General features: G+C 40.8%; 52 protein-coding genes, 1 tRNA gene and 1 riboswitch (2 of these 54 cut by a window edge). Of the genes, 36 read left to right on the top strand and 17 right to left on the bottom strand.

What is annotated here, in order from left to right; translation table 11 throughout:
- The 10 genes from hutH to FE005_RS00490 all read left to right on the top strand — a co-directional run.
- On the top strand, positions 1-945 hold the 3' portion of the coding sequence (hutH, locus tag FE005_RS00535; RefSeq protein ID WP_138372177.1) for a histidine ammonia-lyase. 588 nt of this gene lie to the left of the window's left edge; only the last 945 of its 1,533 coding nucleotides appear in the window; the start codon falls outside the window, past its left edge; it ends in the stop codon at positions 943-945.
- A gap of 82 nt (positions 946-1,027) precedes the next feature.
- Complete coding sequence (locus tag FE005_RS00530) at positions 1,028-1,903, top strand: YitT family protein (protein WP_138371117.1); 876 nt, start codon at positions 1,028-1,030, stop codon at positions 1,901-1,903.
- A gap of 9 nt (positions 1,904-1,912) precedes the next feature.
- Positions 1,913-2,515, top strand: a complete 603-nt coding sequence (locus FE005_RS00525; protein WP_138371116.1) for a HutD family protein — start codon at positions 1,913-1,915, stop codon at positions 2,513-2,515.
- Positions 2,499-2,596, top strand: a riboswitch (THF riboswitch). It overlaps the preceding gene by 17 nt.
- A gap of 42 nt (positions 2,597-2,638) precedes the next feature.
- A complete protein-coding gene (locus FE005_RS00520) occupies positions 2,639-3,160 on the top strand; it encodes a folate family ECF transporter S component (protein ID WP_138371115.1) in 522 nt (173 codons plus the stop codon).
- A gap of 32 nt (positions 3,161-3,192) precedes the next feature.
- On the top strand, positions 3,193-4,533 hold the full coding sequence (locus FE005_RS00515) for a folylpolyglutamate synthase/dihydrofolate synthase family protein (protein WP_103301016.1): 1,341 nt from the start codon (positions 3,193-3,195) through the stop codon (positions 4,531-4,533).
- 285 nt (positions 4,534-4,818) lie between these two features.
- The gene (locus FE005_RS00510) at positions 4,819-6,180 is read left to right on the top strand and encodes an oxidoreductase (protein WP_138371114.1); all 1,362 of its coding nucleotides are present in this window, start codon (positions 4,819-4,821) and stop codon (positions 6,178-6,180) included.
- 154 nt (positions 6,181-6,334) lie between these two features.
- On the top strand, positions 6,335-6,796 hold the full coding sequence (locus FE005_RS00505) for a single-stranded DNA-binding protein (RefSeq protein WP_003125737.1): 462 nt from the start codon (positions 6,335-6,337) through the stop codon (positions 6,794-6,796).
- 192 nt (positions 6,797-6,988) lie between these two features.
- Positions 6,989-7,255: a hypothetical protein gene (locus FE005_RS00500; RefSeq protein ID WP_138371113.1), complete on the top strand. Its 267-nt coding sequence runs from the start codon at positions 6,989-6,991 to the stop codon at positions 7,253-7,255.
- A 213-nt stretch (positions 7,256-7,468) separates the two neighbouring features.
- Positions 7,469-9,223, top strand: coding sequence for an ABC transporter ATP-binding protein (locus FE005_RS00495; RefSeq protein WP_081131566.1), 1,755 nt, complete (start codon positions 7,469-7,471; stop codon positions 9,221-9,223).
- Entirely contained in the window at positions 9,207-10,955 is a 1,749-nt protein-coding gene (locus tag FE005_RS00490) for an ABC transporter ATP-binding protein (protein WP_103301014.1), read from the top strand. Before FE005_RS00495 ends, FE005_RS00490 begins: the two co-directional genes overlap by 17 nt.
- A 104-nt stretch (positions 10,956-11,059) precedes the next feature.
- Here FE005_RS00490 and FE005_RS16800 read toward each other — a convergent pair whose 3' ends face one another.
- Positions 11,060-11,236, bottom strand: a complete 177-nt coding sequence (locus tag FE005_RS16800; protein WP_167757172.1) for a hypothetical protein — start codon at positions 11,234-11,236, stop codon at positions 11,060-11,062.
- Between the two features lie 232 nt (positions 11,237-11,468).
- Here FE005_RS16800 and FE005_RS00485 point away from each other — a divergent pair, with 232 nt between their 5' ends.
- Positions 11,469-12,071, top strand: a complete 603-nt coding sequence (locus FE005_RS00485; protein ID WP_081131564.1) for a short chain dehydrogenase — start codon at positions 11,469-11,471, stop codon at positions 12,069-12,071.
- 60 nt (positions 12,072-12,131) lie between these two features.
- Here the strand turns inward: FE005_RS00485 and FE005_RS00480 are convergent, their stop codons facing one another.
- From FE005_RS00480 to FE005_RS00470, 3 genes are all read right to left on the bottom strand, one after another.
- A complete protein-coding gene (locus FE005_RS00480; RefSeq protein WP_081131563.1) occupies positions 12,132-12,713 on the bottom strand; it encodes an SOS response-associated peptidase in 582 nt (193 codons plus the stop codon).
- Positions 12,714-12,815: 102 nt separating this feature from the next.
- Positions 12,816-14,174 carry a Y-family DNA polymerase gene (locus tag FE005_RS00475; protein WP_081131562.1) on the bottom strand — a complete coding sequence of 453 codons (1,359 nt, stop codon included), beginning with the start codon at positions 14,172-14,174 and terminating at the stop codon, positions 12,816-12,818.
- A 380-nt stretch (positions 14,175-14,554) separates the two neighbouring features.
- Entirely contained in the window at positions 14,555-16,366 is a 1,812-nt protein-coding gene (locus tag FE005_RS00470) for an ATP-binding protein (RefSeq protein ID WP_081131561.1), read from the bottom strand.
- A gap of 50 nt (positions 16,367-16,416) precedes the next feature.
- Between FE005_RS00470 and FE005_RS00465 the strand changes: the two genes are divergently transcribed.
- Positions 16,417-17,127, top strand: a complete 711-nt coding sequence (locus FE005_RS00465) for a response regulator transcription factor (RefSeq protein ID WP_135172173.1) — start codon at positions 16,417-16,419, stop codon at positions 17,125-17,127.
- Here FE005_RS00465 and citG read toward each other — a convergent pair.
- From citG to FE005_RS00450, 3 genes are all read right to left on the bottom strand, one after another.
- Positions 17,124-17,984 carry a triphosphoribosyl-dephospho-CoA synthase CitG gene (gene citG / locus FE005_RS00460; protein ID WP_138371112.1) on the bottom strand — a complete coding sequence of 287 codons (861 nt, stop codon included), beginning with the start codon at positions 17,982-17,984 and terminating at the stop codon, positions 17,124-17,126. The two genes, FE005_RS00465 and citG, sit on opposite strands and share 4 nt — an antisense overlap.
- Complete coding sequence (locus FE005_RS00455) at positions 17,977-18,672, bottom strand: GntR family transcriptional regulator (protein WP_003125752.1); 696 nt, start codon at positions 18,670-18,672, stop codon at positions 17,977-17,979. Before FE005_RS00455 ends, citG begins: the two co-directional genes overlap by 8 nt.
- Positions 18,673-18,816: 144 nt before the next feature.
- Positions 18,817-20,163, bottom strand: a complete 1,347-nt coding sequence (locus FE005_RS00450; protein ID WP_005470665.1) for a CitMHS family transporter — start codon at positions 20,161-20,163, stop codon at positions 18,817-18,819.
- 420 nt (positions 20,164-20,583) lie between these two features.
- Here FE005_RS00450 and FE005_RS00445 point away from each other — a divergent pair, with 420 nt between their 5' ends.
- The 10 genes from FE005_RS00445 to FE005_RS00405 are packed head-to-tail and all read left to right on the top strand — an operon-like array spanning position 20,584 to position 28,292.
- Positions 20,584-20,910, top strand: coding sequence for a hypothetical protein (locus tag FE005_RS00445; RefSeq protein ID WP_005470668.1), 327 nt, complete (start codon positions 20,584-20,586; stop codon positions 20,908-20,910).
- Positions 20,911-20,928: 18 nt separating this feature from the next.
- Complete coding sequence (locus FE005_RS00440; RefSeq protein WP_003125756.1) at positions 20,929-21,324, top strand: acetyl-CoA carboxylase biotin carboxyl carrier protein subunit; 396 nt, start codon at positions 20,929-20,931, stop codon at positions 21,322-21,324.
- 47 nt (positions 21,325-21,371) lie between these two features.
- Positions 21,372-22,487 (top strand): sodium ion-translocating decarboxylase subunit beta, encoded by a 1,116-nt coding sequence (locus FE005_RS00435; RefSeq protein ID WP_138371111.1) that lies wholly within the window; start codon positions 21,372-21,374, stop codon positions 22,485-22,487.
- A gap of 15 nt (positions 22,488-22,502) precedes the next feature.
- Positions 22,503-22,628 carry an OadG-related small transporter subunit gene (locus FE005_RS16960; protein WP_005470670.1) on the top strand — a complete coding sequence of 42 codons (126 nt, stop codon included), beginning with the start codon at positions 22,503-22,505 and terminating at the stop codon, positions 22,626-22,628.
- A gap of 21 nt (positions 22,629-22,649) precedes the next feature.
- A complete protein-coding gene (gene citC / locus FE005_RS00430) occupies positions 22,650-23,636 on the top strand; it encodes a [citrate (pro-3S)-lyase] ligase (RefSeq protein WP_081131558.1) in 987 nt (328 codons plus the stop codon).
- 6 nt (positions 23,637-23,642) lie between these two features.
- Positions 23,643-23,951, top strand: coding sequence for a citrate lyase acyl carrier protein (gene citD, locus FE005_RS00425; RefSeq protein WP_081131557.1), 309 nt, complete (start codon positions 23,643-23,645; stop codon positions 23,949-23,951).
- Positions 23,939-24,826: a citrate (pro-3S)-lyase subunit beta gene (citE, locus tag FE005_RS00420; protein WP_003125762.1), complete on the top strand. Its 888-nt coding sequence runs from the start codon at positions 23,939-23,941 to the stop codon at positions 24,824-24,826. Before citD ends, citE begins: the two co-directional genes overlap by 13 nt.
- A 2-nt stretch (positions 24,827-24,828) precedes the next feature.
- A complete protein-coding gene (gene citF, locus FE005_RS00415; protein ID WP_003125763.1) occupies positions 24,829-26,361 on the top strand; it encodes a citrate lyase subunit alpha in 1,533 nt (510 codons plus the stop codon).
- Positions 26,354-26,905: a citrate lyase holo-[acyl-carrier protein] synthase gene (gene citX / locus FE005_RS00410; protein ID WP_138371110.1), complete on the top strand. Its 552-nt coding sequence runs from the start codon at positions 26,354-26,356 to the stop codon at positions 26,903-26,905. The genes citF and citX overlap by 8 nt, the downstream gene beginning before the upstream one ends.
- Positions 26,898-28,292 (top strand): oxaloacetate decarboxylase subunit alpha, encoded by a 1,395-nt coding sequence (locus FE005_RS00405; protein ID WP_138371109.1) that lies wholly within the window; start codon positions 26,898-26,900, stop codon positions 28,290-28,292. The genes citX and FE005_RS00405 overlap by 8 nt, the downstream gene beginning before the upstream one ends.
- Before the next feature lie 258 nt (positions 28,293-28,550).
- Here FE005_RS00405 and FE005_RS16795 read toward each other — a convergent pair whose 3' ends face one another.
- Positions 28,551-28,697, bottom strand: a complete 147-nt coding sequence (locus FE005_RS16795; RefSeq protein ID WP_086269049.1) for a hypothetical protein — start codon at positions 28,695-28,697, stop codon at positions 28,551-28,553.
- 271 nt (positions 28,698-28,968) lie between these two features.
- Here FE005_RS16795 and FE005_RS00400 point away from each other — a divergent pair, with 271 nt between their 5' ends.
- Together FE005_RS00400 and FE005_RS17170 are read left to right on the top strand one after the other, a co-directional pair.
- The gene (locus FE005_RS00400) at positions 28,969-30,450 is read left to right on the top strand and encodes a helix-turn-helix domain-containing protein (RefSeq protein WP_138371108.1); all 1,482 of its coding nucleotides are present in this window, start codon (positions 28,969-28,971) and stop codon (positions 30,448-30,450) included.
- A 214-nt stretch (positions 30,451-30,664) separates the two neighbouring features.
- On the top strand, positions 30,665-30,970 hold the full coding sequence (locus tag FE005_RS17170; protein ID WP_081131553.1) for a prepilin peptidase: 306 nt from the start codon (positions 30,665-30,667) through the stop codon (positions 30,968-30,970).
- Between the two features lie 281 nt (positions 30,971-31,251).
- Here the strand turns inward: FE005_RS17170 and FE005_RS00390 are convergent, their stop codons facing one another.
- Both FE005_RS00390 and FE005_RS00385 read right to left on the bottom strand, forming a co-directional pair.
- A complete protein-coding gene (locus FE005_RS00390) occupies positions 31,252-32,874 on the bottom strand; it encodes an amidohydrolase (protein ID WP_138371107.1) in 1,623 nt (540 codons plus the stop codon).
- A 1-nt stretch (position 32,875) separates the two neighbouring features.
- On the bottom strand, positions 32,876-33,955 hold the full coding sequence (locus FE005_RS00385; protein ID WP_138371106.1) for a PotD/PotF family extracellular solute-binding protein: 1,080 nt from the start codon (positions 33,953-33,955) through the stop codon (positions 32,876-32,878).
- A gap of 228 nt (positions 33,956-34,183) precedes the next feature.
- On the opposite strand from FE005_RS00385, the gene FE005_RS00380 reads away from it, so the two are divergent.
- The 4 genes from FE005_RS00380 (at position 34,184) to FE005_RS00365 (ending at position 37,430) form a co-directional block, all read left to right on the top strand.
- The gene (locus FE005_RS00380; RefSeq protein ID WP_103301004.1) at positions 34,184-35,152 is read left to right on the top strand and encodes an NADP-dependent oxidoreductase; all 969 of its coding nucleotides are present in this window, start codon (positions 34,184-34,186) and stop codon (positions 35,150-35,152) included.
- 13 nt (positions 35,153-35,165) lie between these two features.
- A complete protein-coding gene (locus FE005_RS00375) occupies positions 35,166-35,528 on the top strand; it encodes a TIGR02328 family protein (RefSeq protein ID WP_113849392.1) in 363 nt (120 codons plus the stop codon).
- Between the two features lie 172 nt (positions 35,529-35,700).
- The gene (locus FE005_RS00370) at positions 35,701-36,753 is read left to right on the top strand and encodes an LLM class flavin-dependent oxidoreductase (protein WP_138371105.1); all 1,053 of its coding nucleotides are present in this window, start codon (positions 35,701-35,703) and stop codon (positions 36,751-36,753) included.
- Positions 36,753-37,430 carry an NADPH-dependent F420 reductase gene (locus FE005_RS00365; RefSeq protein WP_138371104.1) on the top strand — a complete coding sequence of 226 codons (678 nt, stop codon included), beginning with the start codon at positions 36,753-36,755 and terminating at the stop codon, positions 37,428-37,430. The genes FE005_RS00370 and FE005_RS00365 overlap by 1 nt, the downstream gene beginning before the upstream one ends.
- A 29-nt stretch (positions 37,431-37,459) precedes the next feature.
- Here the strand turns inward: FE005_RS00365 and FE005_RS00360 are convergent, their stop codons facing one another.
- Positions 37,460-38,890, bottom strand: a complete 1,431-nt coding sequence (locus tag FE005_RS00360) for a helix-turn-helix domain-containing protein (protein WP_138371103.1) — start codon at positions 38,888-38,890, stop codon at positions 37,460-37,462.
- Between the two features lie 379 nt (positions 38,891-39,269).
- Between FE005_RS00360 and FE005_RS00355 the strand changes: the two genes are divergently transcribed.
- Positions 39,270-45,128, top strand: a complete 5,859-nt coding sequence (locus FE005_RS00355; RefSeq protein ID WP_138371102.1) for an FctA domain-containing protein — start codon at positions 39,270-39,272, stop codon at positions 45,126-45,128.
- A 297-nt stretch (positions 45,129-45,425) separates the two neighbouring features.
- Here the strand turns inward: FE005_RS00355 and FE005_RS00350 are convergent, their stop codons facing one another.
- Positions 45,426-45,875 (bottom strand): DIP1984 family protein, encoded by a 450-nt coding sequence (locus FE005_RS00350; protein WP_005470685.1) that lies wholly within the window; start codon positions 45,873-45,875, stop codon positions 45,426-45,428.
- A gap of 490 nt (positions 45,876-46,365) precedes the next feature.
- Between FE005_RS00350 and FE005_RS00345 the strand changes: the two genes are divergently transcribed.
- A complete protein-coding gene (locus FE005_RS00345; protein WP_081131551.1) occupies positions 46,366-47,991 on the top strand; it encodes a peptide ABC transporter substrate-binding protein in 1,626 nt (541 codons plus the stop codon).
- A 71-nt stretch (positions 47,992-48,062) separates the two neighbouring features.
- On the opposite strand, the gene FE005_RS00340 is transcribed toward FE005_RS00345, so the two are convergent.
- From FE005_RS00340 to FE005_RS00330, 3 genes are all read right to left on the bottom strand, one after another.
- Positions 48,063-49,346, bottom strand: a complete 1,284-nt coding sequence (locus tag FE005_RS00340; RefSeq protein WP_138371101.1) for a cytochrome P450 — start codon at positions 49,344-49,346, stop codon at positions 48,063-48,065.
- Between the two features lie 115 nt (positions 49,347-49,461).
- Positions 49,462-49,543: transfer RNA gene (locus FE005_RS00335), tRNA-Leu, on the bottom strand.
- Between the two features lie 342 nt (positions 49,544-49,885).
- Entirely contained in the window at positions 49,886-50,779 is an 894-nt protein-coding gene (locus FE005_RS00330; protein ID WP_002316719.1) for a neutral zinc metallopeptidase, read from the bottom strand.
- Between the two features lie 213 nt (positions 50,780-50,992).
- Here FE005_RS00330 and FE005_RS00325 point away from each other — a divergent pair, with 213 nt between their 5' ends.
- Genes FE005_RS00325 through FE005_RS00305 form a run of 5 tightly spaced genes read left to right on the top strand, consistent with a single transcriptional unit; the run spans position 50,993 to position 55,344 of the window.
- Positions 50,993-52,630 carry a PRD domain-containing protein gene (locus FE005_RS00325; RefSeq protein ID WP_138371100.1) on the top strand — a complete coding sequence of 546 codons (1,638 nt, stop codon included), beginning with the start codon at positions 50,993-50,995 and terminating at the stop codon, positions 52,628-52,630.
- Entirely contained in the window at positions 52,627-53,058 is a 432-nt protein-coding gene (locus FE005_RS00320) for a PTS sugar transporter subunit IIA (RefSeq protein ID WP_103300996.1), read from the top strand. The genes FE005_RS00325 and FE005_RS00320 overlap by 4 nt, the downstream gene beginning before the upstream one ends.
- A 12-nt stretch (positions 53,059-53,070) precedes the next feature.
- Positions 53,071-53,352 carry a PTS sugar transporter subunit IIB gene (locus tag FE005_RS00315; protein ID WP_002301437.1) on the top strand — a complete coding sequence of 94 codons (282 nt, stop codon included), beginning with the start codon at positions 53,071-53,073 and terminating at the stop codon, positions 53,350-53,352.
- Between the two features lie 2 nt (positions 53,353-53,354).
- Complete coding sequence (locus FE005_RS00310; protein ID WP_003125789.1) at positions 53,355-54,605, top strand: PTS ascorbate transporter subunit IIC; 1,251 nt, start codon at positions 53,355-53,357, stop codon at positions 54,603-54,605.
- A 1-nt stretch (position 54,606) separates the two neighbouring features.
- Positions 54,607-55,344 (top strand): sugar isomerase domain-containing protein, encoded by a 738-nt coding sequence (locus FE005_RS00305; protein ID WP_002301439.1) that lies wholly within the window; start codon positions 54,607-54,609, stop codon positions 55,342-55,344.
- A gap of 250 nt (positions 55,345-55,594) precedes the next feature.
- On the opposite strand, the gene FE005_RS00295 is transcribed toward FE005_RS00305, so the two are convergent.
- Together FE005_RS00295 and FE005_RS00290 are read right to left on the bottom strand one after the other, a co-directional pair.
- Positions 55,595-56,434 carry an aldo/keto reductase gene (locus tag FE005_RS00295; RefSeq protein ID WP_138371099.1) on the bottom strand — a complete coding sequence of 280 codons (840 nt, stop codon included), beginning with the start codon at positions 56,432-56,434 and terminating at the stop codon, positions 55,595-55,597.
- Positions 56,435-56,575: 141 nt separating this feature from the next.
- A complete protein-coding gene (locus FE005_RS00290) occupies positions 56,576-57,403 on the bottom strand; it encodes a manganese catalase family protein (RefSeq protein WP_010723486.1) in 828 nt (275 codons plus the stop codon).
- Between the two features lie 191 nt (positions 57,404-57,594).
- Here FE005_RS00290 and FE005_RS00285 point away from each other — a divergent pair, with 191 nt between their 5' ends.
- Positions 57,595-57,671, top strand: partial view of a magnesium transporter CorA family protein gene (locus FE005_RS00285; RefSeq protein WP_103300993.1) — the beginning only. 871 nt of this gene lie beyond the right edge of the window; 77 of the gene's 948 nt are visible here — the first part of the coding sequence; the start codon lies at positions 57,595-57,597; its stop codon lies beyond the right edge, outside the window.

Here is a 57,671-nt window from a genome sequence, read left to right as displayed (position 1 = left end):
ACAGTTTTGAACGCGGTTGGGGCATTGGCAACGTATGATGCTATTCAGTTATTAAAACTTTCAGATGTTGCAGGAGCACTCTCATTGGAAGTTCATGACGGAATTTCTAGTCCTTTTAAAGAAGACCTTCATACGATTCGCCCGCAAAGTGGGCAATTAGCAACCGCTCGTAATATTCGTCGTTTAATTGAAGATAGTAAATATATTACGGAAGCGACACCAGATCATGTTCAAGATCCTTACACATTACGTTGTATGCCGCAAATTCATGGTGCTAGTAAAGATTCGATTGCATATGTAAAAGAAAAAGTAGAAATTGAGATTAATTCAGTTACTGATAATCCAATCATTTCTAGAAATGGTGAAGTGATTTCCGGGGGGAATTTTCATGGAGAACCTTTGGCGCAACCATTTGATTTTTTGGGTATTGCTGCCGCTGAGATTGGCAATGTATCTGAACGAAGAGTAGAACGATTGGTGAATCACCAATTAAGTAATCTGCCTTCGTTCTTGGTGAAACATCCGGGGTTGAACTCTGGTTTTATGATCACACAATATGCATGTGCATCTCTGGTTTCAGAAAATAAAATCTTGGCACACCCAGCTAGTGTAGATTCAATACCATCCTGTGAAAATCAAGAAGACTTTGTTAGCATGGGTACAACTGCTGCCCGAACAGCTCTAGAAATCGTCAAAAATTCTCGGCGGGTCGTTGCAACTGAAATCATGGCGGCTTGCCAAGCATTAGACATCAAAGGATATCAGTCAGGACTTGGCAAAGGCACAAAAGCAGCTTATCTTGCATTTCGTCGACAAGTAAACTTTATTGAGCATGATAAAGACATCGAAATGTATGATGAATTAAACAAAGCAACTACCGTTTTAGAAGATAGAGATTTCTTAAAAGAAATTGAGAAACAAGTGACATTGGATCTGCAGTTTTAAAGGTATGACGTGATTTGTGCCGATTGACCGATATCAGAGGAAGCGATGTCTTCCTTTTATTTAAAGAAAAGGAAAGAGGATTATGTCACGTTTTAAAAGAATAGATATCTGGCAAGAGGTGGTTACAAAATTAACAGTGATTCTTATTTATGCCTTTTTATATTCCTTGGCGCTGAATCTTTTTTGGCAGCCAGGGAATATTTATGCCGGCGGCTTAACTGGGATCGCACAAATCATTGCGACTGGTCTTGCTAAAAGCCATATTGAAGTCCCTATTTCAGTTATATATTATCTCCTGAATGTTCCAATGTTTATGCTTGCATGGTTCAAAATTAATCGCAAGTTTGTCATCTATACGGTTATTTGTGTAACGGTTGCATCATTTGCCATCCACATCGTCCCAAGTACTGAGCTAACTACAGATCCGATTATTTGCGCCATTTTTGGGGGAACAATCAATGGCTTTTCTTTGGGGCTGGCATTAAAATATGGACTTTCAACTGGTGGTATGGATGCGCTCATTCTTACAATCAGACAAATCACCGGTCAAAGTATTGGCGTGATTTCGATTGTTTTGAATGGAGTCATTGTATTGGTAGCCGGTTATTTATTTGGCTGGCCCTATGCTTTTTATAGTGTTTTATCCATTTTTATAAGTGGAAAAGTTACAGATCTAGTGTATGTCAAACATAAAAAAGTTCAGGTGACGATTATTACGCAAAAGCCGAATGAAGTTATCCCAGCTCTGCAAGAAAAATTAAGTCGTGGAATCACGATCATTCCATATGCACTAGGCGCATATAATCAAGAAACTCAAACGATTCTGATTTTGGTTATTACTACTTATGAAATGGAAATTTTGGATCAAATCATGAAAGATGTTGATCAAAAGGCTTTTGTCAGTGTGGCACAAGATATTAAAATTTTGAGTCAATTTGAAGAATTAGATATTGTTTAAGGAAGAAGTGTGGGAACAATCGAGAAGAAAACATGTGAAGATTACTTGTCCACAAAGTGGTCTGGAGGACAGACTACAGAACTGTTAGTGGAACCTGATTCAAGTAGCTTAGCTAAACGAGATTTTGATTTCCGTCTCTCAACTGCGACAGTGACTATGAATACCGTGGAATTTTCTGACTTTACTGGTTATCAACGAATCCTTATGTCTTTGGATAATCCAGTTAGATTAGGGCAATTAGGTTCTTGGATTAGCCTAAATGCTTTTGAGCCCCACCATTTCGATGGTAAATTAAAAACAACGTGTCAGGGTGAGTGTCAAGATTTTAATGTTATTTTTAAAGACGATTACGACGTCTTTGTTCAGGCGCTTAAAGGAAATGAGATGCATTTTATTAAACCGCAGACTATTGCTGTCATTTATGCATTGGAGAATCTTTCAATAGTGCTTCTGGGCGATAGAACACAGCGACAAATGTTGCAAAAAAATGAAATGCTGGTTATAAAAGATGAAACATTTATACAAGTGGAATCTAGTTCATCAGAGAAACAGAATCTTTCAAACAACAGGATTGCTGTTTTGACAAAAATAAAAAAACAGAGTAGAAGATAGAGCGTTAAGTGCTATAAGGATGGGATGTTGCCTTTTAGACGAAGAAACAAATTTCACGATTCTATCTTTGCATTCGCTGCATAAATTAATTGTGTAGCAGCTCTATTAAAGGAGATGCTAAGAATGAAGAAAAAAATCGACGCACATATTATCGCAACAATGGGATTACTGATTGGATTAATGGTCGTTTTGTCTCAAGTATTAGGGTTTGAAACCCAGCTGTTGAAAATTACCTTTGATTTTGTTCCAGAAGTGGTTATGGCTAGTTTATTTGGCCCTTGGTGGACAGCAATTGGTGCTTCAATTGCTGATATTATCGGGAATACTCTTTTAGGGAAAGCTCCTTTTTTCATTGGCTTTACACTGAATTCATTCATTGCAGGTTTGCTTTATGGCTACTTTTTTTATAAAAAGCCCATTACAATAAAAAATTCTTTTCTATGTGTTCTTTGCAATACATTAATTGTCAGTTTGTGTCTGACACCAATTTGGTTGTCGATGATGTATGCAATTCCTTTGACCGATACGAAACTTTGGGGAATACGTATCGTCAAAGCGGTGATCATGCTACCTGTACAAACAGCCATGATCGTATTCTTTGGTCATGCGATTCCTTTGAAACGCTTCGCTCGTAATGTTTTCTAAACGAACTAACAATTCTATTGGGGATGATAAGAATGTTTAAAACAGGAGATGAAGCAGTACGCTGGATTCATTCGCGCAAAAAATTTGGATCGCGGCCTGGTTTGATACGAGTCAACGAGCTACTGAAGCTGTGCGGTCATCCCGAAAAGAATACTATCGGGATTCACATCGCAGGAACAAATGGAAAAGGTTCGACGGTAACTTACTTGCGTTGTTTATTAGAAATGCAGAAGCTAGCAGTGGGTACATTTACTTCGCCGTACATTGAAAGTTTTTATGAACGTATTTCGATTAATGGGAAAGCAATCTCCGCAGAAGAATTTGTCCAGCTAGCAAATGAATTTCGCCCTCTGGTAGATAGTATGGATGAGGATACACGCTATCAGGGAATAACAGAATTTGAGATATTGACTGCAATGGCCTTTTCTTATTTTCAAAAGCACGCAGACATCGCAATTTTCGAGGCAGGTATCGGGGGGAAATGGGACAGTACGAATGTTTTTATACCAATTTTAACTGCTATTACTACGATTGGATTAGATCATACAGATATATTAGGCGAAACTGAGGAAGAAATTGCCTTGCAAAAAGCTGGCATTATCAAAAAAAACATACCTATTGTTACAGGAAACATTTCGCAAAATGCAGTGAAAATAATTGAAGAAGTCGCTTCTAAAAAAAATGCGCCACTCTCTAAGAAAAATACCTCTTACCAAGTTCACTATGTGAGGCAAAGCCCTGAAAGTCATAGTCCTAAGGATTCTATAAGTGGAGAAATGTTTCACTTCGAAAATGAAGACTTTCAATTTTTAAATCTTAGAATTCCTTTATGTGGAAAATACCAAGTGGAAAATGCAGCAACTGCCCTTCAACTTTTTTTGCTTTATTGTCAGCAGCAAAACAAAGCGATACAAAAAGAGAGCATACAGAAAGCTTTAGAAAAAGCGCGATGGCCAGGTCGTATGGAGAAAATCAGTTCACAACCGACGATCATTATCGATGGGGCACACAATCCACATGCCATAAAAGAATTTGTTGATACAGTTACAGAAAAATTTCAACAAGGAAAGAAATATATTTTGTTTTCAGCGCTAACAACCAAAAATAGTAGGAAAATGATCCGACAGATGCAGCAAATCCCTAATAATTGCCTTATAATAACCACATTCGATTACCCGAAAGCGTTGAAAAAAGAAGATCTTGTTCGAGAAAATAGCCAATTTAAATATTATCAAGAGTGGCAACAAGGTATTAAGGAGATTGTTGCTAAAATGGGATCGAAAGATACTCTTTTTATTACTGGTTCATTATATTTTGTATCGCAAGTTCGCACATATTTATTAGATGATAGGAGATGTTTAGAAGGTATCTGAAGGAATAATCTGATCCATTAATCAACGTGTGTGAAGAAACCAGAGAAGCAATATAAGAATAAATATGAAAGAAACAGTAGAATGGTTAGAAATGACATACTTCAGTTTTTCCATCTTTGGAAAGCCTGAAGTATGTCACTTTTTTGCGAATGCTTTTATTTTTTCTAAAAACTATTTAATGAGGAACCCTTTTCTTAATTTCTTAAGAAGTGAAAAAGCATCTTGTGAGAAAAGAAACTTTTCATTATACTTCAAGTAATTGAAAACAAAAGGTGGGTTTTTCCCGTGAAAGAGCATAAAAAAATAGCAGCAATTCGGGTAGCGTTAGCTGTCGGTTTGACACTGATTGTGATTGGGCTAGTCATCTGGTTCATCATTGGCTTTTCTGTAGGACGAGCGGTCAGTTCGAGTGGTTCAAAATCATCAACTGTAGAGACTTCTCAAGCAAACCAATCCGCTATCAAAGAACAGCCCGTTACTTATTTTAATCAATTTCTGCCCTTTGAAAGCGAATTTAACTATGATCCGAATACACAAGGATTTAATTTATTTTATGATTTGATGCGCTATTTTTCTTCTGTGAAGGTGCAAGAAGATGTACGGATCGATTCTTACAGTGTGAGTGGTGCAACCTATCAAGATGGGCTGCTGACGGTAAAATTTACTGTGTGGCCCAAGTCGATCAATCGTGAGACAATGACATCTTATTGGGGTAAAGTTTCCGATGACGGTTCTGTGCGGGATATTTGTTGGCAAGTTAAGGTTGCTACGACTGCTCAAGGGGACAAAGCGATCACGAATGTAGATGCGGGAGATCTAAGTGCGATCACCGATAAGAACAATCAAATGACCACCTCAAAGGAAACGAATCAGACGATTGCGTATAAAACAGAAATTGGTAAGAGTCAATTGAAATTAACTTATGATAGCTGGAAACATCAAATCATTCTGCCCTATCCGTTAGATGATTTTTTTGGCGGCGAGTATAGTGGCGACAAACAAGCGCTGATCGCTGGCAGCTATATTTTGTCTCCTGAACGGACTGGATTTATTCGAACGGAATATGCTAGTGAGGGCAGTCCAACTCAAAATGTCTATTATACTTATACGGAAAATCAAGGAAATACGTGGAAGAATGTTGCTCTGGCAGAGCAGACAGCAGCTGTACGTTTTCGCAAATTGACATTTGGCCAAGACGGTTTTGGTTACATTTTCTTATCTGGTGGCCGCGTAATGGGGGAGGAAGGCTATCTCTCATATGTGACCCAAGATGGTGGCAAGACTTGGCAGGAAAAGCAAGTGGCTAAGGGAATCAGCCGACTCTTGACGGACGCATGCTACCTCAACGAGAATGTTGGCTTTATGAGTTTCGGCGGAGTAACGCCAACAGAACCAAGCCTCTATGTGACGACAGACGGAGGAAACACATGGCTGGAAGCTGCTTTTGAAATGCCTGATGAATGGAAGAAGGTTTTCGTGGTTGCTGAAGCACCTTATCTAGAAGATGGAAAGTTGAAAGTTATGGTCAATCAAGGTCCCATGGGGGATTACAAAGGTGGTACAGTCAAAGGCGTATTTACCTCAGAAGACAATGGCATGACGTGGACGTATGTCTCTGAAATAGATTCAACGACTGATGAAGGCTAAGCTCGATTAAATTTTGTTTAAAAGTCAGCGACAAAAACTGTAGAAGATCACTTTAGATGTTCTCAAAAGAATTGCAAGAATTTTTTTTTGTGATAGACTATGGCTAATCTTGCATTAGTGCGAGTCTAAATAAAATGTAGAGTGAGGGAGTAACGTGGCAACGAACAAGGTGATCCTTACTGGGAAAATTAATGAGATGCCCAGTCGAGAACAACTGGCTTCTGCAGCAGCAAATAATACGTGTGTACGGTTTAATTTAGCAGTCGCTGCACAGTGGCAAACAAGCGAACAGTTGCAAACAGAATGGTTTGCTTGTGTTATCAACGGCAAGCAAGCAGAAACTTTTTTGCGGTATACCCAGAAAGGTGCAAGTGTTAAAATCAATGGACATTTGCATATGTGTCCTTTTGAAACCAAGGAAGGACAATCTGTCTATGGTGCCGAAGTTGTAGTAGATAGTTTCCAATTGCTGGAATTGCCGCCAGAATCTCTACAAGAAACCGTCGAATCGATCGCTCAGCCTGCGGTCTCACCTAATCGTCGTCAGGAAGCTTCTGATACGGATACATTGAAAAATCAAGTATTAGAATTTTTGAAGGATGAACATTTTATTTAAGACCTAAAAGGATGTTCCCCATTTCTTCATCTTCTGAACTGGTATCGTACATCCTATTTCAAAAAAAGCGCGGCAAAAAAGAGACGAAAATGACCTTCATAAGCCTGCTCAAACGAGTAATAGTTTTTCGATTATTAAAATAGTAAAGAACAAAGTGTTGAAAAACGAAACTTTTTTAAGAAAAGACTTCCCATGCAGGAAGTCTTTTTTTGGGAGCAGATTTCTTTGTGGGCGGATTATGAAAAACTTTTTTTTGTGCCAAATAATGGCGTCCTTTGTCTTGACAGACTAAGGATTATCAAGACAAAAGAGAAAAAAGAACAAGAAGAATTATTACAGAATGGGAAAAGAATAAAGGGTCTTTTTTTATCATTAAGTGATGAAAAGGACTATAAGAAAGTCAATCATTTTAAAAAAAAATTAATAAAAATTCTTGCAAATTCTCATAGTTATCTGTAAAGTGTTACTTGTAGTCAGCAAATAAAAAAAGAAGGAGGGATTACGATGCAAAACGTTACAGCAAAATTCGCAAACAACAAAATAGTAGTTAATCCCTTATTCGGTAATCCGTTAGTACACAGATAGTGTCGATATTTTTTGACGTTATGCTCTGTCCTTTTTCCGAAAGGGCAGAGCTTTTTTGTGTACTTTTTTAGATTGAGAGGGAAGAAAATGAAATATATTTTACAACAATTAACGACGTATTTTAAAGCGCATAAATTGCGTTATGCAATCGTATTTATTTTTATGGTTATTGCCAGTGCGATGTATGTAGCACCGATCTATATTTTGCGCTTATTCATTGATGCACTGATTCAAGATGACTTTACGATGGCAATTTTGATTCGCTATGTCAGCTTGTTTGCCGGTGCGATACTTTTAGGCTATATTGCAGAATTTATTTGGACATTTAATTTATTTATCGGATCATACGATTTGCAAAAGCAATTGCGTCAGCAATTGATGAAGCATTTCTTAAACATGGGGGCTCCCTTTTATCATCGGTTTCGAACGGGAGACTTAATGACTCGTTCTAGTGACGATGTTCAAGTCATGGGAATGACCGTAGGCTATGGGTTGATGGTTTTCTTGAATACGAGTCTCTATTTGAGTTTCATCGTTGCCATGATGGCGATTACAGTCTCTTGGGTATTGACAATCATTGCACTGATTCCTATGCCCCTCTTGGCGTACTACATTTTCAAATGGGGTTCGCAAGTAGATAAAGCTTTTACAGAAGCACAAAACTCTGTTTCAGAGATGAATAGTGAAGTGTTGGAGATCATCGATGGTATCCGAGTGGTACGGGCATTCGGCTTAGAAGCAGCAACGACGCAGCAATTTCAGCAAAAAACAACAGAAACTCGTGAAAAAAACGACATCGTTTCCGAGATTGATTCCCGTTTTGGGCCGCTGATTACAATCATTTTGGCGATTAGTTTTGTGATGAGTTTCGGGATCGGGGCTTTCCTAGTAGCCAATCAACAAATCACTATTGGTGCGATGGTATCTTTCCAAGTCTATCTAACGATGGTGGTTTGGCCGATGATTTCAGCAGGAGATCTGGTAAATGTGATGCAGCAAGGGGCTGCTTCTTGGCGTCGGATCAATGAAGTATTGCAGACTGGCGATCAGCTAGAATCTACAGGACAACAACTTGTACCGATGATCCAAACAATTGAATTCTCTGAGTACAGTTTCAAATATCCGAATACGGAACGATTTGTCTTACAAGACGTTGATCTGACTATTACCAAAGGAGAAGTGTTGGGGATCGTCGGCAAAACAGGTAGTGGTAAGACTTCCTTGCTACGTCAGTTCGGACATCGGTACCCGTATTCAAATCAAATGCCAATGATCAATGGGCAGCCTTTGACTGCTTTTCAGACAGAAGAGATTCGTCGTCACTTTGCGGAAGTTCCGCAAGAACATACGTTGTTTTCACGAACGATTCGCGAAAACCTATTGTTCGGGGATCCAGACGCATCCGAAGAACGCTTATGGCAAGCGTTATCACTCGCATGTTTCGCTGAAGACATCAAACGGATGCCAGAAGGCCTTGAAACATTAGTCGGTGAAAAGGGAGTTTCTTTATCAGGGGGTCAAAAGCAACGTTTGTCGCTAGCACGGGCCTTTCTGCGAAGGAGTGATGTACTGTTGCTGGATGATGCTTTGTCAGCTGTCGATGCAAAAACAGAGCAAACGATCATCGCAAACCTTAAAGCAATGACAGATGCACCGACTTCGATCATCGTGACCCACCGCTTATCCGCCATCACGGACGCCGATCAAGTGATTGTTTTGGAAGATGGGCATGTTATCCAAAGAGGGACCCATCAGGAGCTGATCGCAGTTCCTGGATGGTACCAAGAGCAATATTATCATCAACAGTTAAAGGAGGACGATCAAGATGTTCTCAACGATTAAGCGCCTGCTGTCTTATGTAGGCTATTACAAAAAACAATTTTCGATCGGTGCAGTATTGCTACTGCTAGGTGCTGCACTGGAATTGACATCACCGCTGATTGCCAAACGATTGATTGACGGCGTCATGACTCCATCGGTTGAGACAGGGAATTTGAATATCCTTTTCTTGATCCAATTATTAGCGGGTTACTTGCTGATCAATTTGATTGGCTCGCTCTTTCGTTATATCAGCTTGCTGCAGCTGCGTAAAATGTCAAATCGCATTGTGAAGAAAATGCGGGACCAGCTTTTTGACCATATGCATCAATTGCCCGTTTCTTATTTTGATCAGATTCCTGCTGGGAAAGTAGTCGCGCGAATCACGAATGACACGGAAGTTTTGCGCTCCAACTTCTATGTGATCGTCATCAGTAATTTGATGAGCAATATCATTCAAATCATTGGGGCTTTCTTGGCACTCTTTTTCCTGAATCATACTCTAGGATTGGCTATGCTTATTCTGATTCCGATTCTGGGTATTTGGCAACATGTCTATACGAAGTATGCTTCCCGTTATAATATTGCCATGCGGGAATATATTTCTCAAATCAGTGGTCAGTTAAATGAATTTGTTCAAGGAATGGCAGTTATTCAGGCCTTTCAGAGAGAAGGCCAACTGCAGAAAGAATTCAATGAAACCGTCGAGAAATGGTTTCAGACAGGTCGAAAGTATCTGTTATTGGATTCGAGTATTGCCTGGGGATTGGGCAATCTTTTGCGGAATTCAACGATCCTGATTCTGATCACGACATTATCGGCATTCTTCTTGGATGGTCGGCTCGCTATCTCCGCAGGTTTGCTTTATGCCTTTATTGATTATATCAATCGACTCTATGACCCAATCGAAGGTCTGGTCCAAACGATCACCAATGTTCAGCAATCGCTAGCTGCTGGCAAACGAGTCTTCGAGTTTGCTGATCAGCCAATTGAAAAACAGCAAGAAGCAGTTATTGCGATCAAAGAAGGAAATGTTTCTTTCAATCAAGTAACCTTTGGATATGATCCAGAGCAAGCTGTTTTACATGAGATTGATTTTCAAGTATCTGCAGGTGAAACAGTCGCATTAGTAGGGCATACAGGATCTGGAAAATCCAGTATCTTGAACTTACTCTTCCGTTTTTATGACCCTCAAGCAGGGACTATCACGATCGATGATCAAGTGATCGAAGCATTTGACCGTCACAGCGTTCGTCGTTCGATGGCGATCGTGATGCAAGATCCCTATCTGTTTACAGGAACGATTGCCAGCAATATCGGTATGAATGATCCGTCAATCACAGAAGAGATGATCCTATCCGCATTAGAACAAGTTGGTGCCGGTTACCTGCTGACGCGTTACCCGAAAGGTATCCATCATCCCGTCGTAGAAAAGGGCAATGAGTTTTCCAGTGGCGAACGTCAATTGATCAGCTTTGCCCGTGCTTTGGTATTTGATCCAAAAATCTTGATTCTAGATGAAGCAACGAGTCACGTTGATACCGAAACGGAGTCAATCATTCAAAAAGCAATGACAGTCTTGCAAAAAGGACGGACCACTTTTATGATCGCTCACCGCTTATCAACGATTAAGCAAGCTGAGCAAATCCTAGTCTTAGATCAAGGTAGAATCGTTGAACGGGGCAATCATGCCAGTCTGGTACAAGCTGGGGGAATCTATCAGCAAATGTACCAAATGCAGTCAGAGCAACTTTGATTCATCAAGGATAAGACTCACTTTTTTAATAAGATAGAAGAAGCGTCAAGCCTAGGAATTTCCTTGTTTGCTTGACGCTTTTTTAGAGCAGTCTTTACTAACCGCTAATCGGTCAATGGCTGGATGTCACTGAGTTTGGCTACGCCGTAGTTGCCCCCTTCTAAAAGTTCGACAGTCGCTGTATTGCTCAGTAAGCGAATGATCTTGATCTTTTGTAAGGTAGGTTGTCCGATTACTTTCGCTAAATAGAATTTACTTGTACAAAGTTCTTCTTTTTTCATAAGCTTCACCTTCTTTTTTAGAGTTATACCATAGAAGTCCTTTTACAAGGAAGGCGTTTCACAAAACATTCAAACTTTTTTCGTAATTTGACAATAGCTGTCTTTATCCTATCCTCTTAAATCAAGACTTACCTGCACAGAAAGAGGGGAAAGAGGAAAAGGACAGCTAACGTTTGTAAAAAGAAAAAATCTGCCGTAGAATGAGAAAAAATAAGCGAAATGAGATGATTGGATGAAAGTTCTTTTAGTGGGACATACCGGAACGTTAGGGAAAATTTTGCTGGCTGGTTTACAAGACAAATCTGTTGAGGTTATCACGGCGAGTCGAAGTGCAGGGGACTACCGGGTGGAGATTGCTGATCCAGAAAGTATTCGGACGCTGTTTGCAGAGATCGGTACTGTAGATGCTATTATTTCCGCAGCGGGTAGTACCGTCTTCAAACCTTTTGCGGAGTTGACACCGGAAGAAAATCAGCGCTCCATTGACAGCAAGCTGCAAGGCCAAGTCAATCTAGTGTTGATCGGACAGCATTATTTAACGGAGGGCGGTAGTATCACGTTGACCTCAGGCATCATTCAAGACGAGTTTATTCCGATGGGTACTTCTTCGGCATTGGTGAATGGCGCAATCGGTGCTTTTGTTGCTTCAGCGGCGTTAGAAATTGGTCGTAGCATTCGTATCAATGCGGTCAGTCCGAATGCGCTGGCAGGCTCTTGGGAGACCTATGCTCCCTCATTCCAAGGCTTTCTGCCTGTCGCGGATGAAAAAGTTTTTGCTGCCTATGAAAAATCAGTTTTTGGTATCATGACAGGACGGACCTTTACTGTTTATTAAAGCCGTCACTCGCTAAAAAAAGCCGTCAGAAGAAGCAAATTCTTCTGGCGGCGTTTTGGTTTACGAAACAGGTTGTGGGTGAATATCAGGCATCGTTTGGAGTAGATAGTTTCTTGCGAAAGTCACATCCGTGATCCAAGGCAAAACATCTGCCTTCGACAACAAAACAGGCATCCGATCATGGATTGGTGCAATCGTTGCATTGGGCTTGGTCGTCAAAATAATGGATTCATCTTCCGAACCGCTGGCAGTAGAATGGTTCCGATAGAAACCAGCAAGGTAGAGGGGCTCCGAGGAGTCAAAGAGAAACTTGTGCTTATCGCTATCCCACTCATAAAAGCCAGACATTGGAAAGGCACAGCGTTTTTCCAGAAATGGCTTCTTGAAAGTACGTTTTTCTTCTACGGTTTCTGCTCGGGCATTGATTAAAAGTTGGCCTTTTTTGAAACCAGTAAAGCCCCAATGGGTTAGGGTTGGTACGATTTGCTGCGAGTCATCGGCAATCAGCGTGACGACCTGGTTGGAAGGGAAAACTTCATCAACAGCGATTTTTTTGTTTTGTTCTTTGGCTATCGTGACTAGTTCTTGATAATAATCAGACAGCTCACCTGTCCTTGGATCAAATAAATATCTCCCACACATGGTGTTTCCTCCTTTTTAGCAATGCTGTGAATTCCGGCTGGTCCACAGATTCAATTTATCAGCAAAAGAGATAGGCGTATAGCAAAATGCTTAGCAGCCATCCTATTTTGGACGAACTGCTTTGCCTTGAGGTTCGTTTGAGATACCATCCATTCCACCGGCATGACCACCAACGAGATTCGCCCGTGCAATCGCTCGTCCGCCTTCTAATTTACTGGCAGCATGAACGATTGAAGTAAATCCATATTTGGCGCGAATTTTATCGATCAGTAAATCAAGCTTTCGCTGTTTTAGTTGTTCTTCCGGATCTTGGAACAAATCGAGCTGAACGCTTTGGGTAAAAACCAGTCTCGAATAAGTGATCCCCACATGACGAACCACTTGTCCTGTGTAGTATTTGCGAAATAAGAACAGTGCGTGAGCAATCAATAGTTTGGTGTTATCTGTCGCAGGGATTTTCATTTGGTGGGCAAAGCCCTTCTGTGTCTCTCCAAAAGCTGTTCCAATATAGAGATGGATACATTGTGTTTGGCAGCCTTCACGGCGGATTCGGGCGGCGACTTGTTCTGCCATTTCTTTGATAACTAATTCGATCTCGCTCTGCAAGTAATAATTTCGATTTAAGACTTGATTATTGCCATAACTTTTTTCCATTGTCTTTGGGGCTGGTTCTGCTAAAATCGTTCGATCGATCCCGTTGGCATGGTGGTATAATTGTTCCCCCATGATGCCCATACGGCTGCGCAAAAAATCTGGATCAGCATGAGCCAATGCTTTGATCGATTCGATCCCCAACTGAGTCAATCGTTTTTGGGTTCGAGAACCAATCCCCCAAAAATCAGTCATCTGCGAAATTCCCCATACTTTGCTTTCCACATCTTGATATGTCCATTCGGCAATGAAGGTGGGATTTTTCTTTGCTTCGGTATCGAGGGCCAATTTTGCAAGAAGAGGATTATCACCGATCCCGACAGTTACCCGCAGTCCGGTCGCTTTGAAGACATGGGCTTTGATTTTTTCTGCCATTTTGTGCCGCTTCTCGCTTCTAGAAAGAGAAGGATCAGGAAAAAATAAATGCAACGTTTGCGTCACATCCATCAGCGACTCATCAATTGAATAGAGTAAGAGATCTTCATCCGCCACATAGTTCCGATAAACGTTGTTGACTGTCAAATTTTCTTTGATATATAGATTCATGCGAGGTGAAACTTTATATAGATCCGGGTGGTTGGGCAAGTTGTCAGCACGAGTGACATTGGTGATCCCCAGAACAGTTTTCGCCATTGGCGAAGCTGCCAAGACTAATCCGTTTCCTGTGTTATCTGAATGAGACATGACTACTAGCAAGGCGGTCAAAGGATCTAGCCCTCTCTGGACACATTCGACAGATGCATAGAAAGATTTTACATCAATGAACAAAATATCCCGTAACGGTTCTTCTTCATAATTAAATCTTCCCATCAAAAACGCCTCCCTAATTGTATAATACAAACATATGTTCTCTTTTGTAAAGCGAACACACCTTAAAACTTTTGATTTTTGTAAAATCATCGCGACAATTAAAAACAGCTGCAACAAAAAAAGCCCTTGAGAAGGGCTTTAATGACATAAAAGCAGAACAGAAGCTGGCACTAATAATCACGCGATGAGCTATCCTGTAATTTTTTCATTGCAGAAAAACAAGAGGGGATTTCCGTGACAAACTAAAATGAGTTTCGGCTGATGACGACAAACAATAGCTGGTTTTTTATTGTACTTTTCGTCAAACCTTCATTCTTTTTCGTTATAATAAAGGTATAGTGAATGAACGAACAAAAGGCTTAGATAAGTAATGCAAGCGATTACTGAACGTTGCCGCTATCTACTGGAATCCCTAGTGTAAAGGTCGTTCCATAGACGGTGCTTTTTACTTGTAAGATCCAATCGTTTTTCTTAGCAATCGATGAGACGATGAATAAGCCGAGACCAGTTCCATTGGACTCTGTCTTCGTTGTGAAAAAAGGCGTGAACATTTTACTTTCTATTTCTTTCGGGATCCCTGGACCATTATCTGTCACGGTAAGTTGCGCAAAATGTTTGTCGCAATAAGCAAGTGAATGGTTTTGGAATGCTGTCAACTGCTTATCTGCTGCTGCACTAAGTCTGACTTGGATGTGGGGGTTTTCTGGCTGAGCCTGATAAGCATTGGTGATCAAATTGTATAAAATAACTTGTAAGTCACTGGCTTCAATGAGTGCAGTGCCCACAAAAGAAGCTTGATAGGACAATGTGACTTTCTTTGGTACGAGTACGCGCATGGTGTCAATGGCTTCTGATACCACTTCTTCGATCGAGAGGGATTCTTTCGTTTTGATTCCAGTCTTAGTAAAGCGCAATACATTCGTAGACAGGTTTTGGCCTTTTTGCGCTGCTTGGTAGACTTCATTTAGATCAGCAACGAGCGCTTCGTTTGACTGGTATTCTTCAATCAACAGTTGCAGATTTCCGATCATCGGAGTAAGAAAATTATTCATATCATGAACAATGGTAGTGGTTAGCAGACCTACTGTTTCCAATTGCGATTTTTGCATCATTGATTTTTCAAGGGCATGCTTTTCCTTCAAAAAATTTTGCCGTTCAACTAAACGCAGATTTTCGATATAGGTCCGGTTTTGGCGATTGTAATGACTAAAACTGACTGCTAAAAGAATGATGATTGCTAAGAGAATGGTCAGTAAGCCAAGTATGATCAGATTTTTTTGCAGTGCGAGTCCATTTCGTTCATAAAAGTCCGATGAACTGGCAACGATCCAGCGTGCATCCCCAACCGTAATCCATTCATAGGCTGAGATTTTTAAAACTTTTTTGGGGTCTTCTTCTGTCCACCAGTAAGAATTGTAGCTTAATGTTCCTTTTTCATTGGTCTTTTGGACATCTTCTAAATGAGCCAAATCGCTGTAGTCGAGGTCAGGATATTTCAGCTTTCGCCCATTGATGATGTCTAATCCGATTTGTTCGGTGGAAGGGTGCATGAGCACTTTCATTTCTTCATTTTTGACCATCGTATAGCCATTTTGGTTTTCTGTTGTGTCAATCTCTTGCTGATATAGCTCTTCAAGATTGATTGGCAGAACCAAGATAGATTGAAGCACATGATGCTTGTCATAGACCGGTCGATATAAATTGACATAAGACGTATCATCAGCAAAGTAAGCTTCGCCGTTTTGAAGAACCGACCCCTTTAAAGCTTTGAGATAAAGGGGATCTTGATCAAAAGCCGTGACTTTGACAGGTTCTTTAACAAATTGGTCAGCATGGATGTCTTTGCCAGAAAGGAGAGTGCCCGTTGGTGAAACAAGATATAATCCGGCGGCAGCCGAGGTCTTGAATAGGAGACTGTTGTCCAACTGAGTGTCTTCGATCAGTTCATGGTAATTTTTTTCATTAAAAATATTCGAAGCATAATCTTCCAGTGCTAAAGTGTAAGATTTGATTTCCAATCGCAATATTTTGATTACAGAGTCATTGATTTTGGCTAGTTGATTCTCCCCCATTTTTAACGCATGTTTTTGTGTCTGCTGATAGCTGTTTGCTGTGATGACCATTCCTAATACAGTCAAAAAGAGGACGGTCATCATTCCTAGAACAAGCAATCTGCTTGAAGGCTTTTTCATAAAAAACGCTCCCTTTAATAATTTGATCCAAAGAACTAGGAGGAAAAAAAGTGAGAAACGAAAAAATTCTTGTCGTTGATGATGATCCAGCAATACGACGATTGATATGGAAATCACTCCAATCGACCGGAATCTTGATTTATCAAAGTGATTCGGTTGAAAAGACAGTCGATATCATGACACGGGTAAAATTTGATTTATTTTTATTGGACATTAGTTTAGAACATGAAAACGATGGGTACTATCTTGCTCAGATTATACGTGAAGAAGATCCACTTGTCCCGATCATTTTTCTCAGTGGCAAGAAAAATGAAGAAGACATCATTACTGGATTGGAAATGGGTGGAGATTATTATATTACCAAGCCATTTTTGCCTAACTTATTAAGAGCACAAGTAACAGTGACCCTTGATAGAGGGCAAGTTCTCAAAGAGCATCGTGCCCTTTCAAAAGAGAGCAAAATCATGATTGGGGATTTCTGCTTTGACAAGTCCCGCTACCAACTCTACAAAAAGGAAGAGCCAATCAAGCTCTCATCCAAGGAAACAAAATTGATGCAATTTTTTATAGAAAACCCGGATCAAGTTTTTTCGAAAGAACAAATCTATCAAAGCGTATGGAACGGCAGTGAGCTAGACGCAAATACGGTCATGGTTTTTATCAATCATTTAAGAAATAAGATTGAAGATGATCCAAAGCAAGCTCGCTATATCAAGACAGTATGGGGATTAGGCTATACCTTTTTGCCCGATGGTGTTTAAAGGATCTCTTCTAGTTGAGCAAAATAAATACCTAATGCCAATAGATCTGCAGAACCTCCAGGACTTAAGTGGCGTTGAGTCAAAATCCTATCATAGCTTTGTAATTCATCAAGCAATTCTTCTTTTGAGAAGGGGGCTTGGTGAATTTTTTTGCTTTCTTCTTTCACTGTTTGCCAAGCGGATAAACCACCGCGATGCAATAAATTCCCATCTTCGATCTCACTCATCAAGAAAATCAGTCCCCGCAATAAACGCTCCTCCATTGGGAAATCAACAGTTGTCCGTAGAAACGGGAGTAGTTTGTGCGACAAACTAGGGTAGCCTGCTGCGGCTTCTCCTCGAATCCCGGTTATTCCGTATTCCAGATAAAGCTTTTCGCCATAAGTGAGCTGGGTCTTTATCTCTAAGTCTTTGAAATCTTCTGCGAGTAGGTGGTTTGTCATTTGCTGCGTGTAAGTCAAAATCCTCTCACTATCTTCTTTTATTAAAGGCAATGCCTTTTCTTGCAAGTACCAGCCAGTCGCCCCTAAAATGACTGCAAAAGAAAAATTGGCTCCTTTATGCGTATTGATGGCATGTGTTGCACGCAGCATGGCTTTTTCTGCAGCTACTCCGATTTTTCTAAGCTTATCAAACAACTCCCTAGGGGTTCCTTTGTGTGTCAGCCCTGCATGTAGGTACTGTTGAAAATACGGACGTAAGCTGATCGTGCTATCGATAAATGTGAATAAGTTCATGTCTTGGTGCGCACCGGTTGTCAAGGGATCCACAAGTCCAGGTTTAGGACTGAGACTGACTTCATAGAACAATGCTTTGATGGCATAGTCGGTAATCTGGTTCGAAAGGGACTCAGTCAATTTGTCTACGCTCCATTTCCGCCAAAATAAACTGCAAGGATCGATCAAGGTGTTCATGCGTGATCAGCGTGATTTGTTCGACATTTTTTGTTTTCATCCCGCGAAAAATCAGCCAGTGTTCTTCCAATGCTTTATCTCTTCGTTTCGTCGAACGGATAGCGATGTCGCGAAAATAAACGAGATAGGCTTGTAGTTCTAGGACAATTGATTTTAAGCGAGGCATTTGACTTTTTTCATAGATAAATGCGTTGAAATCAGAGAAATTTTTTAAAACCAGCTCTATTTCATCGGCCTCATTATATTGTTCCCCTTGTTCTAATAATGTTTGCAGTTCTTGGAAATCTGCTTCAGTCATTTGATTCATGGCTTTGATCGTTGCTAGGGTATCTAATGATTTACGGATATCATAAATTTCGTAGGCATCTTTGATACGAATACCTTTGACGACGATTCCCGCTTTAGGAATATGTTCGACAAGTTTTTCATTCACTAATTGCTTCATAGCCAGGCGAATAGGAGTTCGACTAATGTTCAATTCTTCAGCAAAGACTTTCTCGTTGATTCGAGTACCTGCTGGAATATCACCAAGGATGATGGTTTTTCGAAACGCTTCATAAATCAGAACGTTTAATGTTTTGTTTTGTGTTAAATCAAGATTTTTTTTAACGGCTTCAACTATATTACTCATTTATTTTCCTCATTTCTCATGATACCTCTGAAAATAAAACATGCTAGTAAATTTTTTTCAAGATTTTCTTTGATTTCCTCATGTATTACTAATAAAAATAGGGACGAGACCGCAATGACGACCCGTCCCAATCAATCCTGAATATTATTGTGGAATGTAAAGCGGCATATGACCTAATAACACAATGGTAACGATAAAGATGACAAAGATTCCCAATGCATATTTTGCTGATTCTTTTTGCCATTGACCCATATCCAATCCAGTCAAACGTAACAGCAAGTAGATAAAGGCAACCAATGGGCTTAATAAGTGGAACGCCTGTCCCATCAATGAAGCAAGAGCCATCTGCATATTGGTAAAGCCATAAGCACGCCCTGCTTCTGCTAATACAGGTAGCACACCAAAATAGAAACCATCATTTGAGATGAAGAAGGTACCTGGCGCAGAAATAAGGGCGATAACTAGCCCCCAGAAGCCGGCTAATTCTTTCGGAATAATGTGAGTAAAGCTGTTAGCCAATGCTTCTGCCATACCTGAACCTTGGAACAATCCCATAAATACGCCCGCTGCAAAGACTAAGATAACGACTTGAACAGCATCTCCGCCATTGGCTCCAATTCGTGAAGATTGGTCTTTTAAAACAGGGTAGTTGACCATTAAAGCAATACACGTTCCAACTAAGAACAACAAAAGTGGTGGCAGTGCAATCGAATCAATGAATGAGCTAGCTACGAGCCATGCAATCAATCCAATCGTCAAGATACCATTGAAAAGAAAGTTTTTTGGCCGGCGAATCTGTAGTGTTTCAGGGTCTGTTACCGTTGTCATTTCTTCGATTTCATCTGCAGTCAATTCAGTGATTCCTAAGCGTGCCCGTTCCTGTTTCCCCATTCTGCGAGCAACAAAGAAGATGACATAAAGAACTGAGATGATCATTCCTGGTGCCAGATAAGTAAGGATATCGGCATCAACTTCTAAAACGGCCATAGCTCGAGCAGTAGGTCCTCCCCAAGGGAGCAAGTTCATGATGGTATTTTGCAAGATCACCAGTACCCCAAGGTTCATCATTTTCATGTTTAATTTTTTATAAATCGGAATAAAGGCTGAACAGCAGATCAGGGTAGTGGTCGTTCCATCCCCATTTAAAGAAACGGTGGCCGCAACGACAGCAGTTGCCATCAAAACTTTCATCGGATCGCCTTTTGCGAAATAGATCATTTTTTTGGTAATTGGATCAAATAATCCAGCGTCCAGCATGATCGAGAAGTATAGTATCGCAAACAGCAACATAATCCCCGTATTAGAAGTTGTTTTGATTCCTTCTAGAACAAAATCCCCGATGTTTCCTTCTTTGGATACTCCTGACACCATTGCAACTAAGGTGAAAATCAAAGGAATGACCACCAAAGAAGTGAATGGAGACATTTTCTTTTTCATGATTACAAACATAAAGACAATAATCATGGCATAAGATAAAACCGTCAATAACATATTTTTCTTCCTTTCTACAACTGATTTAATAATTTCTGTTTTTGTAAACGGTGCCAATTCATTCCAATAAAAAACAAAGCTTCATGCCTTTGGGGGAGAAAGACACGTATTGGAAACAATTAGCTTTTCCGTTTGACGACTATAGAATAAGCAATATTCATTTGATAAGATAGATTGAATTCTGAAAAAGAACAGGAAAAAAACAATTTGGTATAGGTGTTCTTAAAAGAGGTTTAACAAGATATTAATAAAATCTTAACGGCTGATAAACGTTGATTTAACAATGTTTATCAGCCTTTTTGTTGTAAGGTGAAGAAATAGGAACAGAAAAAAAACAATAATCTTTGATTTAGAACTACCGGATTGGTCCATTATCAATATAATGTGGTTGAGAACGAAAAAAATGAAAGGAGTAACTTCATGGGATTATTCGCCCGACTGTTCAAAAAAAGTGAACCACATCAAGAAATAACAAAAACATCTTCTGAAACGCTCGATGATAATGAATCTGAAATGAAATGGAAAGCGGTTCCTGCATATATCGAAGCTAGTGAAGAAGAATATCAACTTGTTAGTTTGATCGCGACAGCCATTGCGGCAGGTGATCAACCTAAGAGCCAATTTGTGGTCAAGAAAGTAATGCAGCGCAATCCGGAGGCAAAACTTGTTTCCATCATCGCGTCAAGTCTAGCTGCTGGATTAAATGAAAAGAGTCAGTTTGTTATTCGAAGAATCAATAAAAATTAGCATTTTGGAGGAAAAACAATGTTACGTAAATTTAAAATTTCGATTGATGGCAAAGAATATCTAGTAGAGATGGAAGAAATCGGTGGTACACCACAACCTGTGCTACCCGTTCAACCTGTAGTTGAAACACCAGCTCCGCAAACCGCAACACCAGCCGCATCCGAGGCACCATCTGTTTCTGAGGCACCCATTGCCGCAGGTGCAGATGCCATGCCTTCTCCAATGCCGGGAACGATTTTGAGAATCTTGGTGAATGTTGGAGATACTGTGGCGGAAAATCAACCATTGATGATATTAGAAGCCATGAAAATGGAAAATGAGATTGTTGCCGGAAAAGCGGGAACAGTAGCTGGTATTCATGTCAATCAAGGAGAGATGGTCAATCCTGGTGACCCATTGATTACGATTCATTAATAGGGATGAATCAATAAAAAATTTAATGAATAGAGGAAGTGACGTTAGTGGAAACTCTGATTGAAGGCTTTTTAGGGATGGGACAAGAACCCGGACGGATTGTCATGATGGTAGTCGGTGGCATCCTGATGTATTTAGGAATCAAAAAAGAATATGAACCAACACTACTAGTTCCGATGGGACTAGGAACGATTTTAGTAAATTTCCCGAACTCTGGTGTTTTGAGTGCTGGCGGGGAACCTGGTCCTTTTCAAGTATTGTTTGATATGGGGATCTCAACCGAGTTATTTCCATTGCTTTTATTTATCGGAATTGGTGCCATGATCGACTTCGGTCCGCTGCTCCAAAATCCTTTTCTGCTTTTATTTGGGGCTGCAGCCCAATTTGGTATTTTCTTTACGATTATCGTCGCTGTCTTATTAGGATTTGATTTAAATGATGCAGCTTCCATTGGAATCATTGGAGCCGCCGATGGTCCAACATCCATCTTTGTAGCCAACACTTTGAATTCCAAATATATGGGAGCAATCATGGTTGCAGCTTATTCTTATATGGCTTTGGTGCCGATCATTCAGCCGGTTGCGATCAAGGCGGTCACAACGAAAAAAGAGCGTTCGATTCATATGAATTATCGCGCTGGCGAAGTCTCGCAAACAGCAAAAATTCTTTTTCCGATCGTTATCTCTGTCGTTGCCGGGCTCATTGCCCCTGTATCTCTGCCATTAGTTGGTTTCTTGATGTTCGGAAATCTCTTGAGAGAATGCGGCGTATTAGACCGACTTTCTATCACGGCTCAAAATGAGCTGGTAAACATCATTAGTATTTTGTTGGGGCTCTCTATCTCAGTAAAAATGCAGTATGAAGAATTTTTGCAAGTCGATACATTGATGGTGATCGCTTTAGGCCTGGTTGCCTTCATCATGGACTCTGTAGGTGGTGTCTTGTTTGCAAAAGTGCTGAACCTGTTCAGAAAAGAAAAAATCAATCCAATGATTGGAGCCGCGGGGATTTCTGCATTTCCTATGTCAAGTCGAGTGATCCAAAAAATGGCAACGGATGAAGACCCACAAAACTTTATTTTGATGCATGCAGCCGGTGCCAATGTTTCTGGTCAGATTGCTTCAGTTATTGCAGGTGGTTTATTGCTTGCCTTACTAACCTAAGAAAGGAGAGATTCGATGTCAGCAGATTTAATGAAATCACTGGAATTATTAGTGCTGGGATGGGGCGGCGTCTTCGTGGTTATCTTGATTATCTATCTTGCTTCGATGCTGCTTAGCAAACTTTTTCCAATCAAAAAATAAAAAGATAAAGAAGAGACGTTTATGTATTCATTAAAACGGCTATGGCTAAGAGATCAAGGAGTCTATAAACAGTGGGCTTCCTTGATGGATCGAGCCGGTCTGAATAAAGAGGAAGAACTTGATTACACAGTGGGAATCTACGATAACGATTTACTGGTTGCTACTGGATCCTATTATCACAACATATTGAAATGCTTGGTTGTTTGCAAAGCCTTTCAATCAGAAAATCTACTGACGGAAATCATTCAGCATCTGGTTGATCGCTTGGCAGAAGAAGGAGAACAACATTATTTCTTGTATTCAAAACCCAGCAATGAATTGATCTTTCGCTCACTAGGGTTTCAGAAAATCATCGCAACCTCAGAAATTCTTTTTATGGAACGAGGATTGCCAAATTTTGCGAGCTATCTTTCTACGCTGGCTAAAGGGAAAAAAATGGGGACCGGAAGCGGGATAGTGATGAATGCCAATCCCTTTACCAAAGGACATCAGTATCTTGTCGAGACAGCTGCGCAGCAGAGTCAGCAAGTTTATGTCTTTGTGTTATCCGAAGATCGCTCAGAGTTTTCGACTGCAGATCGGATGGAAATGGTAAAACGTGGAGTCGCACACTTGTCCAATGTAACAGTTTTTCCCACCAATGATTACCTTGTATCTTCCGCAACGTTTCCTTCCTACTTTCTGAAAGACAGTGCCATAGAAACAGTAGCGAAGATCCAGGCAAAGGTTGATGCGCAACTGTTTAAAGAGAAGATAGCACCTGTATTAGACATTCGGACACGGTTTGTCGGAGAAGAACCCTATTCAAAGGTGACCGATACGTATAATCATGCGATGCAGGAAATGTTTGGCGACTCATTAGAATTGGTTATTTTACCTAGATTGAGTATTGATGGTGAGATCATCAGTGCTACCAAAGTTAGAGAAGCCTTGAAAAATCAGGATGACCGCCGTTTGAGACAATTTTTGCCATCAACGACATATCATTATTTAAAAAACGAGAGGTGAAACCATATGGAAATTACACAAATCGCAGTAGCCGGTACAGTAGAGTCAAGCGACATTTTGATTACTGTCGAGCCGACTGAAGCAGACCAAATCCAAATTTCTTTGGAAAGCAGTGTAGAGAAACAATTTGGTCAACAAATCAAAAAGGTGATCGAAGAGACCATCAAAAATTTAGGGATCAAGTCTGTTCGAGTAGCTGCCGTTGATAAAGGCGCTTTGGATTGTACGATTCAAGCTCGAACCATTACCGCGATTCATCGGGCAGCAAAAAAAGACGCATATGATTGGAAGGAGATTGATTCATGGAACGCTTAAGAAGAACCATGATGTTTGTTCCAGGTGCAAATGCAGCAATGCTAAGGGACGCACCCTTATATGGTGCAGACTCAATTATGTTTGATTTAGAAGATGCAGTTTCTCTTAAAGAAAAAGACTCCGCGCGTACATTGGTTCACTTTGCATTGAAAACATTTGATTACAGCAATGTAGAAACAGTCGTACGGATTAATAGTTTGGAGGCAGGTGGCGCCCAAGATGTCGAAGCAATGGTTTTGGCTGGCGTTGAGGTTATTCGCTTACCAAAAACAGAGACGGCACAAGATATTTTAGATGTGGATGCGGTCATTACATCTGTTGAAAAAGACAATCAGATTCCAGTGGGCACAACGAAAATGATGGCAGCCATCGAATCTGCAGAAGGGGTATTGAACGCACGGGAGATTGCCAAAGCGTCAGAGCGACTGATCGGAATTGCTTTAGGAGCAGAAGATTACGTCACAAATATGAAAACCAAGCGCTATCCGGATGGACAGGAATTATCCTTTGCCCGCAACATGATTCTGCATGCAGCCAGAGCTGCAGGAATTGCGGCTATCGATACTGTCTATTCCGATGTGGACAATGTAGAAGGATTCCAAAATGAAGTGCAACAAATCAAGCAGCTAGGATTTGATGGAAAGTCAGTGATCAATCCACGACAAATTCCGTTGGTAAATGCTATTTATACACCGACAGACAAAGAAATCCAGAATGCCAAAGAAGTTATCTGGGGAATTCGCGAGGCCGAAGCGAAAGGCTCTGGAGTTATTTCAGTCAATGGGAAAATGGTAGACAAGCCAATCGTTGAACGTGCACAGCGAGTGATTGCATTGGCTAAGGCAGCGAAGTTGATTACGGAGGAGGATATTTAGGCATGGTCATGAATAAAGTAGGAAAAGATATTCCACAAGTATATGCTGACCAATACGGTGTTTTTGAAGGGGAATTGGCGCATATCGATACGTATCAAGAAGCAAGTCGTACCGTTACCCCCGTTCGTCCAAGAGATACCAAACTTCTTAGCAGTATTCGCGAGGCGATCGAAAAGACAGGGCTGAAAGATGGCATGACGATTTCCTTCCACCATCATTTTCGTGAAGGCGATTATGTCATGAATATGGTCTTGGAAGAAATTGCTGGTCTGGGTATCAAAAATATTTCTATTGCCCCTAGCTCCATCGCAAATGTCCATGCACCGTTGATTGACCATATCAAAAATGGCGTTGTAACCAATATTACTTCCAGCGGATTGAGAGACAATGTGGGTGCTGCTATTTCAGCAGGAATCATGGAAAATCCTGTTGTGATCCGTTCACATGGCGGTCGGGCTCGGGCCATTGCAGCTGGAGATGTGCATATCGATGTGGCTTTTTTAGGCGCACCAAGTGCAGATGCCTATGGCAATGCCAATGGTACGGTGGGAAAAGCAACCTGTGGTTCATTAGGTTACGCAATGATCGATGCAAAATATGCAGACAAAGTCGTGATCATCACAGATACGCTCGTGCCATTTCCGAATACACCAATCAGTATTCCGCAAACCGACGTGGATTATGTGGTTGAAGTGGAAGCAATCGGTGACCCACAAGGGATTGCCAAAGGAGCCACCCGCTTTACCAAAAATCCGAAAGAACTATTGATCGCGGAATACGCAGCAAAAGTGATCACAAATTCTCCTTACTATAAAGAGGGATTCTCCTTTCAAACAGGTACCGGTGGTGCTGCATTAGCTGTTTCCCGCTTTTTGCGCGAAGCGATGCTTAAAGATGGAATAAAAGCGAGCTTTGCATTAGGCGGTATTACCAATGCAATGGTGGAACTATTGGAGGAAGGATTGGTTGAAAAAATCATTGATGTACAAGATTTCGATCATTCTTCAGCCGTTTCATTAGGAAGCAATGCAGGACATTATGAAATCGATGCTGAGATGTATGCTTCACCGTTAAGTAAAGGATCAGTGATCAACCAATTAGATACCGCTATTTTGTCCGCATTGGAAATCGATACAGACTACAATGTGAACGTGATGACAGGATCCGATGGTGTGATTCGGGGAGCGTCAGGCGGGCACTCTGATACGAGTATGGCATGCAAAATGAGTCTCGTTATTTCACCTTTAGTGCGAGGCAGAATTCCAACGATCGTTGACAAAGTAAATACAGTGGTCACTCCAGGAACAAGTATCGATGTGATCGTGACAGAAGTAGGGATTGCCATCAATCCAGATCGTCAAGATTTGATTGAACATTTTAAAACACTAGATGTGCCTCAGTATACGATCGAAGAGTTAAAAGAGAAAGCTTACCAGATTGTTGGAACGCCTGAAGCCATTCATTATGGCGATAAAGTAGTGGCATTGATTGAATATCGAGACGGCACGCTCATTGATGTTGTGAGAAATGTGTAGCTTGTTATTTGAGGGACCGGAAGTTTCATTAGCAGAAGTATTGGCGGCTAGAGAACAGCGTGCAAAACGGCAAAAGGAGTTACTGGAGTCGGCGCCCCAATACACACTGCTATCTGCCACCATGAATATTCCCGGACCTGTCAAAGCATCAGATGAGTTAGAAGCTGTGTTTAAAAGCTTGACGGATGAAGTCGAGCGAGCAGTGGCGGATGCCTTTTCATTCCTTCATCTTTATCGAAATGAAAAAACTGGCTATGAATATTTTCTTTTACTTCCTTTAAAAAAAGAAGAACTAAAGAAAAGGATGGTGGCACTTGAAGAAAGACATCCTTATGGGCGATTAGCAGATCTTGACGTGCTTTGGCTAGAAGCGGGTGAAGTGCAGTCCATCAGTCGCGAAGCGTTAGGCTATCCAAGACGGCGCTGCTTTCTTTGTGACAAGGAAGCAAAACTATGCGGACGATCGAGAACGCATTCAGTCGAAGCAATACAGCAAAAAATAAATGAATTAGTTTCAAAAGGAAGGATGCAAGCAGATGACTAAGAAAATTCAATTCATGGAAACAGTCTTACGTGATGGCCAACAAAGCTTGATCGCTACCAGAATGCCGACGTCAGATATGTTGCCCATCATCAAAACATTGGATGAAGTAGGCTACCATTCATTAGAAATGTGGGGTGGAGCAACCTTTGATTCTTGTATCCGCTTCTTAAATGAAGATCCTTGGGAACGTCTTCGACAGATTCGCCGTGAAGTGAAGAACACGAAATTACAGATGCTTCTTCGCGGACAGAATCTACTAGGATACAAAAATTATGCGGATGATGTGGTGCGAAAATTTGTAGAGACATCGATCAAGAACGGAATCGATATTATTCGCGTATTTGATGCATTGAACGATACCAGAAATTTGGCGACTTCTATCACAACAGCAAAAGAAGCTGGTGGTCATTGCCAAACAGCGATCTCTTATACAACAAGCGAAGTTCATACCGTTGAATACTTTGTGCAATTAGCAAAAGAAATGGCCCATATTGGAGCAGATTCGATTTGTATCAAAGATATGGCTGGTGTGCTGACACCTCAAATCGGATTTGAATTGGTCAGCCGAATCAAAGATGCTGTGGATCTGTCATTAGAGGTCCACACCCACGCTACTAGTGGTATTTCAGAAATGACTTATTTGAAAGTTGCAGAAGCTGGGGCAGATATTATCGATACAGCAATTTCTTCATTTGCAGGGGGAACGAGTCAGCCAGCGACAGAATCTGTGGCGATCGCATTAGAAGAACTGGGATTTGATATAAACCTGGACAAAAAGAAATTGGCTGAAGTTGCTGATTATTTCAATCCAATCCGCGATCGGTTCCGAGAGGAAGGGATCTTGAATCCTAAAGTCAAAGATACAGAACCAAAAACACTGATCTATCAAGTGCCTGGTGGGATGTTATCCAACTTATTGAGTCAGTTGACAGAACAAGGTCTGCAGGACAAGTACGAAGAAGTATTGGCAGAAGTGCCGAAAGTGCGTGCCGACCTTGGATTTCCTCCTTTAGTTACCCCTTTGTCTCAAATGGTTGGCACACAGGCTTTGATGAATGTGATTTCTGGGGAACGCTACAAACTAGTCCCAACTGAGATCAAAGATTACGTTCGTGGTCTTTACGGTCGTCCTCCGGCACCAATCAAAACGGAGATCCAAGAAAAAATCATTGGGACGGAAGCAGTGATCACAGAACGACCAGCAGATTTGATTCCACCACAGCTCCCAGAATTCGAGCAAGAAATCAAAGAATATGCCAAAACGGAAGAAGATGTACTGATGTATGCACTTTTCCCAGCTCAAGCAAAAGATTTCTTGGGAAGACGAGAAGATCCGTTTTATGACGTAGCGATCCAGACAGTCGATGTGACTATCGCGATTCCATAAAAAGAAAATGACTGAACCGTTTCTGAGCGAGAAAACACTTTGTTTCAACTCAGACGTTTCAGTCATTTTTTTTGGCTAATAGAAGTGAAAAGGGGAAGAAATGGCCATTCAACAATTGATCGCAGCAGTGTATTTTTATTTTTGACAAGCGAGAAATAAAAACAAATAGAAAAAAGGATTTGTTAGAGAATATTTTTTAACAAAACAAAAAGAGTGGTCAACAATCAATGGTCGACGACTCTTTTTCAATAGTTTAGGTTATCCAATTTTTTTAACTCTCCCGCCAATTTTATTTGCGAAGCGTTCGGCATCTTCTTTGCATGTATAAGTCAAAGCAATTGATTTATCTCGAGTTCTTTTTCCTTGTGCTGTCAGATAACCATGAAATATCTTGATAGCATACACTGCACTATCCACCTCCTCTACCTTTAAAGAATAACAAAAATACCGCTTACAATCAAGAGGACTTTAACAAAAAATAACAATTTTATACAATTCGATGCCTGTTTTTGTCAAGATGACCGTTTTTTTCATAACTGGGTCCCTTTTTCTCGTATAAATCACGATAACTGGTGCTGCCAGAAGCTTGCAACTGAGTATAATTCCTCCGCAGGGCGTATAATAAGGAAAACGATTCAGTCAATAACGGCAATGAAAACCAGTAAGGAGAAAAGAGATGAAAAATTTTCAACTTAATTTTATTACCAATAAGGAAACTGTAAGATGGCTGAAAATCTTGCATACCTTCGAGCGAATACCAACGCGATCAGTCAAAGAACTAGCCCAATTCACAAAAAGCACTTCACGAACGATCATTGCCGATATTACCGGAATTCGGCAATATTTTCAGCAGTCGATTCTGATTGAAAACACGAGTTCAGGCTATTTGTTCAAAGAAACCAATCGAGAAGCGTACCAAACTAAAAAGCGGTCATTGCTTGAAAATGAACCACTCTTTCACATTATTGAAGGGATTTTTCAAAGGCAGATCAAAGAGATCGGAGAATGGGCCGATCAACTCCACTTCTCAGAAAGTAGTTTGCTGCGCTATTTCAAAATGGTAGAAAATGAATTAGCGCGCTATCGACTGACACTGTCCCTGAAGAAAGTGGATTTCATTGGAAAAGAAATCGATATTCGCAGTTTCTTTCATGATTTTTATTATGAATCAGAAATAACTCCACACACGGTCTTGCCATCAATTGCCATCCAGTCGATTGCCTTTGCCTTACAAAAAAAGCACTTCTTCAGTAGCTATCCCAATGTTTCTTTGGGAGATTTTAGTTATACTCTAATGATTACTTTAGAACGTGAGGGAGACTTGCTTATCGAGTCAGAAATGATTCAAGCGCTGAAAGAACGAGAGGCATTCCAGCGTTTTTCAGCTATCAATGATGTGATTGATGCGTCAATCGGCAAACGTTTGCCAGTGGAGGAATTATTGTATTTGTATGTGATGATTTTGTGCCGGCGTTCATTGACGGATCTGGCTGGAGAACAGCAGTTTATTCAGGAACTCCAGCCGAATGTTGGGATTACAGACTGTGCCCAACTATTTTTATCCGCTTTTGGCCAGCAGAGCAATGACCTTCAGAGAGACATGATCCTTGTGCGGTCTTTTTTTACTATGCTGTATTTAAAAGAACAGCTATCACCAGTGACAAATCAAAATATTCTTGATATTCATGAAGTTGTCCAAGAGAAATACCCAGATTTATATCTTGAGTTATTAGCATTCTTTACCGAACACCATCAGACAATCTCAGGGGGAAAGACAGCAGTAACAGAAATCACCGTGATGGCCGTCCTATTCATGGACTCACTAAAGGAAATCCATTGGGGAGCACCTAAAAATATTGCTTTTTTATTAGAAGGAAACTACCTTGTTTGTCAGAATATCCAAGCAATGGCTATCAAATATCTTGGCCGATTCCAGCACCTGTTTTTCCCGAATGCATTAGAGATGAACTTAGATTATTTAGAGCAGAATCATATTGATCTAGTAGTGACAAATTATAGTGAATATGTCAGTGATCAATTGATTGGAAACTGGCATTTGCTTTTTAAGTCAATTCCAGACGCAGAGGATTGGAATCGACTATTGTGGGAAATCAATCCTCGAATCATCAATGAATTTTCTTTAAGAAATGGTCAGTAACACTCAGTTTGTCTCGCAACAAAGGAGGTGTCAGCAGTAGCAAATAGGAGCAAGAGGCTAGAGTCACATCCAATCAATTTGATGACATAAATCAGACGATCACGTACTGCTAGGTATCCGCTGTCAGCAGTACGTCGCTGAAGAATAAAAAAACTTCGTGTTTAAAAGAGCGTATTTGCTTATGAATAGGCTCTTTATTTGAGGTGTCGATTAGATGAGAGGAGTGTGTGGTTTGGGAAGAGCGTTGCTATTACCCATTTTATCAGTATTTAGTCTTGGTAGCTGTCTTAGTTCTTTTTTGATGGTTGTTGTTTATCGTTTGCCCCGTCAGGAATCATTGGGAGGCCGCTCTCATTGTGAGCACTGTGGAAAGGTACTAACCCCATGGCAGCTGATCCCTATTTGGTCATTTTTATTCTTAAAAGGCAAGTGCAGGAATTGTTTGGTACCGATTAATCGCAAGTATCCAATAAGTGAAATCGTTGGTGGGATCCTGTTGGTCATATTGTATATATTTTAAGGAATTGAAGGGAAAACAAAAGGGCAATGATTGAGCAGGAGTCAAGACGAAACAAAGCGAGAAATGATCAGAGGGAACAATCAAGAGGAACCAAATTATAGCCTGGCAGTATCCAGAACGAAAAAAGAATGGGGGATTAGGGTGGTGTTGACAAAAAATCCCGAATAATACGGTTGACTAGCGTGAACACAGTCAAGGGTCTTCCATGAATGAGAGCCCTCGGACGAGAGAAGCAAGTCAGCCATTATTCGGGTATTCGAGGGATATGGTCAAAGATCCAATTAGGAATTTTGCTGCGAAGCTTCGTCTTTTTGATAGACAAATGCACCGTTAAAAATGGTTGCAGTGACTTCTACCTCAAGCAGCTCTTTTTCTGAAAGGGAAAGAATATTTTTCGAAAGAATACAAAGATCAGCCAACTGCCCGACTTTGATCGAACCAATGTCTTGTCGACTGAGTGCCCGAGCTGCATCAGCGGTATGAGCAACCAGAGCATCTGCCACATTCATCACTTCAGAGGGCATCAATCCTTCTACTGGAGAGCCGTTTTTTTCTTTTCTAGCCACTGCATAATAGATCGAATCCAATGGAGACACATCGATCACTACTGGGCTGTCGGTTCCAAATGCTACTACAGCATCGTGGGCCAAAAAGGATTGAAAAGGAAACATTTGACTAGCGCGTTGCGGACCTACTTCTTCATCTAACGTTTCATAGCCGACTAATAAATGACTAGGTTGAACAGAAAGAACTAAATTGTCTTGTGCCACTAAAGAAAGATCTGCAGGATCCATGACTTCCAAATGCTCCAGTGTATTATTTTTACCGGCAGAGAGAGGGAAGCGCGCATGACTTTCATTAAAAAAAGACAACGCTTGATGGATCGCTTGGTCACCGATCGTATGGATGCGCATCGGCCAATTTTGCTGGTTTGCTAAGAAAATCAACTGGCGCATTTTTTCAATTGCAATCAGCGGCATACCAATATCACCAGTAAAATAAGGCGTTTCGTACTCCGATTTCAACAAAGCAGTATGGGTACTTGTTACACCATCAAAGAACTGTTTCACACCACCCATTTGGACTTTCTCAGATCGATAGTTTTGATAGATATCAGTTAAATGCTCTATTTCCATTCGCATCGCAGGGTAAAAAACCGCCCGTAAAGTCGCTTTTTCGGCAACTTTTTGGTAAAGCTCTGGATAAATCAAGTCGTCCCAGCTTTCGCCAGTCAGGGCAACATCGCCGATTGTAGTAATGCCATAACGATTGAGCTGCTTCATGTAAGAAAGGTACGTTGAGTAACTGTTGGCTTGAAAAGATTGCAGCACCTCCGCCAAGTAATTAATAGCAACTGCCTCAAGAAAACAACCCGTCAATTCGCCATCTTTCATCAATGCTTCTCCACTGATTCCGGTAGGAACTGAATCGGTTGTGATTTCTAAGGTTTCCATTCCTTTACTGTTTAACCAAATGCTGTGGGCGTCTCCTGAGATCAGCATGACTGGCACTTCGTCACAGTAGTGATCAATCGTTGCTTTTGTGGGATAGACTTGTTGTCCAAAGTCACTGCTGAACCAACCAATCCCAATTTTCCAGCCATGGGTCACAGGAATTTGCGGTACTTGCTGGGCAACTGCTTCTTCAGTTGTTCCAGTGACATGAGTTAAATGCCCTGCATGGAGCAAAGCGGAAAGATAAAAGTGAATATGGGCATCGATAAAGCCAGGAATGATCATTTGGTCATGACAATCAATGATCGTTGTTTCAGCCGGTAAGTTGGTAGGTGTGGCATCCAAAGGACCCACATCCTTGATCCTAGTTCCTTCAATCAAAATAAAACCAGCAAAGGTCGTTTTTCTTTCTGTATCAAAAATGTAGGAAGACTTCAATAGTATATTCATTTTATAATCCCAACTTCCATTCGAGAAAAAGATCGTTGTACTGTTCAACGGCATTTTTTCCTAAGTATTCGTAGTGTTCCATCTGTTGCATTGCTTCCGGCTCTGGATAGAAAGCTTTATTGGAGGTCAATTCAGTCGGTAGCAGTTGCTTCGCGGTCTCACTCGGTGTCGCATAACCGACATACTCAGCGTTTTGAGCGGCGTTTTCAGGACGCAGCATGAAATTGATAAACGCATAAGCTCCTTCAAGATTGCCAACTGTTTTTGGAATCGCAAAGTTATCTGTCCAGATAGCACCGCCATCATCAGGGACGACATAGGTTATAGCAGGATTCTCAGACATGACATACGCTGCATCTCCTGAATAGCCAATGCCGATCGGTGCATCGTTGTTGACCATCAAAGTCTTGATCTCATCAGTGAGGACTGCTTTGACATTGGGGCGTAATGCTTCCAATTTCTCGATGGCTTGTTGAAGGTTTGCTGTATCTAGCTCATTTTGAGAAAGATCTAAAGTCTGCAAAGCCATTCCTAACGTTTCTCTTGCGCCATCAACAACTAGAATATCGTTGGCAAATTCCGGGCGCCATAAATCTGCCCAGCCATGAATGGTGGTAGGATCGATTTGGTCACTATTAACCATGATTCCAATAGTTCCCCAAAAATAAGGAATGGAGTAATGATTGTTTTTGTCAAAGCGCTGATCCATCAGAAAATCAGAAAGATCTTCACTGCCGACGAGTTTATCATGTTCTAAAGGAATCAGCAGCTGCTCCTCAATCATTTTAGGAATCATCGATTCACTGGGGAAAATCAAATCGTACCTGGTACCGCCTTGTTTGACCTTTGTTTCCATTGCTTCATTCGAATCAAATGTATTATAAATCACTGAATAGCCACTTTCAGTTTCGAATTTTTTTATCAGATCGGGGTCAATATATTCTCCCCAATTATAAATAATAACCGTGTTAGCATCATTTGCTGATGCACTTCCTGTTTCATTGGACAGTACAGCTTTGCCAACAAAAAGAATACCTAGGATCGCAATGATCCCGCCAAAAAATACGTGCAATCTTTTCAATTCATCAATTCCTTCTTTCTTATCACATTCTTATTCCTGTAGAATAAATGAAACCTTTTAAAAAGGCAATAAAAAGTTAGTCAGTGAAAAAACTGCTTTTTCTGATAGAAAAGGGAAAGTCGAATCAGTTGTAAAATCAGGGATCATTGCCTAAGCTATGAAAGAGACCTTTCGTTTCTTTAGAAAAATGACGGAAGCTCATTTACATAATCTCAAGGAGTGATTTACATGGAAACACGAGCAGTTGTTATTAATGAATATGGTGGTAAAGAAAAACTAGCAGAAGCGAAAGTTTCACTACCTGAACTCGGTGCGGATCAAGTGTTGGTGAAAGTTGCAGCAACTTCGATCAACCCAATTGACTGGAAATTACGCGAAGGATACTTGAAGCAAATGTTTCCTTGGTCATTTCCGATTATTCTAGGATGGGATGTTGCTGGAGAAATCGTTGAAGTTGGTCAGAAGGTTAAAGACTATCACGTAGGCGATCGGATTTTCGCTCGTCCAGAGACGACACGATTTGGGACCTATGCGGATTATACGATCGTGGATACCAACTTATTGGCACCTCTGCCAGAATCTATTGCCTTCACGGAAGCTGCAGCTGTGCCTCTAGCAGGATTGACTGCATTACAAGCTCTATTTGATCATGGTTCGTTAAAAGCTGGCGAAAAAGTGTTGATTCATGCCGGAGCTGGCGGAGTTGGAACCTACGCCATTCAACTTGCGAAAAATGCCGGCGCCTATGTCATCACGACGGCAAGTCCCCGTAATCATGAACTTGTTAAAAAGTTAGGTGCAGATGAAGTGATCGACTACCATACAACGGATTTCGAAGAAGTTCTTACTGACATTGATTTAGTTTTTGATACAATGGGTGGCGAGATCCAAAAGAAAAGCTTCTCCGTTCTAAAAGAGCATGGCCGCTTGATTTCTGTACTGAGTATTGAAGATGAAACCTTAGCCGCAACGAAACAAATTGAAGCAAAAGCAATTTGGTTACGTACAAATGGAGAACAGTTAAGCGAATTAGCTAAACTAATGGCTGATGGCAAATTAGTAAGTGTGATTGGCGAAACTTTCCCATTGACTCGTCAAGGTGTCTATGATGCCCATGCATTAAGTGAAACACACCATGCGGTAGGGAAAATCGTGCTCGACAACCAAGAGAATCTGGATAAAAATCAAGCGAAGTAGAGGAAGAGCGGAAATGAGATTGTGGCATGAAGCACTTTTGACTAAATTACCCCGGCAGCAATTGCTGGGACAGCATCGGGAAGTAGCTGCGCTGAGAGGCGCTGGCTGGGGAAAGAAACATGCGACAGTCGATTATGTTTTTGATCATTCTCCATATAAGTTGTATCAATACCATCTACTCGTCATGGCAGAGATGCATCATCGGGGATACCGTCCAGCAGCAGCATGGTTAGAGCCTACTTATCGCGGTCAAAAGACACCTCCTTATCAGGTGTTAGTGCCGATTGAGCAATCAGTCCCTATTTATCCTGAACATACTGCAATGTATTTAGAGGAGTGTTTAGCTAATTTAAGAAGCAAAGGGATCTATCTCTGATGGCTAATTAAAAAACAAAAAAGTGCGCGTTCTTGTTTGAAGCAAGGACGCGCTTTTACTTTCTAAAACAATTCGTACACATTAGACTTACAAAAAGTAAGCATATCTTTCGCGTTAATAAAAAGAAGTTGTTATAGTGAATGCAGGAAGTATTTGAAAAGAGGGAAATGACATGACAATCAATAACAAACAATTAGAATTTGGGTTAGATACCTTTGGCGATCTTGCCTTTGATGACCAAACCCATCAACGAATCAGTTACAGCCAATCATTAAGAAATATTATTGCAGAAGGAAAGTTGGCCGATGAAGTCGGTGTCGATATCCTCGCATTAGGCGAACACCATCGAGAAGAATACGCAATCTCAAGTCCAGACACCGTGCTAGCTGCGCTGGCAATGGTCACTAAAAGAATCAAATTAGGAACGGGAGTAACTGTATTAAGTTCTGATGATCCAGTTCGGGTCTATGAACGATTTGCGACAGTTGATGCCCTTTCAAATGGTCGTGCGCAGATCATGTTAGGAAGAGGGTCATTCACTGAATCTTTTCCACTGTTTGGCTATGATCTGCAAGATTATGAAGAATTATTTGAAGAAAAAGTAGCAATGTTTCACGAACTCCTTAAAGGGGAGCCACTGACCTGGAAAGGCAAATTTACTCAATCTTTGGAGAATGCCGAAGTTTATCCAAAACCCGAAGGAACACTGGATACGTATATTGGTGTGGGAGGAACACCGGAGTCGATTATTCGTGCTGTTCGCTACGGCTTTCCAGTTATGCTGGCAATCATTGGCGGGGAGCCTGCTCGATTTGCCCCCTATGTACAACTTTATCAAAAAGCAGCGCAACAAATGGGCAGACCGATTCTTCCGGTAGGGATGCATTCCCATGGGGTGATTGCGGAGACGGATGAAGAAGCGTACGAAATCGGTTGGCACTATATCAAGAAAAGTATGGATAAAATCGGAGAAGACCGTGGTTGGCCCGAGATGTCGAAAGAACGTTTCGATTTTGAAGTAGAACATGGCTCTTACTATGTAGGCAGTCCTGAGACTGTGGCACAAAAAATTGCGCGAACGATGCCGCAAGTCGGCGTCGAACGGTTTGATCTTGTTTATGGAACCGGTGGACAATTACAAAAAGACCGTCTGCGGACTATCGAACTTTATGGTACAAAAGTAATCCCTAGGGTCAAAGAACTATTGAGATCAGGTGGGAAATAATGGAAAAATCTAGAATTGGCATCTTAGGAGCCGGCAAGTTGGGGTTAGCTTTAGCAAATTTAGGAGCAGAAGCTGGGTATGAGGTCTGGATCGCTAGCAGAAAGCCAGCGGAAAAGAATGCTCTAGCTGTTGAAATCCTTGCTCCAGGTGCAAAGGTGAAGAATGTCTCAGACATCCTGACGGAAATGCCAGTCATTTTATTAGCAATCCCTTTAAGCAACTATCCGTCACTTCCCAAGGAGCAGCTGGCTGGTAAACTTGTGATCGATGCAATGAACTATTGGTGGGAAGTTGATGGAACCAGCAAAACGTATTCGACTGTTGAAGAAACATCTTCAGAAAGGGTCCAAAAATATTTTGACCAAAGCAGAGTTATCAAGGCATTCAACCATATGGGTTATCATGATGTTCAAGACGAAGCTCGGCCGGCTGGTTCACCAGCCAGAAAAGCCATGGCAATCGCTGGTAATGATCCGGAATCTATGTATCAAACGGCCAAAATCGTTGACGACTTTGGCTTTGATCCGGTAGTGATCGGTCGTCTAGCCAATGGTCTTATGCTAGAACCTGGCGGCGAACTTTTTGGCGCCAGTGAGACAAAAACAAATTTAAATCATTTAATTGAAACGTTTTATCAGAGTGCTCAAGGCAAACAATTACTCGAACGACAAAATTAAAAAGAACCTCTTTAGCGAAACTCACTTTTTCAGTGAGTAGGGCTAAGAGGTTCTTTTTGTTTCTCAATCTGCTGGATCGCTTTTTCTTGAATACTGTTTGCGATATAGCCAATCTCATTTCGTGTAATAAAGATGTCTGTTGCTTTGAAAGGAACTTTCTGAAAAGGAGGGACGATATTTCCGATAATCAAATCATAGGTTGCTTTGACGGCAGGGATTGAAAAAGAGTCTAACGGATTGAGAATCGTGATTTTCAGGTCGTAGGGGACGAACTGTTTGATTTGTGTTCGGATCATTTCCGTATGGTCGCTATTGGTATCGTAGAACAAGGCGAGATGATAATCTGCATGTTGATCAATGATTTGTTTTGTAAATAGTGGAAAAGAAGTATGGAAAATATAAATCAAATGGTTGATCGTAGCAGGGCGAATCGCCGGTAATTCAGAATGAGTCACTAGCTGAACAATATCCTTGTTGATTGCTTGCTGGACAGGATCGCAGTTATCAACAAAACGGGCCAGGCGATCATTCAAAATACAATACGGAACATTCAAATTCGTTTCCAGCAAATATTTGAAACTAACAGCATCCAATTTTTCTTGAAAGTCTGTTTCGGTGTAATGGTATTTAAGAAAAATTTGTTTAGTCAATTGATAGAAGATTTTTTTTACTTGTTTATAGATAGCTGGGTCGGCTGTGATATGAGAAGTCAGATAACCCATAACTTTTTCTAAATAAGAGCGTTTGTAGCGAGAGAATTCAGCGAGATCGATTTTTTCTAGAAAATATTCAATTTTATTCGATTGCACTTCCGTGGCAAAAAGCTTCTCTCGTTTACTATGTACATAAATGATAAACGCTATTTTTCGTATGTCAGAAAAATACAGCTTTAATGGAGTAACTTCAGCCAAAAGGTGTGCAACCTTTAAAAATTCTTGTTCCTGATTTTTACTGGCATCTCTAAACTCATGTTGGTATTTCTCCAAAAAGAAAACCATGTAAAACTGGCGAATAGTAATTTCATTCCCAGCTATGCGGATAGGTTTTTTTTCTATATGAAAATCAAAAGGACGTATGACCGTGTTGATTTTTTTAATTAAACGAATAATTGAGGATTTGCTTAGATTCAATTCAATCGCTAGTGTCTCATAACTGGAAAAGTGGGATGAAAACAGAAGTTCCAAGAGTTTGAAAGCAGAAGAGTCAGCCAAGAAAAAACTATAGACATCCGATCGTGAAGCGAAAGAATGGAATTCCAGACTCACTTGGGAATGATTGTCTATATTTATTTGAAGAAAGGACAGATCGTGATTGATCTCTGTCACATACTTTCTGAACAACGACAAAGACAGGTCAAATTCATCCAGCAAATCAGCAATAAAACAGTGACGGTCATGCAACAAACTTTCAATCAACTGCAATTTTATTTGTGAAGCAGTTGACAATAAACCTCTGAACATAGCTTTCCTCCAATCAGTTATGTATTGATGGTAGCACGTTTTTCCAAATAGTCAAAAATATTTGAAAAATGATTTTTTTTGAACACTTAGTTTATGCCAAATTTGGGAAAATAAAGGTGAGATAACACATGCTTTTTTATTGATACTTGTCTCTGATTTTCTATAAAAAAGGTATGTTATTGAATGAGAAATAGGTTCTGGTCTAGCTATATCAATCGTTATGCTGTCTTCGGAAGAATGAGGGAAGAACGTACAGTACGGTGCCATCATAAATAATTATATTGGTTGGTTCTTTTAGAAAAACTTATATTTTAGAAAAGTAAAAAAATTAAGTTTTTCTAAAAAGTAACAGTTGTTTTTTTAGAAAGGATGAATCACTATGAATAAAAAACTATGTGCATATTTGAGCTTGTTGATTTTGCTAGGTGCGACTTTTTGTACACCGGCAATTGCAGTAGCTGAAATGGTTTCAAATATAGAAGTTGAAAGTCAAACGAGTCAATCGAATTCACCTGCGGCAGACACAAAAACGGAAGAATCAACAACAACTTCAGAAAACGCAGAGAGTATTAGTCAAACAGTCGAAGATACCTCAAACAGTCAACCGGAAAAAGCGACCACTACTACTACGACTGAAACGTCCACTTCAGAGTTGAATCAAAATACAATACAGCCAAGAGCACCCACGGAGGATTCAGGGACTGAATCTACCGAACAAGCAGCCACTCCAAATGCTGTTAATCCAGATTTAAATGCTCGAGGAATTCAACTATTTGATAATGTACGAATTACAGATATGAATGATCAACCTTTTGATCAAGACAATCCTCCTTATTATAACGACAATATTAAGATTCACTTTGACTGGTCATTATCTGATCAGGAGGAAATCAAAAACGGTGATTATTATATTTATCAGCTACCAAGCTATTTTGCTGTTCACAATGAGGTGTCAGGCACATTACAGCGTTCAGGTGGAGGATCATTAGGAGACTTTTATCTAAATGCAAATGGAGAATTAAAGATTGTTTTCAATGAAAACGCAGAGAATCTATCAGGTAGAAGTGGAACAATCAATCTTGAAACCGAATTGAAAGTGTCAACAATCACAGAAGATGTTGTCATCGAAACTGGTATTTATGACCGTGATGGCAATGAGATCCTGATTACTTTACCAATCTATCAAATCGATATTACGAAGAGTGGGAAAGTAAGTACTAGTGGCTCAATTGTTTGGGAGATCGTATATAATACGGAAAGCAAGGAACTGGAAAACGTCGTTGTGACAGATAAACTACCAAGCGGATTGGCATATTCTCATTCTTATGGTTACCTTTATGATGGAGACGCTTGGGTTAGAACTAGCGACTTGTATACTTATAACTCAACGACTGGAACTTTTACATTCAATCAAAAAATCGATAAGCCAGTCAAAATTGAAATTTATAGTGTTGTCAATGATCCAACGATTAACTCCTTCAAAAATGTTGCTCAAATCACTGGAGATAATTTCCATGAAAAATCAGTTGAAGCAACAGTCAGCTATGATGAATCTGCGGAATATAAGCGATTTTTAGGTTATGATCAGTCAACTGGTCGTGCTTCTTGGGAGGTTTCTTTAGATCTTAGCAAAGACGGTTCAATTCTCACTGATAAAACGTATTCTGGATCACTTTCAGAAAATGCATTGCATTATTTAGTAGCCGATTCTGTAGTGGTCAGAAACAAAAATGATAACAGTATTGTGACAGATTGGCACTTTGATGAAGCAGGAGAAATAAAAAAAGATAATCAGCTTGTTCAATTTCAACTTGTGTTTGCTCATGCTGGACAATATGTGATTCGTTATGAGACACAACTCTTTGATCCAGTACTGGCGAATACTAGAATTACTAACTATATAACTATCAAAGATGATACGACAACTTCTCATAATGGGTCGGGAACAGTGACCCCAACAAGCAAAATTGGTGTGACAAAAACAGCACCATCAAAAAGTTATCAGGATCAAACGATTCAATGGCAGATTGAGATAAATCAGCAATATGTAGAAGTGGAAAATATGGTCATCACAGATCGCTATCGAGAAATTAGCGGGACAAATATTAGTGGATTAGAATTGATTGAAGACTCTCTTGTTTTAACTGCAACTAGCCAGTCAGGAGAAGTTAAAGAATTGACTTCAAGCGACTTTGATTTATCGAAGCAGCGTGAAACCACTTCTGGAGAAAATCCAATTGAGTACGAATCTGGTTTTCAAATTAAACTAAAAGGAAACTATGCAAAGACAGCAGACAAAATTACGGTCAGATTCAAAACGACTTTTGATATGACGACACAGATCGCTTTAGGAAGTGCCAAAACACGTTTTAGTAATTCTGCTTTTGTCGATTATGAAATTGACGGTAACTCTTATAGGGAAGCCGCTCAAGCAAATTCATGGATGGACACTACTTGGACCTTAAACGCGCTAAAAGCAGGGCTTTTCATTCCAAAAGGAGGAGATGTAAAAGCATACTTGCAAGCAGCTTTTAACCGTAATTTCCCAAATATCTTTTCAGAAGATGTTGCTACAAGTGATCAAATCTATTGGATGGGATTATTTAATACGTATAAAGCGACACTTCATGAAGGAACCAAGATTGTCGATCAATTACAAGATGGTCAAACATTTAAAGAAGCAGTAGTTTATACAGTTGACGTATCCGGAACAGGAAACCAAGTAAGATCTCTGAAGGAAGAATTGAGCTCAGCTGATTATCGCTTGACGTATGATCCAGTGACAAAACAAGTGACAGTAGAACTGTTGAAAGACACTTCAGAAACGATTGCTGTCTTCATTGCTGTCGAAGCAGCTACAGATGTTTACAAGTACAATAATATGATCTCTTTGACAGATGGTACAACGGATTTAACTGCTGAAGCGCAAGTTGAGAAATCCGCAAAAGGAAACTGGTTAACAAAAAATGGCACTCAAAATGTTGACAATAATCGACTGTTGGATTGGGAAGTACTGGTTAACCAAGATAGTCGAACGATCAAGAATGCTGTGATTGAAGATACGATCAATTATAATCAACAGACTTTCTTGTACGATGAGACAGGAAAAGTCCTTGTTGATGTGTATAAAGCCGTCAAAGACGGAGATCAATGGATAAAAGGTGAGAAAGTTATTTTCAATAATCAAGACAATCCAAATGTAACAACGAATGGTATTGATGGAACATTCACATTACGTATTGCTTTTGAGGATGTCATTGACAGTCCATACTTCATCGTTTATCAAACGAAACTTGATCCTGGCATTCGAAATAATGAAGTTGTTTCAAATGATGTGTCTCTTTACGGAAGTCAGACGGAAATCCATCAAGTAACAAAAGACGTAATCGTCAAATCTACCAACGGTAGCGGTACGTCAACGGGAACAAATGGCTCGTTGACAATCAAGAAATATGACAGAGAAGGGGATAAGGAAGCTGGGATCAACAAAGAGGCACATTTCCAACTCAGTCGTAAAAATGCCGAAGGAAATTACGAAGTTGTTTTCTCCGAACTTGTTGTCAGAAATAATAAGTTGATTCAAGGAACTAGCGAATTTGACCGCTTAGATGGGCTACGATATGGAGATTATAAAATCCAAGAAACGAAAGCACCAGATGGATATGAGCGGGATGAAAAAGAATATACGTTTACGATCTCGAGCGAGGAAGTCGATTATGTCTTTGAACTAGCTAATACAAGGGAAATTATCGAAACTAGCCTAGCTTTAACGGCTACGAAAGCTTTGGAAGGCCGACAGATCGAAGACGGGGAATTCACTTTTGTTTTGGCAGATGAAGAAAATAAAATCCTTCAAGAAAAGACGAACAAGGCAAATAATATTCTTTTTGATGAGATTACTTATCAAAAAGAAGGAACCTATCGATATAAAATTTATGAAGTACAAGGTCATGACGCTACGATTAGCTATGATGATTCAATCACCAATGTTACAGTAGAGGTGAAAAATAACGACGGACAATTGGAAGCAACAGCCACCTATGAAGGCAACGCCGTCTTCACGAACATTTACACACCAAAAGCTGGCAGTGTAGTGCTGGAAGCTGAGAAAGTCTTGACTGGCCGTTCACTAGTCGCAGGAGAATTTACTTTTGAATTAGTCGATCAAGAAGGACAGGTAATCCAAAGTCAAACCAATGACGGCACAGGGAAAGTTTACTTCGATGCGATTCCATACGAAGAGGCTGGTGACTACAATTACACGATCCGTGAAAAAGCGGGTCAAGATGACACAGTCACTTATGATGATACGGAAGTGCCAGTGACTGTAAGCGTCAAGGACAATGAAGGACAACTGGAAGCAACAGCGACTTATGAAGGCAATGCCGTCTTCACGAACACTTACACACCAAAAGCTGGCAGTGTAGTGTTGGAAGCTGAGAAAGTCTTGACTGGCCGTTCACTAGTCGCAGGGGAGTTCACTTTTGAGTTAGTCGATCAAGAGGGACAAGTGATTCAAAGTCAAACCAATGACGGCACAGGGAAAGTTTACTTCGATGCGATTCCATACGAAGAGGCTGGTGACTACAATTACACGATCCGTGAAAAAGCGGGTCAAGATGACACAGTCACTTATGATGATACGGAAGTGCCAGTGACTGTAAGTGTGAAGGACAATGAAGGACAATTGGAAGCAACAGCGACTTATGAAGGCAACGCCGTCTTCACGAACACTTACACACCAAAAGCTGGCAGTGTAGTGCTGGAAGCTGAGAAAGTCTTGACTGGCCGTTCATTAGTCGCAGGGGAGTTCACTTTTGAATTAGTCGATCAAGAGGGACAAGTGATTCAAAGTCAAACCAACGACGGCACAGGGAAAGTTTACTTCGATGCGATTCCATACGAAGAGGCTGGTGACTACAATTACACGATCCGTGAGAAAGCGGGTCAAGATGACACAGTCACTTATGATGATACGGAAGTGCCAGTGACTGTAAGCGTCAAGGACAATGAAGGACAATTGGAAGCAACAGCGACTTATGAAGGCAATGCCGTCTTCACGAACACTTACACACCAAAAGCCGGCAGTGTAGTGTTGGAAGCTGAGAAAGTCTTGACTGGCCGTTCATTAGTCGCAGGGGAGTTCACTTTTGAGTTAGTCGATCAAGAGGGACAAGTGATTCAAAGTCAAACCAACGATGGTAGCGGAAAAGTTTACTTTGATGCGATTCCATACGATAAAGCCGGCGAGTACAACTACACGATCCGTGAGAAAGCAGGTCAAGATGACACAGTCACTTATGATGATACGGAAGTGCCAGTGACTGTAAGTGTGAAGGACAATGAAGGACAATTGGAAGCAACAGCGACTTATGAAGGTAACGCCGTCTTCACGAACACTTACACACCAAAAGCTGACAGTGTAGTGCTGGAAGCTGAGAAAGTCTTGACTGGCCGTTCACTAGTCGCAGGAGAATTTACCTTTGAATTAGTCGATCAAGAGGGACAAGTAATTCAAAGTCAAACCAACGATGGTAGCGGAAAAATTTACTTTGATGCGATTCCATACGAAGAGGCTGGTGACTACAATTACACGATCCGTGAAAAAGCGGGTCAAGATGACACAGTCACTTATGATGATACGGAAGTGCCAGTGACTGTAAGCGTGAAAGACAATGACGGACAATTGGAAGCAACAGCGACTTATGAAGGCAACGCCGTCTTCACGAACACTTACACACCAAAAGCTGGCAGTGTAGTGTTGGAAGCTGAGAAAGTCTTGACTGGCCGTTCATTAGTCGCAGGGGAGTTCACCTTTGAATTAGTCGATCAAGAGGGACAAGTGATTCAAAGTCAAACCAACGACGGCACAGGGAAAGTTTACTTCGATGCGATTCCATACGAAGAGGCTGGTGACTACAATTACACGATCCGTGAAAAAGCCGGACAAGACAGTACAATCACTTATGATGACGCAGAGATTCCAGTGACCGTAAATGTCGAAGATCAAAACGGAACATTGGAAGCGAAAGCAGATTATGGTAGCGAGCCAACCTTTACTAACCGCTACACGCCAGAAAAAGCTCCTGATCCAGCAAAAAATCAGAATACAAAAACACCGACGAAGAAAAACGAACTGCCAAAAACCGGTGAAACGTATCAAGTCAGCTGGATGTTAGTAGGCTTGTTACTAGTAGGCATTGTAGTAGTGGTATATCGCAGACAGAAAAGAAAGTAACTAGCTAAACGAACAAAGATTCCTTGATCTGGTTTCCTATGTTGGAAACGGATCAGGGGGTCTTTTTCTTTTGAAAGAGGTCTTGCTGAACAAAAAAGCTCTGTTTACCTTTTGCGTAACAAAAGATAAACAGAGGCACCCACCTTGTCAAACCAGCACGTGGTCGTTAATTGAAAAATATAAGTTGTACGCTTGTAACTGAACAGCAGTCATTAAACGGGTCCCTGCCAGACCCCATTGGTGTACATATAAGCCTGTACCTGCTTTGTGCTCGCTTTTGACTCCCACCCAGCTGTTTTATAAATCAACAAGCCAATTTGTTTGTTGAATCTGCCCGTCTAATTCACGTAAGGCTTTTGCGGTTTGATTCAAACGGTCGGTGATTTGCTTGGTATCGATCGTTCGGATCATACGAATCTCATTACGTCCCATCCGTGGAGCAACCTTGGCTGCTTCCAATGTTGCCGTTAGCATCGCATGCGAACGCCTTAAAGCTTCCCGTTTCTCTAATGCAGCAGCAATCGTTTCTTGTCCACCGATTTTGGCGACCGCATTTCGCTGATTGATTGCAATGACCAACTGGGCAAATTCTTGGTTTGTTGTTTCATAATCCAGCAGTAAGTCGTCGATGCTGCGGTCTAACGTATCGCCTTCTTGGATCACGGCACTACTGGCAATCTCTTCTCGTAACAGAGTGAGTTTGGATTCAAGATCTCTTCGTAGTAATAATGCTTCAGCAAGTTTCATTGATTTCATCCTTTCGAGCAAGGTTTCTTTTCTTTATCCTAGAAAAAAAACACTAAGCTGGCAAGTATTTGCCCTCCAAAAAGTCTTGAAGCCATTATTGAAAAGATTGAAAATTCTAAAAACTGTTTGACTTGAAAAACGAGGAATAGTATACTTTTATCAATTCAGTAGAATATAGGACATCGATGAGAAGAGTAGCTTTGATGACTGTTTAAAGAGAACCCGGGTTGGTGAGAAAGGGGACAGAACGCTAAGTGAAGATGAGCTCAGAGTCTTTTAACTGGTTTACGCTGGTTAGACGGAACGCAGCCGTTATCCTGCCGAGTATGCATACGTACTGATGAGGTGTTATTTGTAAAAATGACACGAAAAAGGGTGGTAACACGAAGTCTTCGTCCCTTTGTTGATCAATGATGATCAGCAAAGGGACGAGGATTTTTTTATTTAATCAAGCTTGCAACTCGCAAGTGAAAAGGAAAGAGGAGAGTAAATGAAAAAGGGTTTGGTTGTTGTAGGGATTTTAAGTTTTTTGTTAGCAGGATGTAGCACGACTGGATCGTCCGCAAAGGAGACAGATCCAGAAGTTCAAGAGATTTCAGTCAGCTTACCGGCAGAGTTGACAACATTAGATACGACGCAAACAACGGATAAAGTTACGTTTACCGTTATCCAGCATCTTTTTGAAGGGTTGTATCGTTTTGATGAAAAGAGTCAGCCAGTTCCCGGTTTGGCGGAGGAAGCAGTCATCAGTGAAGATGGCAAGACATATACCTTTAAACTAAAGGAAGAAGCCAAATGGAGTGATGGGCAGCAAGTGCAAGCAGCAGATTTTGCTTATGCTTGGAAGAAACTGGTCGATCCTAAAACCATGGGGCCTAATGCGTATCTTTTAGACAATGTCGTCAACAGTCAAGATATTCGCGAAGGGAAAGCAGACATTGCGACGATTGGCTTAGAAACACCGGATGAAAAGACCTTTGTCGTCCATTTGGAACAGCCGCAACCTTCTTTTTTATCGGTGGTGTCGATTGGCTGGTTAGCGCCTCAAAGACAGTCTTATGTTGAAGAAAAAGGGACGGCATATGGGAAAACAAGTGAAGACTTGCTCTATACGGGACCTTTCATTCTGAAAGACTGGCAACAGACCGGTGCAGAATGGACGCTTGCCAAAAATCCTGAGTATTACGATCAAGCGGTAGTTAAGTTGGATAAAATCAAAGGTTCCACGATCAAAGAGGAGAATACTGGAATCCAGTTGTTTGAAAGCGGGGAGTTGGATCTGCAAAAAATCAGCGGACTCTATGTGCAACAGTACCAAAATAATGACTCATTAGTCACTCAAAAGGATATTGCCAACTATTTTTTAGATTTCAATAAACAGGCAAATAAACCATTGGCAAATGTCCACCTTCGTAAAGCCATCGCTTTGGCGATTGACAAAGAGAGTCTCGTGAATGATGTGTTGAACGATGGAGCAAGCGTATTGAATGGCCTTATTCCCAGTGGGCTTTATGCCAATCCGAATACCAATGAAGATTTTCGCACTTATAGCGGGGACTACAATGAATACGATAGTAACAAAGCACAAGCAGAATGGAGCCAAGCACAATCAGCTATCGGTGACAAAATTGAACTGACTTTATTGGTAACAGATGATGATCACGGACAAAAAATCGGTGAATATCTGCAAAATCAGCTTCAAGATCATTTGCCTGGTTTGACGATTACAATCAATAAACAACCACGAACGAATTTGAATCAATCACGAGCAGATGGTCAATATGAGTTGTCGATTTCTGGTTGGATTGCTGGCAGCAGTGACTTGGACTCTTATTTCAATTTATATAAAAAAGGTTCTTCTTACAATTACGGTGGATATGTCAACGAGGACTATACGGCATTGACAGAAAACGCACGTACCGTGGATGCCAATGATCCAGATAAAGTATTTGAAGATTACAAATCAGCAGAATCAATTCTGTTAGCAGAAGATGCAGCTCAAGTTCCTCTATATCAGAGTGCATCAAATTATTTGATCAGGTCAACGATCAAAGATATCCAATTTCCCGCATACGGTGCCTATTTTTATTTCCGTACGGCATCTGTAGAGAAGTAAGCAAAAAACGCAGCCCTAAGCTTGCTTGGGCTGCGTTTTTGTGAGCTGCACTTAATAACAACGATCAGTAGTTACTCATTTTCTGTGGTCATTGCAGCTTCTTTAAATAAGAGAACTTTACTTTCTGGATAGGTTGGAAAGTGATTCATTGGAATCTTCCAATCTTGTTCAGGAACTTCAAACTGATAGTGGTTGACCAGTAAATCACTGAACACGCGCAACGTATGCAAGGTGATCCATTCACCAGCACAGCGGTGCATTTTGCGGAAATCACCGCCCCCTTGTGCGATCATTTCATATTCTTCCTCATAGGAAATGGCTTGTGTACGTCCGACAAAGCGATCCACTTTGAAGTCATCTGGCTGATCAAAGGTTCTCGGATCATGATTCGTACCATAAATATCTTGGACGACCCAGCTGTCCTTAGGGATCAGATAACCATCGACGACAACATCTTGCAAGCTAATGGCGGGCATCATTGGAAAGAAAGGATAAAAGCGGCGTAATTCTTGAATAAATGAATCCTGTAACTCCGAAAAGTTTTGTTTAAGTGCTTGGTAGATGGTCGTTGTACTAAAAAGGGCATGTCCCATCAAAGCGATCCAAACGGTTAAAGCAACCGTAGGGCGGATGATATTTAACAGATCGACGGCTGCAACTTCGATCGGCAGTAAATTATCTTCAAGATCAGTGGCAGTAGCGAAAGTATAAAGTGCTAATGATTCTTTCCCAGCAACAGGATGTTGACGAGCTTCTTCAATCAATCCTTGAGCCCATTTCTCAGATTTTTTACGATCTTCGACGCCTCTTAAATGGGCGACAGGGGAGGTGACAGTCCCGCTGAACATAGCAACTTGATAATCAGCTAACTCACTGATCTCTGATTGAGACAGTGGTGCTAGATTGATTCCTGACCATTCACAAATCGTTTTGAATAGAACATTTTTTGTGAGTGAAAAAAGCTCAAAGGTACCGGATTGTTTATCCAGTTCATGAGAAAGGTTTCGTTCCAACAAATCATGGTAATCGGTCATTCTCTCAGGTGTCATCAAGTCCATAAAGTAGTTTTTCCGATGGTGATGTTGTTCCCCGTCTAAAGTTTGAACCCCCTCTTCCCCTAACAAGGTTGAACGGACGAGTTTGGGCATTGCTCCTTCACGTTTAAAGTTTCGTGGATCATAAAAAATTTTTGCTGCTTCTTTTCCATAAATGGCAATCACTTCTTGATTCAGAAATTTTGCTCTAACGACTGGGGCATTCACCTCAGACCGTAATTCTCCTAAGATTTCATAACCAGCATCAAAGAGTTCTTTGACCTCAGTTAATTTGATTTTCGCTGTTGGTACTTCTTTCATTGGATTTCCTCCTGTCTTTTTCCTATTGATATACTTCTAGCTTAAGCTTTTTTCTTTATTTAGACAAAAGAAACACATAAAAAAGAGCAGATCATCCAAGATGATCTGCTCAAAATGCGGAAGATGGGAGTTGAACCCACACGAGATATACTCACACGCGCCTGAAGCGTGCGCGTCTGCCATTCCGCCACTTCCGCGTATAAATAACCTTAGCGCATTTTGAGAATTTTGGCAAGAAAAAAAATAAGTCTGTCAGCGGGGACTGACAGACAAGGAGTAAAAAATGAAAAAGTTGGGTTGTTTGTTGGGTTATTTATATAGTAACCGGAAAATATGAAAAAATTGTGATCAACCCTTAGCGTTTTAAAGAAAAAAACAGGCCAAAGGTTAAAAAAAACTAAAATAGCACCATGAAAAAAAAGGGCCTGCCAGCGGGGACTGACAGGCAAGGAGTAAAATGAAAAAGTTAGGGTTTGTTGGTATGAATAAACTATACCGCCCAAATGTGAAAAAAGAGTGACCAAAAAGGAACGTTTTTGTTACGATCCGTAGACCAAATCAAGGTTTTTTTCATTGAAGGTGTCTCCATGCTCCAAATCACCATATTTGAACCCCCGGTTGAACCATTCAACTCGTTGTTTTGAAGTCCCATGAGTAAAACTATCTGGTACGACATATCCTTGGTATTCCTTTTGTAACGTATCATCACCAATGGCATTAGCAGCTGTGATAGCCTCTTCGATATCACCAGCTTCTAAAATCGGTTGGCCGTTATAAGTTTTTCCTTGTAGATACTTGGCAAATGTACCGGCTAAATAATCCGCTTGGAGTTCCAAACGAACACTATATTGATTGTATTCTTTTTCAGAAACCTGTTGGCGGATCTTATCGAGTTGCTGTGTAATACCAAGTTCGTTTTGTACGTGATGACCAACTTCATGAGCAATGACATAGGCCATAGCAAAATCTCCGCTGGCCCCATACTTTTGAGAAAGTTCTGTTGCAAAGCTGAGATCCAGATAAACATTTTGATCAGCAGGGCAATAAAAGGGACCAACTTGAGAAGTTGCATTCCCACAAGCCGATTGAACACTTCCTGTAAATAAAACCAGTTTAGGATCTTGATACGTAGTCTGTTCTGCTTCAAAAACACCATTCCAATAATCTTCCAAATGGCCGAAGACGACAGCGGAGAATTCTTTTTCCTCTGTATACTCGTCTGAAGCCACATTTTCTGTTTGATAATTAGCGGCTTGTCCGCCTCCCAAAATATCTGTGACGGAGTTTAAATCACCCCCACTGAATAGAAAAAAGAGGACTGCGATAACAATCGTACCGATACCACCGCCGGCCATTATTTTTCCTCCTGAACCTGCGGAACGACCAGAGCGGTCTTCCACATTGGAACTTTGTCTACCCCCACGCCATTTCATTTTGTTTCCTCCTCATTTGACTGTTTACATTTATTATAAGAGAAAACGAGGAAGATGAGAAAAGTTTGGCTTGCTTGAAGCGATTTTGCGGAACAAACGACCGATATTGCTATCAAGGGAAAGGGTGTGCACACCTTTTAATCATTTTTTAATCTAACAATTGGTCTTCATATTTGTTAAGGTATCACTAGAATAAAGGTAGAGGGTGAGCAAATGAAAAACAATTATTCTTTGATCGAAGACCGACGCATGCAAATTTTTAAGCGGCTAATCAATGGGGAGCACTTGAGTTACCAGCAACTTTCTGATGAGTATTATGTTTCTAGGAGCAGTATCGCCAAAGATATCGCTTATCTAAAAACACTGTTTGTCAAAGAAAATTTACTGTTGCGTTTTGATAATTCAGGCACTTATTTTCAAGGAAGCGAGTCACAAATCCAACGAATGTTGAAGCGATTCATTCTCCTTACTATGGAGCATGGGGAGAACCTTTCTGTTCTGACAAATGTGTCATTATTTGAAAAGATAAATGCGGCTTTTCGCCATTCGATCACCGAAAAGCAAATGGAGATCCCAGAAAGCTACATCCAAAGCATCGTTGTTTCGATCTTGCTGATTGTCGAGCGCTCGAACCAGGCAAATCAGCTGGATATAGAAGAGAAGCGCCAATTTGGAAAATTGTTTTTGGAATTTGACAAGTATCCGTTGATTTATGAATTGTTGAAAGAAATTGAAGAACAAGAAATCTACCATTTTTCATCGAAAGAAGTTCAGTACCTAACCTATCTCATTGTAGGTAGTGGCTTACGTTTTTTTATGAAGAACGAATCGATTCCGTTCTCTTTTCGAGGGAAAGTCAGAAATCTGATTCAGAAAGTCAGTGAAGGCATCCAGATCGATTTGACACAGGATAGTCGCTTAGAAGAAGATTTGACGATTCATTTGTACCAGCTGTTTTTACGCATTGAGGCCCAAACTACTGTAGTCAATCCATTGCTAGATGAGATCAAACAGCATTATCCAGCGTTGTATGGGGTCGTTTGGTTCTCTTTGAACGACTTTCTAAAGGCCTACCATATTGGAATATCTGAGGATGAAATCGGGTTTGTTTCGATTCACTTTCAAGCTGCAGTAGAACGGATGCGGCAATTGAATAAAATCGTCTTTGTTTGTCCGAACGGTGTTGGCACCAGTTCATTTATTTCTGCCAAGATTCGTCGAATATTGCCTAATGTCGATAGTATTGAAACCGCTTCTGTCGCTAAGCTCAAAGAGATGGATATTTCTGCCATCGATTTCATTATTTCCACGATCGATTTACCTGATGTTTCCAAACCAGTCGTCCGCATCTCGCCGATGGTGACCAATCGAGACATGAAGCGGATCATGAATCACTATATCGATTTGATTATTGATAATGAACCGATTGCGGATAAGGTGAAAATCCTGCAAGATACACGGATGTTGATTGCACCGAAGATTTATTTTGAACGATTTGAGACCAAAGAACAAGCACTGGATTTTTTGATCAGTCAAAATGACTTTTCGTCGGAAAATCAGCGTACGGACTTTCAGCGTTCCGTCTTAGAACGAGAAGCATTGCAGTCGACCTATTTAGATAACGGTTTTGCCATACCTCATGGCAATCCTGAGCTTGTTTCAAAAACGACCTTTTCTGTATTGATTTTGGATCGTCCTGTTGATTGGGGCAACCAAAAAGTCGATATCATCGTGTTACTAATGATACGAGAAGATGAGGCCCAAGAAGTAGAACCTGTCATGAAGTTGATCATGCAAGGGATCGAAGACAAAGAATGGTTCATTTCAAAAATGTTGGAGGTAAAATCATGATCAATTTAAAAAAATTACTGCCTGAGGATCATATCGAGACCACGAATCAAATCCTCACCTGGCAAGAAGCAGTTCAATTGGCGAGTCAGCCGCTATTAAATGAAAAAGCCATCGATCAACAATATGTCGCTAATATGATCCATAGCGTTGAGGAGAACGGCCCGTATATGGTATTGGCTGATTACTTTGCATTGATGCATGCTCGTCCGGGGGAAGGTGTCTTTCATAAAGGGATGAGTTTGCTAGTGACTAAAAACGAAATCGATTTAGCTGGCAAGCCGGTCCGTATTTTCCTTGTTTTAGCTGCAAAAGACAATCAAAGTCATTTGGAAAGTTTACAGGAAATCATGGAAGTGTTTATGGATCAGGAAAAGTATCAACTTATTTTGAATGGTGACAAAGAACAGATTTGCCAATTATTCCTATAGGAGGAAAAGAAGATGAAAATTTTAGCTGTGTGTGGATTTGGTGTTGGAAGTTCAATGGTGTTAAAGATGACGATCGATAAGGTGATTAAGGAGCTGGGGCTGAAGGCGACTGCTGAGAATACGGATTTGTCTACTGCAAAAGCAACTCCTGCAGATGTTTATTTTACAAGCCACGAATTATTGAATGATTTGCAAGCTTCAGTCAAAGCACCTGTCTATCCCATCAAAAAATATATGGATGTCGCTGAAGTCAAAATGCAAATGGAAAAGTTTTTAGCTGAAAGAGAGGGATAATCATGAGTTTTGTCACAGATCATATTTTAAAGAATCCGCCAGTATTGCTCGGACTGATTGCAATGATCGGGTTGATCGTGCAACGAAAACCTTTTGCCGAAGTGGTGAAAGGCTCGTTGACAGCAGCCTTTGGGATGGTAGCATTGACCGCAGGGGTCAATATGCTGACGGGAACGATCGCACCAATCAACACAGCGGTTCAGACACAGTTGGGGGTTCAAGTAGCCGATGGTCTTTCTGATGTGACCTTCACAGCAGAATACGGGGGAACTGTTGGGTTAGCTATGTTTTTTGGATTGATCTTGCACTTATTGATTGCTCGTTTTACACCAGTTAAGACGATTTTCTTGACGGGTCATATGTTATGGTGGTTCCCATTTGTGATCGTTGCTGGTGGGGTTGAAGGTGGAATGTCGGGGATTCCATTATTGATTTTAGGAGCTGTTTTATCTGCTTGTTATTGGTCATTTATGCCTTGGATCATGCGGAAATATGTGTGGGATGCCACTGGCGATGATTCGTTCTTGATTGGACATCCTACAGGGATCTTATCGATGGTGTCCGGCTTCGTGGCAAAACGAGTAGGAAACAAAGAAAAATCGACAGAAGATTTAAAAGTGCCAGAAAACCTGTCCTTTTTCCGTGAGATTTCCATTACAGGTGCCTTGGTGATGTTTTTGATGAATATTGTTGTAGGAATTATCGCACCAGTTCTTGTCCCAGAAGGTGGGAATCTGGTCATGTTTGCTGTTCAAGCAGGCTTGAACTTTGGCGCAGGACTCTTGATCATGCTTTATGGGGTCCGCCTATTGATCAACCAAATTATTCCAGCTTTCCAAGGGATTGCCGAAAAAGTCGTCCCTGGAGCCAAACCAGCTTTTGATGTACCGATCCTATTCAATTATCGTCCGAATGCCGTGATTATTGGTTTTATCGTAGCTATGATCACCTCAACGATCCTTGTGATCATTGTCAATACGACGAATGTTTTTGGAATCTTGATCGTACCATTAGTTATCACCAGTTTCTTTGAATGTGGCGGCGCAGCAGTTATTGGAGAAGGACAAGGCGGCTTGCGTGGCGCAGTCATTGGTACCATTGCCGCATCATTTGTGATGGTCTTGTTAGTTGGTGTATCTGCCGTTCTATTCAGCACAACGATTCAAAACTGGATTCTGATCTTTGGTGGCAATGACTTATCACTTTGGGGAATCATTGGTCGTGGTCTCGGCAGTCTATTTGGGGGAATTTAATATGTATCAATATGTTGATAAAATTCATGCATTACTAGAAACCGTTGAAAAAAAGGAACAGCATGCAATCGATGAGGCAATTCGTCTCTTGACTACAGCAAATCTAGAAAAGCATTCGATTTATATTTTTGGGGCTAGTCATGCGGGGATCTTGGCAGAAGAAATGTACTATCGCGCGGGAGGGATGATGACTATCAATGCGATCTTTGGACGAGAACTGATGTTGGATCGCAGTCCCATCACCTTTACTAGCAAAATGGAACGACTAGAAGGCTACGGCACCGCATTAGCGGAAATCCAGCCGTTCAAAGAAGGAGACGTGCTGATTTTACACTCAGTTTCAGGTCGTAATCCCGTCATAATCGATTTAGCACTAGCGGCAAAAGAAAAAGGCGTCAAAATTATCGCTTTAACAAACAAAACGTATTCGCAATCAGTCACTAGCCGGCATTCTTCGGGCCTTCGTCTGTTTGAAGTCGCTGATCTTGTAATCGATAATCATGGGGAAATTGGTGATGCAGGTTGTCAGATTAAGGGGATGGATCAAAAAGTGGGGCCTACTTCAACGGTGATTGGCGCTACGATCCTTAATACCATTATCGTCGAAGTTTGCCAACAATTGAAACAAGCAGGAATCGATTATCCGCCCATCTTTTATTCCGCAAATATGGATGGCGGCGATGAATTGAACCAATCATTATTTGAACAATACAAAGAAGCCATTCACTATCAGTTGTAATGATGTTTGTACAGAAGTTTTAACTCAGAAAAAGAACTGTGAGAAAAGCATAATCCAAATGAAAACTGATCGTGTCAGAAGTTTTTACTTCTCATAAAATAGCAGCAAGACTCCAGTAGAGCCTTGCTGCTAGTAGATCTAAGGAATTCAATTGGGGCAAGTCATCTCGCAGTTCTTTTTTTTGACCATTCCAATTCCTATAATTGATGTGAGCCTATGAAATCCCTCAGGAGCTTTGTGCTGTCTCACTTTACTCAAATTCTTCATATTCTTTCGGATCTTGACCTTCAATACGTCCATCTTCTTTGTTCAAGCGATTGATTGCATTGATTTCTTCTTCAGTCAATTCAAAGTCAAAAATAGCTAAGTTTTCTCGCTGATGGCTCAGGTTTCGGGATTTTGGTAGTGGTAGAATCCCGCGATCGACGTGCCAGCGTAAGATGACTTGACCCGCAGATTTTTGATATTTATTTGCTAGATCAGTGATGATGGATTCTTTGAGCGCCGCGCTGCCACGGCCTAATGGACTCCATGCTTCAGAAATGATCCCACGTTTTCTGTTTTCTGCTACCATTTGTTCTTGGACCCAGTAAGGATGGATCTCGATTTGATTGATGGCTGGTGTGACACCAGTTGCCTCAATAATGGCATCTAAATGTTCAGGTTCAAAGTTAGATACACCAATAGAACGAATCAAACCTAATTTTTGCGCAGTCACTAACGCCTGCCACGCTTCAATGTACTTGCCGCGTTTAGGCAGTGGCCAGTGGATCAAAAAGGCGTCAAAGTAATCTAATCCCATGCGCGCCAGCGATTCTTGAATACTGGTCAGTGCATCATCATATCCATGATATTTTCCTGGTAATTTTGAGGTGATATAAAACTCAGAACGAGGGACACCGGATCGGCGAATCGCTTTACCGACGATTCCTTCATTGTCATAGTTCGTTGACGAATCAATCAAACGATAGCCATCTGCAATCGCTGCTTGCAACTGGCTTAAGCCTTCGCCACCGCGAATTTGATAGGTACCGATGCCCAAGGCTGGGCGCATATTGCCGTCATTTAGTGTAAGTAAAGGTGCTTTCATATAATGATTCCTCCTTTTTCTTATACATTCTACTCTAACGCTTTTTTAGCTTTAAGGTAACCAACTTGCTCAATAAGACAAGAAAAGAGCAATGATTTCTTGTGAATGGAATCATTGCTCTTTTTATTCGTTTCGATCAATTTATTTTTCAGGTGGCGTGCCATACATTTTTGGTGTGACAGGATCTAGTTTTGGCGCTTTGCCTTCAACTTTAGGTGTAGAAAGCCATTGGTATTCACCTTCGCCATCAAGTGCTTTTCCTTTTGCCCAAGAGCCTTCTTTACTTTGATCTCCTTCAGAGAAATTGTAAAAGTCATAGGCGATGTCTAACCGTTCTTCATTACGAGGGAAAGTGCTCGGTACTAAGATTGTACCCTCTTTTTCTTCAAGTTCTTTGACAGCTTGTGCCCAAAGGTTTTGGTGATAGCTGTCCCGAGCTAATAGCACGGATAAGAGGTCTTTAACTCCACGGTCATCAATCATTTCATAGATTCGAGCGACTTGTAATCGTCCTTGTGATTCTGCATTTAAATTGGCACGGAAGTCTGCCAGTAAATTACCGCTGGCAATGATGTAAGCGCCACTCCATGGATTACCGACACTGTCAGCTGGACGTGGTCCTAAGCCAGCAACGATCGCATGTTGTGGATTCATTCCAGAGATAATTGCGCCAATTGCTGGGTCTTTTTTCATTGCGGCTTCTTGATCTTCTACCGGTGCACCTTCTAATAAACGAGCAACCATTGTAGCAAGCATTTCAACGTGTCCAATTTCTTCTGTCGCAATGTCCATCAACATATCTTTGTACTTTTCTTCTCCACGGCAGCTCCAACCTTGGAAGAGATACTGCATTGCTACACTCATTTCGCCATACTGGCCACCGATCAATTCTTGAAGATACTTCGCAATTAATGGATTTGGTTTGTCTGGTTTTGCTTCGAACTGTAGTTCTTTCTGATGTAGAAACATAGTTGTCCTCCTCTAAAATGATTTTTATTGGGCCCAAAAATATTCTCTCACGTTTATTTAGAATGGTCTAATCAAACGCTTGCTTTATTTCCGTATTAATAAAAACCGTTGAAATAGCGCTTTTTCTTGACAAAAAGCAGTCGCCATTAGATAGTTGAAGAGAAGTGAAGGAGTTAAAGGAGAGAGGCAAAATGTATTCGTACTATAAAATCGAAAAGAACCAAATCAGAGAATCATCCGAAGAAGACTATAATTGGTTGGTAGTCAA

This window comes from Enterococcus sp. M190262 (assembly GCF_005843965.1).
Taxonomy (GTDB): domain Bacteria; phylum Bacillota; class Bacilli; order Lactobacillales; family Enterococcaceae; genus Enterococcus_D; species Enterococcus_D gallinarum.
This window is presented reverse-complemented; position numbering and strand designations above follow the sequence as displayed.

Coding starts and splice junctions, on each gene's coding strand:
- FE005_RS00340 (WP_138371101.1), bottom strand. CDS start 49,346: ATGAAAGAAGTACCAACAGCGAAAATCAAATTAACTGAGGTCAAAGAA.
- citC (WP_081131558.1), top strand. CDS start 22,650: ATGTATTCATTAAAACGGCTATGGCTAAGAGATCAAGGAGTCTATAAA.
- FE005_RS00515 (WP_103301016.1), top strand. CDS start 3,193: ATGTTTAAAACAGGAGATGAAGCAGTACGCTGGATTCATTCGCGCAAA.
- FE005_RS00450 (WP_005470665.1), bottom strand. CDS start 20,163: ATGTTATTGACGGTTTTATCTTATGCCATGATTATTGTCTTTATGTTT.
- FE005_RS00495 (WP_081131566.1), top strand. CDS start 7,469: ATGAAATATATTTTACAACAATTAACGACGTATTTTAAAGCGCATAAA.
- FE005_RS00405 (WP_138371109.1), top strand. CDS start 26,898: ATGACTAAGAAAATTCAATTCATGGAAACAGTCTTACGTGATGGCCAA.
- FE005_RS00490 (WP_103301014.1), top strand. CDS start 9,207: ATGTTCTCAACGATTAAGCGCCTGCTGTCTTATGTAGGCTATTACAAA.
- FE005_RS00320 (WP_103300996.1), top strand. CDS start 52,627: ATGATCAATTTAAAAAAATTACTGCCTGAGGATCATATCGAGACCACG.
- FE005_RS00305 (WP_002301439.1), top strand. CDS start 54,607: ATGTATCAATATGTTGATAAAATTCATGCATTACTAGAAACCGTTGAA.
- FE005_RS00315 (WP_002301437.1), top strand. CDS start 53,071: ATGAAAATTTTAGCTGTGTGTGGATTTGGTGTTGGAAGTTCAATGGTG.
- FE005_RS00310 (WP_003125789.1), top strand. CDS start 53,355: ATGAGTTTTGTCACAGATCATATTTTAAAGAATCCGCCAGTATTGCTC.
- FE005_RS00360 (WP_138371103.1), bottom strand. CDS start 38,890: ATGTTCAGAGGTTTATTGTCAACTGCTTCACAAATAAAATTGCAGTTG.
- FE005_RS00350 (WP_005470685.1), bottom strand. CDS start 45,875: ATGAAACTTGCTGAAGCATTATTACTACGAAGAGATCTTGAATCCAAA.
- FE005_RS00530 (WP_138371117.1), top strand. CDS start 1,028: ATGTCACGTTTTAAAAGAATAGATATCTGGCAAGAGGTGGTTACAAAA.
- FE005_RS00375 (WP_113849392.1), top strand. CDS start 35,166: ATGAGATTGTGGCATGAAGCACTTTTGACTAAATTACCCCGGCAGCAA.
- FE005_RS00355 (WP_138371102.1), top strand. CDS start 39,270: ATGAATAAAAAACTATGTGCATATTTGAGCTTGTTGATTTTGCTAGGT.
- FE005_RS00290 (WP_010723486.1), bottom strand. CDS start 57,403: ATGTTTCTACATCAGAAAGAACTACAGTTCGAAGCAAAACCAGACAAA.
- citD (WP_081131557.1), top strand. CDS start 23,643: ATGGAAATTACACAAATCGCAGTAGCCGGTACAGTAGAGTCAAGCGAC.
- FE005_RS00330 (WP_002316719.1), bottom strand. CDS start 50,779: ATGAAATGGCGTGGGGGTAGACAAAGTTCCAATGTGGAAGACCGCTCT.
- FE005_RS00370 (WP_138371105.1), top strand. CDS start 35,701: ATGACAATCAATAACAAACAATTAGAATTTGGGTTAGATACCTTTGGC.
- FE005_RS00365 (WP_138371104.1), top strand. CDS start 36,753: ATGGAAAAATCTAGAATTGGCATCTTAGGAGCCGGCAAGTTGGGGTTA.
- FE005_RS16800 (WP_167757172.1), bottom strand. CDS start 11,236: ATGAAAAAAGAAGAACTTTGTACAAGTAAATTCTATTTAGCGAAAGTA.
- FE005_RS00470 (WP_081131561.1), bottom strand. CDS start 16,366: ATGAAAAAGCCTTCAAGCAGATTGCTTGTTCTAGGAATGATGACCGTC.
- FE005_RS00520 (WP_138371115.1), top strand. CDS start 2,639: ATGAAGAAAAAAATCGACGCACATATTATCGCAACAATGGGATTACTG.
- FE005_RS00480 (WP_081131563.1), bottom strand. CDS start 12,713: ATGTGTGGGAGATATTTATTTGATCCAAGGACAGGTGAGCTGTCTGAT.
- FE005_RS00485 (WP_081131564.1), top strand. CDS start 11,469: ATGAAAGTTCTTTTAGTGGGACATACCGGAACGTTAGGGAAAATTTTG.
- FE005_RS00295 (WP_138371099.1), bottom strand. CDS start 56,434: ATGAAAGCACCTTTACTTACACTAAATGACGGCAATATGCGCCCAGCC.
- FE005_RS00325 (WP_138371100.1), top strand. CDS start 50,993: ATGAAAAACAATTATTCTTTGATCGAAGACCGACGCATGCAAATTTTT.
- FE005_RS17170 (WP_081131553.1), top strand. CDS start 30,665: ATGAGAGGAGTGTGTGGTTTGGGAAGAGCGTTGCTATTACCCATTTTA.
- FE005_RS00445 (WP_005470668.1), top strand. CDS start 20,584: ATGGGATTATTCGCCCGACTGTTCAAAAAAAGTGAACCACATCAAGAA.
- FE005_RS00475 (WP_081131562.1), bottom strand. CDS start 14,174: ATGGGAAGATTTAATTATGAAGAAGAACCGTTACGGGATATTTTGTTC.
- FE005_RS00400 (WP_138371108.1), top strand. CDS start 28,969: ATGAAAAATTTTCAACTTAATTTTATTACCAATAAGGAAACTGTAAGA.
- FE005_RS00500 (WP_138371113.1), top strand. CDS start 6,989: ATGCAGGAAGTCTTTTTTTGGGAGCAGATTTCTTTGTGGGCGGATTAT.
- FE005_RS00390 (WP_138371107.1), bottom strand. CDS start 32,874: ATGAATATACTATTGAAGTCTTCCTACATTTTTGATACAGAAAGAAAA.
- citF (WP_003125763.1), top strand. CDS start 24,829: ATGGTCATGAATAAAGTAGGAAAAGATATTCCACAAGTATATGCTGAC.
- FE005_RS00345 (WP_081131551.1), top strand. CDS start 46,366: ATGAAAAAGGGTTTGGTTGTTGTAGGGATTTTAAGTTTTTTGTTAGCA.
- FE005_RS00455 (WP_003125752.1), bottom strand. CDS start 18,672: ATGAGTAATATAGTTGAAGCCGTTAAAAAAAATCTTGATTTAACACAA.
- FE005_RS00440 (WP_003125756.1), top strand. CDS start 20,929: ATGTTACGTAAATTTAAAATTTCGATTGATGGCAAAGAATATCTAGTA.
- FE005_RS00380 (WP_103301004.1), top strand. CDS start 34,184: ATGGAAACACGAGCAGTTGTTATTAATGAATATGGTGGTAAAGAAAAA.
- citX (WP_138371110.1), top strand. CDS start 26,354: ATGTGTAGCTTGTTATTTGAGGGACCGGAAGTTTCATTAGCAGAAGTA.
- citE (WP_003125762.1), top strand. CDS start 23,939: ATGGAACGCTTAAGAAGAACCATGATGTTTGTTCCAGGTGCAAATGCA.
- FE005_RS16960 (WP_005470670.1), top strand. CDS start 22,503: ATGTCAGCAGATTTAATGAAATCACTGGAATTATTAGTGCTGGGATGG.